The organism is Calothrix sp. CBUCES-K 9914, from assembly GCF_059640475.1.
Genome location: NZ_JBXXZH010000041.1, coordinates 1 through 48,807, shown reverse-complemented (window position 1 = coordinate 48,807; position 48,807 = coordinate 1). Strand labels below are relative to the sequence as shown.

At 39.9% G+C, this 48,807-nt stretch carries 34 protein-coding genes and 1 pseudogene; 10 read left to right on the top strand and 25 right to left on the bottom strand.

Features of this window, described 5'->3' with window-relative positions; genetic code table 11:
* The first annotated feature begins 346 nt into the window (after positions 1 to 346).
* Complete coding sequence (locus AC2JBO_RS12200; RefSeq protein ID WP_496953921.1) at positions 347 to 859, top strand: DUF2085 domain-containing protein; 513 nt, start codon at positions 347 to 349, stop codon at positions 857 to 859.
* A 498-nt stretch (positions 860 to 1,357) separates the two neighbouring features.
* Here the strand turns inward: AC2JBO_RS12200 and AC2JBO_RS12195 are convergent, their stop codons facing one another.
* Entirely contained in the window at positions 1,358 to 5,734 is a 4,377-nt protein-coding gene (locus AC2JBO_RS12195) for an nSTAND1 domain-containing NTPase (RefSeq protein WP_496953919.1), read from the bottom strand.
* Between the two features lie 87 nt (positions 5,735 to 5,821).
* On the opposite strand from AC2JBO_RS12195, the gene AC2JBO_RS12190 reads away from it, so the two are divergent.
* Together AC2JBO_RS12190 and AC2JBO_RS12185 are read left to right on the top strand one after the other, a co-directional pair.
* Entirely contained in the window at positions 5,822 to 7,837 is a 2,016-nt protein-coding gene (locus AC2JBO_RS12190; protein WP_496953918.1) for a caspase family protein, read from the top strand.
* 44 nt (positions 7,838 to 7,881) lie between these two features.
* On the top strand, positions 7,882 to 8,070 hold the full coding sequence (locus AC2JBO_RS12185; RefSeq protein WP_496953917.1) for a type II toxin-antitoxin system HicB family antitoxin: 189 nt from the start codon (positions 7,882 to 7,884) through the stop codon (positions 8,068 to 8,070).
* Positions 8,071 to 8,082: 12 nt separating this feature from the next.
* Here the strand turns inward: AC2JBO_RS12185 and AC2JBO_RS12180 are convergent, their stop codons facing one another.
* The 5 genes from AC2JBO_RS12180 to AC2JBO_RS12160 form a co-directional block, all read right to left on the bottom strand.
* Positions 8,083 to 9,153 (bottom strand): glycosyltransferase, encoded by a 1,071-nt coding sequence (locus AC2JBO_RS12180; RefSeq protein ID WP_496953916.1) that lies wholly within the window; start codon positions 9,151 to 9,153, stop codon positions 8,083 to 8,085.
* 136 nt (positions 9,154 to 9,289) lie between these two features.
* Positions 9,290 to 10,360, bottom strand: a complete 1,071-nt coding sequence (locus tag AC2JBO_RS12175) for a hypothetical protein (protein ID WP_496953915.1) — start codon at positions 10,358 to 10,360, stop codon at positions 9,290 to 9,292.
* Positions 10,361 to 10,397: 37 nt separating this feature from the next.
* Complete coding sequence (locus AC2JBO_RS12170; protein WP_496953914.1) at positions 10,398 to 11,753, bottom strand: oligosaccharide flippase family protein; 1,356 nt, start codon at positions 11,751 to 11,753, stop codon at positions 10,398 to 10,400.
* 40 nt (positions 11,754 to 11,793) lie between these two features.
* The gene (locus tag AC2JBO_RS12165; protein WP_496953913.1) at positions 11,794 to 13,038 is read right to left on the bottom strand and encodes a glycosyltransferase family 4 protein; all 1,245 of its coding nucleotides are present in this window, start codon (positions 13,036 to 13,038) and stop codon (positions 11,794 to 11,796) included.
* Between the two features lie 564 nt (positions 13,039 to 13,602).
* Positions 13,603 to 14,598: a glycosyltransferase family 2 protein gene (locus AC2JBO_RS12160; protein ID WP_496953912.1), complete on the bottom strand. Its 996-nt coding sequence runs from the start codon at positions 14,596 to 14,598 to the stop codon at positions 13,603 to 13,605.
* Between the two features lie 227 nt (positions 14,599 to 14,825).
* Between AC2JBO_RS12160 and AC2JBO_RS12155 the strand changes: the two genes are divergently transcribed.
* Both AC2JBO_RS12155 and AC2JBO_RS12150 read left to right on the top strand, forming a co-directional pair.
* A complete protein-coding gene (locus tag AC2JBO_RS12155) occupies positions 14,826 to 15,821 on the top strand; it encodes a GT-B fold glycosyltransferase domain-containing protein (RefSeq protein WP_496953911.1) in 996 nt (331 codons plus the stop codon).
* A gap of 8 nt (positions 15,822 to 15,829) precedes the next feature.
* Entirely contained in the window at positions 15,830 to 16,897 is a 1,068-nt protein-coding gene (locus AC2JBO_RS12150; protein ID WP_496953910.1) for a glycosyltransferase, read from the top strand.
* Between the two features lie 51 nt (positions 16,898 to 16,948).
* On the opposite strand, the gene AC2JBO_RS12145 is transcribed toward AC2JBO_RS12150, so the two are convergent.
* From AC2JBO_RS12145 to AC2JBO_RS12090, 12 genes are all read right to left on the bottom strand, one after another.
* A complete protein-coding gene (locus AC2JBO_RS12145) occupies positions 16,949 to 18,139 on the bottom strand; it encodes an O-antigen ligase family protein (protein ID WP_496953909.1) in 1,191 nt (396 codons plus the stop codon).
* Between the two features lie 21 nt (positions 18,140 to 18,160).
* Positions 18,161 to 19,345, bottom strand: coding sequence for a glycosyltransferase family 4 protein (locus tag AC2JBO_RS12140; protein WP_496953908.1), 1,185 nt, complete (start codon positions 19,343 to 19,345; stop codon positions 18,161 to 18,163).
* Positions 19,346 to 19,485: 140 nt separating this feature from the next.
* Positions 19,486 to 20,721: a glycosyltransferase family 4 protein gene (locus AC2JBO_RS12135; protein ID WP_496953907.1), complete on the bottom strand. Its 1,236-nt coding sequence runs from the start codon at positions 20,719 to 20,721 to the stop codon at positions 19,486 to 19,488.
* A gap of 66 nt (positions 20,722 to 20,787) precedes the next feature.
* Complete coding sequence (locus tag AC2JBO_RS12130; protein ID WP_496953906.1) at positions 20,788 to 21,711, bottom strand: DUF6492 family protein; 924 nt, start codon at positions 21,709 to 21,711, stop codon at positions 20,788 to 20,790.
* Between the two features lie 207 nt (positions 21,712 to 21,918).
* Positions 21,919 to 23,118 carry a glycosyltransferase gene (locus AC2JBO_RS12125; protein WP_496953905.1) on the bottom strand — a complete coding sequence of 400 codons (1,200 nt, stop codon included), beginning with the start codon at positions 23,116 to 23,118 and terminating at the stop codon, positions 21,919 to 21,921.
* Between the two features lie 139 nt (positions 23,119 to 23,257).
* Positions 23,258 to 24,454 (bottom strand): glycosyltransferase family 2 protein, encoded by a 1,197-nt coding sequence (locus tag AC2JBO_RS12120; RefSeq protein ID WP_496953904.1) that lies wholly within the window; start codon positions 24,452 to 24,454, stop codon positions 23,258 to 23,260.
* Entirely contained in the window at positions 24,445 to 24,999 is a 555-nt protein-coding gene (locus AC2JBO_RS12115; RefSeq protein WP_496953903.1) for a serine O-acetyltransferase, read from the bottom strand. Before AC2JBO_RS12115 ends, AC2JBO_RS12120 begins: the two co-directional genes overlap by 10 nt.
* Before the next feature lie 17 nt (positions 25,000 to 25,016).
* Positions 25,017 to 27,200, bottom strand: coding sequence for a GumC family protein (locus AC2JBO_RS12110; RefSeq protein ID WP_496953902.1), 2,184 nt, complete (start codon positions 27,198 to 27,200; stop codon positions 25,017 to 25,019).
* 201 nt (positions 27,201 to 27,401) lie between these two features.
* Positions 27,402 to 28,238, bottom strand: coding sequence for a WecB/TagA/CpsF family glycosyltransferase (locus AC2JBO_RS12105; protein WP_496953901.1), 837 nt, complete (start codon positions 28,236 to 28,238; stop codon positions 27,402 to 27,404).
* A gap of 1,031 nt (positions 28,239 to 29,269) precedes the next feature.
* Complete coding sequence (locus AC2JBO_RS12100) at positions 29,270 to 31,483, bottom strand: lectin-like protein (protein WP_496953900.1); 2,214 nt, start codon at positions 31,481 to 31,483, stop codon at positions 29,270 to 29,272.
* An 821-nt stretch (positions 31,484 to 32,304) separates the two neighbouring features.
* Positions 32,305 to 34,530: a lectin-like protein gene (locus AC2JBO_RS12095; RefSeq protein WP_496953899.1), complete on the bottom strand. Its 2,226-nt coding sequence runs from the start codon at positions 34,528 to 34,530 to the stop codon at positions 32,305 to 32,307.
* A 544-nt stretch (positions 34,531 to 35,074) separates the two neighbouring features.
* Positions 35,075 to 36,892, bottom strand: a complete 1,818-nt coding sequence (locus tag AC2JBO_RS12090; protein WP_496953920.1) for an N-acetylmuramoyl-L-alanine amidase — start codon at positions 36,890 to 36,892, stop codon at positions 35,075 to 35,077.
* 93 nt (positions 36,893 to 36,985) lie between these two features.
* Between AC2JBO_RS12090 and pyrG the strand changes: the two genes are divergently transcribed.
* Both pyrG and AC2JBO_RS12080 read left to right on the top strand, forming a co-directional pair.
* Complete coding sequence (pyrG, locus tag AC2JBO_RS12085; protein ID WP_496953898.1) at positions 36,986 to 38,623, top strand: CTP synthase; 1,638 nt, start codon at positions 36,986 to 36,988, stop codon at positions 38,621 to 38,623.
* Between the two features lie 155 nt (positions 38,624 to 38,778).
* On the top strand, positions 38,779 to 39,195 hold the full coding sequence (locus tag AC2JBO_RS12080; protein ID WP_496953897.1) for a hypothetical protein: 417 nt from the start codon (positions 38,779 to 38,781) through the stop codon (positions 39,193 to 39,195).
* Between the two features lie 211 nt (positions 39,196 to 39,406).
* On the opposite strand, the gene AC2JBO_RS12075 is transcribed toward AC2JBO_RS12080, so the two are convergent.
* The 6 genes from AC2JBO_RS12075 to AC2JBO_RS12050 all read right to left on the bottom strand — a co-directional run bounded on the left by AC2JBO_RS12075 (position 39,407) and on the right by AC2JBO_RS12050 (position 45,126).
* The gene (locus tag AC2JBO_RS12075) at positions 39,407 to 40,111 is read right to left on the bottom strand and encodes a chromophore lyase CpcT/CpeT (RefSeq protein ID WP_496953896.1); all 705 of its coding nucleotides are present in this window, start codon (positions 40,109 to 40,111) and stop codon (positions 39,407 to 39,409) included.
* Positions 40,112 to 40,221: 110 nt separating this feature from the next.
* On the bottom strand, positions 40,222 to 41,499 hold the full coding sequence (gene bioA / locus AC2JBO_RS12070) for an adenosylmethionine--8-amino-7-oxononanoate transaminase (protein ID WP_496953895.1): 1,278 nt from the start codon (positions 41,497 to 41,499) through the stop codon (positions 40,222 to 40,224).
* Between the two features lie 553 nt (positions 41,500 to 42,052).
* A complete protein-coding gene (locus AC2JBO_RS12065) occupies positions 42,053 to 42,751 on the bottom strand; it encodes a carbonic anhydrase (RefSeq protein WP_496953894.1) in 699 nt (232 codons plus the stop codon).
* A gap of 53 nt (positions 42,752 to 42,804) precedes the next feature.
* Positions 42,805 to 43,101 carry a P-II family nitrogen regulator gene (locus AC2JBO_RS12060; RefSeq protein WP_496953893.1) on the bottom strand — a complete coding sequence of 99 codons (297 nt, stop codon included), beginning with the start codon at positions 43,099 to 43,101 and terminating at the stop codon, positions 42,805 to 42,807.
* A gap of 3 nt (positions 43,102 to 43,104) precedes the next feature.
* Positions 43,105 to 44,079 (bottom strand): sodium-dependent bicarbonate transport family permease, encoded by a 975-nt coding sequence (locus AC2JBO_RS12055; RefSeq protein WP_496953892.1) that lies wholly within the window; start codon positions 44,077 to 44,079, stop codon positions 43,105 to 43,107.
* 399 nt (positions 44,080 to 44,478) lie between these two features.
* Positions 44,479 to 45,126: a Uma2 family endonuclease gene (locus AC2JBO_RS12050; RefSeq protein ID WP_496953891.1), complete on the bottom strand. Its 648-nt coding sequence runs from the start codon at positions 45,124 to 45,126 to the stop codon at positions 44,479 to 44,481.
* A gap of 375 nt (positions 45,127 to 45,501) precedes the next feature.
* Here AC2JBO_RS12050 and AC2JBO_RS12045 point away from each other — a divergent pair.
* The 3 genes and pseudogenes from AC2JBO_RS12045 to AC2JBO_RS12035 form a co-directional block, all read left to right on the top strand.
* Positions 45,502 to 45,804 (top strand): annotated as a pseudogene (locus AC2JBO_RS12045) (aspartyl protease); the annotation flags it as partial.
* 79 nt (positions 45,805 to 45,883) lie between these two features.
* Positions 45,884 to 46,666, top strand: a complete 783-nt coding sequence (locus tag AC2JBO_RS12040; protein ID WP_496953890.1) for an Rpn family recombination-promoting nuclease/putative transposase — start codon at positions 45,884 to 45,886, stop codon at positions 46,664 to 46,666.
* Positions 46,667 to 46,937: 271 nt separating this feature from the next.
* Positions 46,938 to 47,138 (top strand): hypothetical protein, encoded by a 201-nt coding sequence (locus AC2JBO_RS12035; RefSeq protein WP_496953889.1) that lies wholly within the window; start codon positions 46,938 to 46,940, stop codon positions 47,136 to 47,138.
* Between the two features lie 135 nt (positions 47,139 to 47,273).
* On the opposite strand, the gene AC2JBO_RS12030 is transcribed toward AC2JBO_RS12035, so the two are convergent.
* A partial coding sequence (locus AC2JBO_RS12030; RefSeq protein ID WP_496953888.1) for a tetratricopeptide repeat protein occupies positions 47,274 to 48,807 on the bottom strand: 1,534 nt, incomplete at its 5' end.

The window sequence follows — 48,807 nt, the reverse complement described above, 5'->3', positions numbered from 1 at the left end:
GCTGGCGAATAGTAGGTCTGACCCCTCAGCATCACGATTTTACGTCCTGAACCGCGAATGTAGAGACCGTACATGTACGGTCTCTACACGCCTGTTTTTATGAAATGATGGGTGTTACCCCCGAATCGCCATTGGTATCCTTTAAGAAGTCGGGAATCTGAACACCCAAATTTTCACAACTCATATAGGATTGCTATAGATATGCAAGGCGCCTTTTTGGATAAGCCGTTTAATTAAATTAATTTAAGAAAAATAGCTCCAAGTAGTTTTAACTTACATGCGGGGTTGTGGCGCCTGTTTTGGTTACAATATCTTTACAATCAACTCAAGTTCTTACCAACAGGATATGCAAGGCGCCATTTTAGATAAACAGTCACGTATCAACTGGGCAAGTTTTATTGGAGACTTTTTACTTTCAGGAATGGTAGTCGGTCCTTTGGTTGCTCCTTTCCTTGCTGCATCTGGTTTACCAACGTTACCGATAATTGCCGATATTATCTACTTTATGGGACATCATGTGTGTCCACAGCCTGATATGGGAGTTATGCTGGCACCACCATTTGTGATGGCTGTGTGTATGCGCTGTTATGGTACAGTTACGGGATTATTATTAACGCGCGTTTTATTTGCTGTTACAGGTGGTAAAGGTTTTTACTGGTTGACTCAGTATGGTTGGAGTGGCGCCAGTATTGCCTCTGTTTTGATGATGGCTTATCCTTTTGAGTTAGCTGTACAAGTGCTGGGATGGTACTCGTTTAATAATTATTTGGCGGCGCCGTTTGGTTTGATTACTGGGTTAGCATGGGGTTTGTTTATGATGCCTGTGTTGCATGGAAGGCAAATGTTGCGGCAAAAATAGTTAGTACCAGCCCTTTCAATGCAAACAAAAGAACTATTTTATTTTTTGATAATTAAAGTAATGAATTGCTAGAAAAATAGGTATTTTTAGCAATTTTAGCTCAAATACGGAAAATAGCATGTGGAGCGCACCTTGATATAGATATAGTCAAGGATATCTTGAAGCCGCCCCTAATAATCTATAATTATGAGCGACTTTCAGGCGCCGCCATAGTAGTACTTAAGTTCGGAACATGGTGGGTGTCAACGCAAACGCACCCACGCCAAAGTTTATTCTCCACTCCCTGAAGTTCTTTCACTGACTAAGTTTTAGCTAGACATACCTTTGTTTATACCCGTTAGTCTCATCTTATTTACTGCATAAGTTTATTTTCGTGTTTTTTATAACTTTCATCTTGAGCTTGCTCAGTCATAGTTAAAAACAAATGTAATATTTGTTACCAGTAGTGCAAGTTGTATATTAGATATTAGATGATAATATTTACATCCCCCTTCAGAGTTATTTTTCATGATGACAAAGGTTATCCTCGTGCGCTTCAGAATTATTCTTAAGATAATTGCCTACCCACTTACAAGCTTGTTGTATAAGTTCGTCAGATGATTTGATAGACCATAATTTGACGCTACCGTCGCTACCGATAGTCGTTAGTTGCTGACCATCTGTACTTAATCTAATACTATTTACTGCAGGTTGTTGAGTGTTCCATACTACTAATGGTAGTAATGCTTTGCGGTCTTGCAGATTCCAAATTAATACGCGACCTGTGCTATCGCTGCTAATAATTTTCTTGCTATCTGGAGTAAAGCTGACTGCAGTGATTTGCGGACCGTATACTTGAAATATTCTTTCCGGTTCATTTTTACGATTCCATAAACGAATCGTACCATCATCCCCACCACTAACGATTTGCTTCCCGTCTTGACTAAACGCTACACTGTTAACGGCGCCTAAGTGACCTTCAAAGGGTTTTCCTAAAGGTTGACCTTGCAAGTTCCATAAATACATCTTACCGTCATCACTACCACCACTAAGTATTTGCTTACCATCTGGACTAAAAGCCAAGCTTTTTATCGGACGCGAATTAGTTGGAAATGGTTTTCCTAACGGTTGACCTTGTAAATTCCATAAACTGATTTTACCGTCATCGCTACCAGTAACTATTGTTTGACCATCTCGACTTAATGCCATACTGCTAACCGAACGCGAATCTACAGTAAATGATTTTCCTTGCTGTTGACCTTGTAAATTATATAAACTTATTGTACCGTCCTTGGCGCCACTAATTATTTGTCGTTCGTTGCCACCAAAACCAACACTGTTAGCAAAATTGTTATTATTGAAATTCTGAGTTTCCTGACCCTGTAAATCCCAAATGCGAACCGTCGTATCATCGCTACTACTTGCAATTTGCTGACCTGAGCGGCTAAAACTCACACTTCTAACGGGTCCAGTATGACCGACAAATTTCTCTAATTCCTTACCTTGCAAATTCCAAACTCGAACAGTACCGTCTCCCCCAGCAGTGGCTAATTGCTTGCTATCGGGACTAAATTTAATATCCCATACTTTGCGCTGTTGTGCATTCCATTCTTGAATCGGTTTTTTTAAAGGTGCTTGTATTGGTGTTTTCGTTGGTGCTTTGATTGGTTGTTGAACAAGTAACTTACTATCAATTTTCCAAACGCGGACAAAACCATCTTCTCCGCTACTAGCTAATATTTGACTATCTCGACTAAAACTTAAACCGCTTACCGATTTTTGATGACCTGTAAATTTTTCTAATTCTTGACCTTGAAAATTCCACACATAGATAATACCATCATCCCCTCCGCTAGCAATGAACTGACCATCGGGACTAAAACTGAGACTTTTAACTGATTTTTGATGCCCTACTAATTCTTTCAATAACTGCCCTTCTAAATTCCATAGGCGAACAGTACCGTTATTTCCAGCAGTTGCAATTCTACCATCTTGGCTTAACTCAATCCCCAATAATTGCCCTTGTTGTGCATCCCATTCTTTGACTAATTTCCCTTGCAAGTTCGACAAACGCACAAATCCATCCCCAGCAGTTGCGACAAACTCACCTTTAGGGCTAAATTTGATACTTCTCACTGAACCTTTGTGTTTTATAAATTTCTGTAATTCCTTACCCTGTAAGCTCCATAATCTCGCTGTACCATCATCTCCACTGGTAGCTAATTGTTGACCATCGTGGCTAAACACCACACTTCTAACGGGACGTTCGTAACCTTCTAGGCGGTTGCGTTCTCTAACAGTGAAAATTGCCCGTTGCAGCGTTCCTTCGATTTGTTCATGTAGTTGAGTATCACGTGGGAAAACTTTTAAAACTGGTTCTTCTAGAATTTTTCCAGCTTGTAAAATCTCAATCATTCCATCCAAAGATTGACTATTTCCTAAGTTTATTTCTGCGGATTGTCTCAATGTCTCGGCTTGTCTTTTCTGAGAGTACCACAGATTAACAAAAATTCCAAACGTCAACGCGCTTAAAATCAAGAATACAATCAACGTTATTCGCCATCTCCAACTAGCATTCCGACGTTTTTGTAAGACACTTTCCCGGACAAACTCAGTTTCTAACTTATTAAACCAATTTTGTTGGGAGTTGAGTTGCCACTTTAAAACATCGAGATAAGGATTCCCATTCCACAAAAATTCTTTGGGTTTTTCTCGTGCAGATTTTTGTGGAGATTGTGAATATAGCTTCCATAATCGCAGCAACCTGATACCAGTTTGACTAAATATATTTTCTATCTTACAAATTCCACGGTCTAGCCAATCAATCGCAGGTGAAACTGATGCTGTAAAACCCGATGATGTTGTTTGACTTTTCACGCTTTGCCACTCCACCGCCGCAGGTGTCAGGCGCCGTTGTAAAATGATACTTTCTTCCTCATCTTGCTTCCACAGTAGTAATTTTTGCCACCCTCGCACTAAAGCATCATGAGCTGGTTCTACATAGGGTTTACCCAAAGCATCTTGTCCTTCTACTAACAAACGCGCGTCGGTAAAACGACGAATAACCTCTTGAATGCGGGTATTTTCAGGTTCTGGATATTCTAATTCAGATAAAGCTACCCGTCTACGCGCCAATTCTTCCCCACCCACTGCTACCATCCGCAACATTAACTTACGAATAGTCTGAGCGTATGCCGTATCTTTTTTAACTAAATTATCATGCTCGCGGTCTGCTCTTTGAGTCAAACTGCGGGTTAATCCTCCCAATTGTTCATAGTCTGCTTGAGTAATTACTCGGTCGTTTCTTGTGCCTTCTCTGACACTCTTTAAATATTGCAAATATAATTCGCTGAGAGTAAAAGACAGCAACGGTAATGCTCCAGGCATTTGTGAGACTTCATCAATTAACCTATCCACTAAACTATACGGGTCAAAATACATTACCCGTGCTGAAGCTGGTTCTTCAATACAAGCACGTAATTCTTCGCGCGTCATCGGGGGCACAATAAACCGGGATTGATACCAATATGGTTCTAAGCTGGAATTAGACAATAGAGTTTCAAAGTCATTGCGTAATGTTAGGATAATCCGCAAATTATCTGCATAATTCGCGAGCAAATTTGTTAATAATTGCAAAAAATCTTCCCGTTCTCGCTCATCACGGCAAAGAGTCAGCAATTCTTCCCCTTGGTCAATAAAGAGCAATAATTTTGACTGCGGATTCTCTTGTAACCAAGTTTCAATCCCAACTTCTGTATTAATTATATTATTTAAAGCCTTTAACGGCGCCTCACCCGGACGCATTGGTGACAGAATATACCAAAGAGACCCATTATTGAGTTGATTTAACTGTTTAATGTAAGGTATCAACCCAGCTTTGACTAAACTAGATTTACCAGTACCACTGGCGCCCAAAACAACTGTAAAGCTTTGTTGATAAACATCTTGATACAATTGTTTTATTAACGCTTGTCTGCCAAAAAATAGTTGGCTGTGTTCCTCTTCAAAAGCTTGTAAACCACGATAGGGATTTTGTGATTCATCTAATACAGGTGCCGGTGGTAAATTTAACTCATGACCAGGAGAAAGAAAAATATACTCACCCTTATCATGCTTATTTAAAGACCAAATTCCTGGCGTTTGCCTTCTACGGTATTTTTCCGTGGGAACTTCGACGCACTCGCGTAAATATATATACAACTCAGTCGCAGTAATTACCCCATCCCCCATAGTTCTACCAGGTTGGGCAGGAGGATAAATATCAGCGGCGCCTTCTAGCGCTTTTAATAATGCAGCAGCGAAGGGTGAATGATTGCCAACTTGACCGCGTTCGCTATCTATATTAAAGTTATCTAAAGCTTTTTGGTCGGAAGCTGAGGAAGTAATAATTTGCCATGCCGCATCTCGAATAAAGCGGTCGTAGCGTTCTTGATAAATTACTTCTTCTGTAGTTAATAAATCGCGCGTACTCGACCAGCGGAAAGCACCAGCAAAACAACAATCAAGGATACCCAAAAAATGCCGACAAGGTAATTGGGTCAAAGCATCGTGCAACTTTGTCATCGGCAAATAACTATTAGTATCACCAAGAGAAGCATCTTGGGGGATTAAATAACCAGCAGGTCCATCATCACCATTAAGCGCAACTCCGTGACCAGCAAAGTAAAATAACAAACGGTCGTGTTCGGTAACTTGTGCGGGTAATGTTTCCTCTAACAGTCGGTTTAAGTTACTCAGGGTCGCAACTTCGTCTAAGCATACCCAAACTTGATATTGATGCTTTTCGCGGAGGGTTTGTACTAGTTTTTTGGCATCGTTAACGGCAGTTTTCAGGGAAGAAATTCCTTTTTTGTAGCTGTTTATACCTATAATGACTGCGAGGTTGCGTGAGAACATATTGCAATTTTTATCAGGTTTCAAGTAGGTGTATTACTTTACATCAATCACACGTAAAATAATGTAGTAAATGAGAGATACATGATCATGGCTAGTAACATTTACGCATTATTAGTAGGTATTGATAACTATGCTACACCCGTTAGTTGTCTCGAGGGGTGCATAAATGATGTAATGGCTGTAGAAGAATATTTAAAAACACGAGTAAAAACTGAAGGATGGAATTTACATTTAAAAATTCTTAAGGATTCAGAAGCAACCCGTCAAGCTATAATTAATGGTTTTCGCGAGCATTTATGTCAAGCGAACAGTAATGATGTCGCTTTCTTCTATTATAGTGGTCATGGTTCGCAAGAACCAGCACCGGAGGAATTTTCGGAATTTGAACCGGAAAAATTGAACGAAACGCTGGTTTGTTATGACAGTCGTATGGAAGGAAATTGGGATTTAGCAGATAAAGAGTTAGCCAAGTTAATTGCGGAGGTAGCGCAAAATAATCCCCACATTACCTTAATTTTAGACTGCTGTCATTCCGGTTCGGGGACAAGAGACCCATTCCAAGAAACCGCAGTTCGCGAATATACAGCCGATGTCCGGTCTCGTCCTATAGATAGTTTTATTTTTTGCCAGCAAGACGTTCAAAGTTTCCGCTCCTTAAAACAACAATTAGACAAACAAGTAGACAAACAATTATCGGGTTGGAATTTACCTCTCGGTAAACATATTTTATTCGCATCTTGTCAAAACTCGGAAACCGCCAAAGAATATAAAGTTGATGGCAAACACCGAGGTGCCTTTTCTTATTTTCTCACCAAAACCCTTAACCAAATCCAAGGAAATCTCACCTATCGAGATTTATTTAAACGTGTCAATGCTTTGGTACGCAGTAAAGTTAAACAATCACCGCAATTAGAAGCCACCGATAGTAAAGAATTAGACCAAATATTTCTAGGTGGAGCAGTGAGCGGGCGCCATCCATACTATACTGTTTGTCATCACAAACAATATGGTTGGATAATTGATGGTGGCGCCGTACATGGTGTACCTTGTCCTTCAGCTTGCGAAACTATGCATTTGGCGCTGTTTCCAATTACAGCCAAAGCTAGTGATTTACGCAAATTATCTAGTAAACTTGGAGAAGCGCAAGTTACCGAAGTTTTACCACAACTCAGTCAAATCACAATAGAGGGAATTACAGACTTAGACACACAACAAACTTTCAAAGCCGTTATTACCAGTTTACCTTTGCCACGATTAGGTGTACGCTTTGTTGGTGAAGAAGAAGGAGTGCAATTATTAAAACAATCATTACAAAATATTGATAATGAGCAACCTTCGGTGTATGTACGCGAAGTACACGATAGCGAGACCGCCGAATTTAAAGTTATCGCTCTAAAGGGAGAATATATCATTACTCGACCTGCTGACGGTGTACCTATAGTTAAGCAAATTCCTGGTTATAGCCAAGATAGCGCTATATTAGTTGTTCAACGTCTCGAACATATTACCCGCTGGACAAATCTCAGCGAACTATCTAGTCCTGCAAATAGTCGAATTAGTGCTTCGGCAATTAAACTTGAAATTTATCAAAACGATAAAGTTGTAGAAGATGCTCAAATCCGCCTTAACTACTACCAAGATAATAGCGGCAAATGGAACCGACCGACTTTCAAAATCAAGCTCAAAAATACTAGCGACGAAACCCTTTATTGTGCATTACTCAACTTAACCGAACAATTTGCAATTAATGCGGGCTTTTTTGAGGCAGGTTATATCAAACTTGAACCTAACCAACAAGCAATGGCTCTAGGTGGAAGAGCTATTCCTGCTATCATTCCTGACGAATTATGGCGCCAGGGAATTACCGAATATCAAGATATTTTGAAACTCCTCGTTTGCACTAATGAACTTGATGCTAGATTATTAGAACAAGATAAACTCGATTTGCCTCGTAAAAAATATACTCAACGTAGTTTACAGACAAGTACCCTCAACCGTTTAATGAGTCGCTGGCAACCGCGCGATTTTATTCTAGATGAACCAGCCAAAGAATACGATGATTGGGTGACTAGTCAAATTGTAATTAAAACAATTAGACCATAGATAATAATAATAGATAATAATTTCTAAATTCACAGGAGGTTTTCATGAAACTTAAAGTAATAGTTCACGAAGCTGAAGAGGGTGGATACTGGGCAGAAGTTCCAGCTATCCCTGGTTGTGCAACTCAGGGAGAAACATTTGAAGAGTTACTTGAAAATCTGTATGAAGCTATTGAGGGCTGTTTATCGGTTGATATTGACTTAGAGCAAGTAACGGGTAGTCATCATATATAATTACAAATATAATTACAAAGAACTTATTTGCTCTACAAATTTATCTATATATATTTTGTGATTATAGCTATTTTGTACTAAAGTATATCCTCGTTGTGCTAGGTTGTCTGCTTTTTGAGGGTTGTTTAGTAATTCAGTTATAGTTTGACGTAGTTCTTCTGCGTCACCTTGAGTTACAGTTACGATTGCACTTGCCTGTTCTAATTCTGTGATAATTCCTGGGGCTTTGGTAATTATAACCGGGCGCCGACATGCTAGCGCTTCAAACATTGTACTTAGTCCAGCTTGATAGTTATTTTCAAATAAGGGAATTACTACAATATCAGCATCTCTGTATAGTTGTACTAACTCTTGCCAATCATAATAGCGACACGACATATTTTTTGGCACCACTTCTGGAAACGCGCGTTTAGTTGCTTTGGCATTTGGTGATGCTACACAAATTTTGACTTCAATATCTGATAATTCTTCAGTTGCAGCTGCAAGGGTACGATAGTCACGTTTTTCTAACCCTGCACTCGCTATTATTGGATGTGTTTTTGTAGAAGAGACTTTACCAGGTGTGAAGAACGATATATCTGTTGGTTGTTCGACGAAAATCACAACTTTACTTTCTGGTAAGTTTAGATAATTGCGTAAAAAGTCTGCACTTGCGGATGTATAAGTCATGAACAAGTCAATTTTGTCCTGAACTTGGAATAATTTTAACGCCAAGCGTCCACGTAGTCGATTTATATTATGAATAAATACTACTATTTTTGGACGCTTTTGATTGGCGCCCCCCTGAGCGGTTACTAAATTGGCTACTGGTATTCCAATATCTTCCCCTGTACAGAATACTACTGAGTCTTCTGTTAATTGCTGCGATAAGGAGCGTGCTAATGTCCAGTGCTGTACATCACCCATCAACAACGCGCGAAGCTTATCTGATGGGAATGGTACTTGTTCTTGTGGTTGATGTATCTTAGCTCCTAGGATTTTACTTACTTCCCACATGACGTGGCAAGGCGATTTTCCTAACTGCGCGTGTTGAGCTATCAACTCTAGGTCAAATGCACGACTAAAAACAATATGGTACTTCACAGTACCTCCTTTTACACCTGTAAATTCATCTTAGCAGTCGTGTCTGAATTTTGGTACATGAATTCCGATGGTTTGATGTAGTTAATTTGACTTTGTTGTGAATATTTTGTTTCTGTAGTAAAATATGATGGGATAATTATATATGACTAGAAGAGTTGGTTTGTGAAAAGACTTTATCAAATTTGGCGGCGCCTTCGCCAAGAATACATGCTTTTTGTTCGTCTAAGAGTTTACTCTTAGTAAGGGTTTGCAATTTACTCCGGAATTCTAAGTAATTACGTTGCGTTTGCTCTTGAATGTATGTAACACAATTATTTGTATCGGTGATACCTTTGATTAATTCGTCGATTTGTGGAACTTCATATTTCCACCCTGATTTGTCAAATGCTTCGATTAATAATCGAATTAAAAGAATTCGGAAGCACTCGTCCTCAAACGGTTCTTTGCTTTTTTGAAACCAGCGATAAGTACATATAACATAGTTAAAGTGAATAAATCCCCATTCTTGCTGGTGATATCTAATCAATTCTGGTTGAGTTTTACATTGTGGAAACAATGTTGTATCAAATGTATGTACTTGACCCGCAATTTCACCATCATGACCACGATGTTCCCAAGGATGAAAACTTCTCACCCAATCTACGTTAAACATCATCTCCCATGTTGCTGTTAGATGAGTAAGTCCCTGCTGTTTATACCACGCATCCCAAACTGGACTAACACCAAGACACGCTAAATTTTCTGATTTGCAATTTTCGTAGTGAGTTTTCATGAATGAATCCTCGGTAATAAACAAATCAGCATCATGCAAAAGTGCATGTGTCGTTCGAGTTGCATTGACTCCACGCACCAGTTGCAACCAGTGGTTGTTGTGGGGGTTGTTTTGATAACGAGAAATTAATTGTTCTAATGGGTTTGGGTTGATTAAGCGAATCGAATGGTAATATTTATTTTTCCAACTATTTTTCCAACTATTTTTCCAAGAAGCTAGCAATTGTGCAAAACCTGGAACAAATTTGTCGGGAATTACAAGAGTCTCAAATAAACCATCCGGTCTCTGAGTTGAACAAATTTCTAAAGCTATTTTGAGAAAAACTGGTAAATCACCAGGAACTGGTAGTAAGATTGTGTATCCAGGGATTTGTGGCTTAATGGGTTTATCCCAATGCGAGTACAGCCACTTCCAAAGAGATGCTGTTTTTAACATGATACCTTAAGTAGGGTGGGCAGTGCCCACCTTACAGTTATTGAAGAAAAATTTGAAATGGACTTCCTAAACCAATAGAGGAACGAATCAAAACAAATAATGCCATCATTCCTACAAATAATACTGTTGCTTGAATATCTTGGGCGAGAGAAAAAAGTTTTTCACGCCATAAACCGTAAAGGTTGGCAAGATATAATGGGAAATCTGAAAGTGCAATTACAACAATTACTCCTAGTGTTCCGTATGCGGTAAACGCTAAAGGCATACCGATACTTATCATCAAAAATCTTAGCAGATTACTTTGTGCTGCGTACATCGGTTTTCCTACTGCTAATAAAGCTGGACTTGTTGTATAAAATAGGACTGAATACCAAATTCCGCAGCAAAGTATCGGCATCATCCATCTTGCCTGTTCATACCTTTGGTCATAAAGTTGGGCAATTATTAAGTCACCCATGTTTACAAGTATCGCTAATAAAACTGCACTTCCAAAAACAATTAATCGACGTTGACGAAGTATTTTTGCTCGTAGAGTTTCTCTTGGTAAATCTGTTTGATTAGATATCGTCGGAAATATGACTCGATAGCTAAGACTTTTGATGACTTCGCGCGGCATATTCGCCAATGTTGCCGCAATTGTGTAAACTCCCACTACTTTAAATGACAGCAGTTTACCTAATACCAATCGGTCAATTTGCTCGGCTAAAAACATTAGCGCTGTTGCTACGAACATCCATCTACCAAAAGATACAAGTTCTTTAATTATTGTCTGATTCCAAGCCCATTTAGGTTTTTCAGGAATTAGAAAGTAACTTCCAACAGCACGAATTGTTCCTCCTATCAGCCCACTAATTGCAAATGCCCATAAACTACGAAGCCACCAAGCCAATATTATTAGTGTTATGAGCGAAAGTGTCTGAACGATAAAGTCGAAAATAATCAGTTTACCAATTTCCATCCTACGGTTGAGCAGCGATGGTGCCGGCGATGCAAACCCCAAGATAATCGATGTTAGACCCATTATTGGTACTATCCATAATAGTCTTGGTTCGTTGTAAAACTTCGCCGCCGGATAAGTAATTAGTAAACAAATCAACCAAACCCAAAACCCACGAAAAATTTGTAGCGTCCACGCAGTATTAATAAATTCCGTTTCCTCACCACGCTTATTCTGAATAATACTTTGACCGATACCAAGGTCTGAAAACAGTTCAATACCTATCAAAAGTGTATTCACTACTGCCATCAACCCAAAGTACTCTGGTACTAATAACCGAGTCAAAATAATATTGCCTATTAAGCGTGCAAATTGACTGGCACCATAACCAAAGATTGTCCATACTGCACCACGAATGGCAAGTTTTTTCAGAGTCGGTTTTTTTAGGGTTGTCATGAGAGGAAAGGGGACGTGGGATATTTATTTATCGCGCGGTTTAAGACAAATAGCTTAACTGGCGCCTTTCTTGGAGTAAAGTATTGTCGTCTTGGGAACCAAACAAAGCTGCTAACTTTTGAGCTTCAGTCGCAACATCGTGCTGTGCTTTTACCGTTACAGTTCCAGCACCCCCCATTTGAGTTAATATATCGGTAGGAAGAAGTAAAACTTTTTGGATTGCAGCAGCTAATGCTTCTACTGAACCTGCTGGTACTAGCCATCCGTTAACGTCTGATTCTACTAATTCTGGAATTCCTGCTACATATGTACTCACGACAGGGCGCCTCAATGCAAACGCTTCCATAAGCACAACAGGCAATCCTTCTGCAAAACTGGGCAAGACTAAAGCACGAGCATTTTCTATATATTGTTGCACTTGTGTACCACTTGCCCATCCTGTAATTGTGACTGAGTTCTGCAAACCGTAATCTTGAATAATCGTTTCAAGTTGACTTCGCATCTCCCCATCTCCAACTAAAGTTAGATGCAAATTCCACCCTTCGTCACAAAGTTGCTTGATAGCTTTCAGCAGTAAGATTTGCCCTTTTTGTTCGCATAACCTACCTACACAAACAAGGTTGTTCACATCGCGAATATTCGTTTGTGGCTGGTCAAAATAATCATTATCAACACCACAACGAACCACATGGATTTTTTGCCATTGCTGGTAATCACACCAACGATACAACTGGCTTAAACCGAAAGAGCAAATCGCAATCACAAATTTGGCACGATTTATTTTCTCTGTTAAGGCAATATCTGACGCGCGGTCAAACTCTTCTGGTCCATGAACAGTGAAACTATATTCCGGACCACCAATTTCGTGACACAACATTGCCACAGTAGTCGAATTAGTTCCAAAATGGGCGTGAAGATGAGTTGCTTGACATTCTTTTAACCAACGTCGAAGAGTGCAAGCTTCCGCTAAATAAATAATGTGTAGTAAAAGTCCAGCATCTGACTTTAAACCAACCTTGAATGCTAAAGACAAACCTTTAAGAAACGAAATTGGTTTTACTATTGCACTAAATAAGCTAAGTACTAAACCCCATACTCCGACATCTAATATTACCCGCGTTTTCTCAAATTCAAGCTTGTCTTCCGGGTCAACTAGTTCAGTGAAACAAGAACGTACTGAGAACCGAGCTACAGATAATCCAGCTGTTTCAAGCGCCGATATTTCACGCCTGATAAAGCTATGACTTACCTTCGGGTATTTATTTACCAGGTATGCTATTTTCATTTTTGCTTTCAATGCACCGAATTAGCATCCCGGCAATTAGCTAGAGTATCTAAAACCATTACCAATTGTCTGGGTGCTAAACATAAACTTTCCAGTGGGTTTCAAATCTATGACTACACAGTTCAGCACGCTAAGGAGTATGTAAACTGCAAGAAATCACACTATTAAGTACATAAAGTAATATTTTCCCGGAGCAAAATCAATCACTTTTGTGAAGTTCATCTTTAAATTCATGTTTTTTTTGTAAAGATTCTGTAAAGATAATTATAAATTTCTGGATTCTACCTATTCAAGCTTGTTTTATTATGTTTACAATTGCGTTTGACATTTATTTACAGAAATTTATATTTAAAACCTCTATCTGAATGCAGATATAAGATTAATCTTGCGGTGTACACACATCTTTAAATAAACCGCCTTTTTCCCCTCTTTGTGCCCTTTATGTCTTTGTGGTTTATCTCTTTATGGAACCACAAAGGCACAAAGAACACGAAGGAAGAGAAGAAAGTAACTTTTAGAGACTTGTGTGTACACCGTAGCTTATAAAGGGGGGCGTTTGGGGGATTAAAATACTGATTTATATTCAACCAAAGTTGATTGACGTTTGAGTAAGCGCGATAGGTGATATTGAATTTGACCTTGTACTTGGGGAAATTTACACAACACGCAATTAAAAGCGTACAATATCGCGTCCTGCTGCATCAGCCCGCGCGCTTTTCCATATTTATAAATTCGATAAGTTAGTAGCACATAAGCCGATACAAGTATTACTAAACTGATACCGTAAGTCAAAAAGCTTGTACTAATTGCAATTAGCGGTAAAACTAAACCCCATAGCCAAATGCTGCGAGACTCTTTCACCCAGTACTGTTCAGAATTATGACTATGCATATGAGCTACCTGTGCGTATGCATGACCCGCGCGCAGCGACCGCTTCCACCATTGTCCAAAATTTGTCATTTGCGCGTCGTGTAACGTCATTTCTTGATCGAGACGCACTATTTTACCTCCATGCGCGCGCAGTCGCAAGCATAATTCTGGTTCTTCTCCAGCAATTAAAGAAGAATTGAAACCTCCCACTGCTTTAAATGCACTAATACGCATCATTGAGTCACCACCACAAGAAGAGGTTTCTCCTATCGGTGTATCCCACTCGATATCGCACAGCTTATTGTATGCTGAATTGTCGGGAAACTCCTCGCGGCGCCGACCACACACAACTACCACTTGCTGATTCGCAATTAAATAATTTGCTGCTAATTTCAACCAAGATGGCATTATTTGACAATCCCCATCAACGAATTGAACGTATTCTAAATTAGGTGCCAACTTGATCAGCGTTTCAAAACCAGCATTACGAGCGCGCGCGGCTGTAAATGGAATTGATAAATCAAGTGTAATAACATGCACTCCTAATGAGTTTGCCATTGCTACACTTCCATCCGTCGAACCAGAATCAACATATACTACAATTACGTCTTCGGATATTACTGACTGTAAACACTGCTGGAGACGTTTGCCTTCATTCCGTCCAATCACTACAACCCCTATCGACTGCATTCCCTAGCCCCCTGCATAATAAAACCACAAGACAATTGTCAAAACACCTGTCCCTTTAACATATTTTCATATTTTTACTTTTAAACTTAATCCCCACAGAAATAGTTTTACTTTTTCAGAAATTTAGACCTGCACTTAAAACATCATACCCAAGATAGATATTATTACACTTTTAAAAAAATTAATATTTGTACGCAAAATAATTAATACGTTTATCAGGGTGGAAAATGAACGATATATCGCAAACCACTTTTGTTTGTTGCGTTGAATCTGGTTGGCTTGAGGCACAAACGCTACGCATGATTACAAGTCTACGTCGGTGGGGAGGTCGTTATGCGGGGGCGCCAGTATATGCTGTAACACCCCGCTTCGGACCACCCATTTCTAAAACTACACGTCAACAATTGGAACAACTCGAAGTTCAGTACATTAGTTTTAAAAATAGCCATAAATATTCTTGGAATAAGTTTTTGAATAAACTTTTATCCATAACTACAGTTGAAGAAATTGCTCAAACCGAATACATCGGCTGGTTAGATAGTGACTTAATTATCGTTAATGAACCAAATGACTTTATAATGAAGGAAGATAAGAGCTTTCTTGCTTGCCCTTCGGATAAACTTAGTAACGCAACAGGAGGAGGGGACGACCCAAACGAAACTTACTGGCGTGAAATTTGTAAATGTGTTGGTCTGGATATCGAAGCTTTACCTTGGGTAAACAGCCAACCAGAGCAATTGCCAATACGTTTTTGCTTCAATAGTGGTGTTTTTGTTTATCGTCGCAGTACAAACTTTGCTCAACACTATTTAGACACTTTTACACGATTGTGTGATTGTCAAATTATGTCAAATCAGTCAGGAATTTTTTTCAATGACCAATTGGCATTAGGATTAACTGTTGCAAAAATGGGAATTCCTTGGGACACACTTTCGTATTCGCATAATTTCGCTATCGGCTCCTGCGTTCCTCCATCTTGGTATACTAAAGATTATCTTCAGGGTGCCAAAATTATTCACTACCATGATGCAATGTGGCCTCTGTTTTGGGATACATTCTATAAATCTGTTAATGACGCTCATCCGTCGGTAGGGCAATGGTTAGGGACACTTGGAGCAATGAAAAACGAAGCGAGTTTCAGCGCGCGCACGATGAAGAAAATACTTGATTATATTAGGAAGCAAAAAGAGTTAGCTTATTGCAAAGTTTGTCAAAGCTACTAAATTAATCAATGCAATCTCAACAATTAGAAAAGACTTTCACTTCTTTGCCTTATCCGGTTACGTTTGTTTGCCATTATCCAAAGAAGTGGAACGATTTATTTTCGAGTAATAACGAATATATTCCTGACCCCAATACAATACCAGGGCAAATCGTCACCAACGAAGAATGTTGGATTATAATGACTTATTTGCAACTAAAACGAAGGAATCTGAATGTACATTTATCGAACCGATTTATTCCAGGTAATATATGTGTTGCTAGCGGATTAGACTTTGGCATCAAACAAAAAACATTTTCATCTTTCGTCGTCGGTTGCCGTTCAGATGGTCCAAGACCTGCTCTAAGCGATATTATTATTGTCCAAAATCCAGCAAATATCAAGTCACAAACAGATGTACTTATACCCCACTGGCGCCAACCAGGTATAATCAAAAGAAATAGCGCGCGTGGAAATAAGATTCAGAACGTAATCTTTAAAGGTTCTGAAATAAATTTGTACAAAGAATTTCGTTCACCCCAGTTTGTCCAAGAACTAGAAAACCTTGGTGTAAAATTACAAATTAATGGTTTGCACTTTTTAAAACCAGTTGAATGGCATGATTATAGTGAATCCGATTTAGTTTTAGCAGTACGGGACTTAACCGAGAAAGACGCATTCGTCAAACCAGCAAGCAAATTAATCAACGCATGGGCAGCAGGAGTTCCAGCACTTCTCGGACCAGAACCAGCTTTTCAAAACTTACGACTATCGCATTTAGATTATATCGAGGTAACAACTCCTCAAGAAGCACTCGAAGCAATTCGGCGCCTGCAAACAGACCCATCACTTTACGAACAAATGGTTGCCAACGGTCAAAAACGTGCTGCAGAGTATTCCAATGAACAAATAGCATTACGTTGGCACGAAGTCTTATCAACACAAGTTGCCCAACAATACTCCAACTGGTGCAAGCGCAATTTTCTCCAAAAAATCAGTACTTTTGCATTACGAGCAGTTAATCAAAAAATAGCTGTTAAAGTAGCAGAGTATCATCGTCATCACGGATATCGTCCAGTTTCCAGAAGATGGACGTAGCTGACCGCACACGCTTTTCGGTCTATGCTACAACACCCCAAAATTGTGGGTTCACAAATTCTTCTTCCCTAGCGATAAAGCTGATGAAATATATAAAGTCCAATAAATATTAGTTTTGAACAACATAAAACTTTCAGTCATATTGTTCATGAAAAAAAACATTAGAAAAGCTAAGTACCACATTTTCTCCGGCACCTTAGTGGCATAAGCGACCTTGAGCGCGCGAAAATAAGCTACCAAAAAACTAATCGCAAATAGTAAAACACCAATTAGACCAACATCAAGAGCTAAATCAACAAATCCATTATGTCCATGTGGGGGTATAAAACCAGGCGCCACAGCTTGACCGGCTTCGAGTGCATATGGACTACCAGGTGCCCAAAATGCACCACGTCCAAAACCGAATAAAGGTCTTTCCATAAGTCGAGTTAGTGCAATACCCCACATTGGTGTTCTGCCAGTTAATGTTGGGTCTCTACCAATTGCCGTTAAAAGTTCTGTCCAATAAGTTAACACAATAGTCAAAACACCACCGAGAATTAAAATAGCTAAGTCTACAAAAACAACCGTAGCCTTACCAAAAAAGCGAAAATGGCGGTAGAAAAATAAAATCAAAAATACCAGTATAGTTACTACTAGCGAAGTTTTTGACGTTGAGAGCAACATCAGTAGAACTCCAAACCCAAGACCGCTCCACTTATAGATTTTTTGTAGTATATTTTGACGTGTAGGTAATAAGAAAAATGTAAATGAACTTATTACCATGATTGCTCCAAGCAAGTTTTTATACCCAAATACCCCTTTCCAGGCGCCTGGGTGGTCAATACCATGAATACCGACTGTAGGCATAACTATACCAACAGCAAGGCTCATCAATTGCCCAATAAAGAAAGCGGCGCCAAAAATTTCCACTTGCTCTGTGGCTGTAAAACGTGCAGCAATATACAACCCTAATGAAGCCATCTGCATGATTTCACGACTGTCTTTCAATGTACTAATAAATACATCTGACCAGAGAAACGAGAAGATTGCGATTATATTGAGAATAACTAGAAAGAAGTCTGATTTGAGAACCCGTAAAGAATCTTTCCAGTGCAGGCAAGCAAGACCTGTTGCACCCCCCCAAACAATATATCGTAGCAATGTTATTGGCGCCCCTTTTAATAATTCTGAAAAAGCTCCAGAAAAAAATAACACCCCAATAATCACAAATATTTTTTCAATCAACGTAAAGTTAAACACAGTGTTTATATCGCGTAATTTTTATATAGCTAAAAGACTAGACTTTAATGCAGTAGCCCAACTCAAGTCAGTATTGTAAAACTGTTGCTGTAATTTTAAACAGGCAAGTCGCTTTTGTTCGCACAGAGTCGGCTGATTATATATTTGAAGTATAGCTGTTACATACCCCTCAATGTCGTTAGGTAATACTTCAATTACAGCTTCACGCACGTAAGCCAAAGCTGGACAAACTGCAGAAGTGATCACTGGACGACCTGACAGAACACTTTCTGCGACAACTCGATTAAAGCCTTCGATAAAATCAGTGCGGGTTGGTACAATCACAGCATGTGACTTTCCCAACATCTCACGCATCTGCTGCTTTCTACAATATCCGTGAAACACAAAGAACTCTTCAACACCTTCAAATTTGACAGAGGTTTTTAGTGGTTGTAGTGCTGCACCATCACCACAAACGTCAATAACAATATCTGTAACACCCCTCAAAACTATTCGTTTGACAATCTTCAGCAAGTCGAAGGCGCCTTTATCATATTCAACGCGACTTGCAAACAATATTCGGAAAGGGAGACGTTGTTGAGGTGGAGGTGGTAAATCACTAAAGTCACTTCTAAGATATATTGGTAAAAATTCATGAACTGGTCGATGTACACGACCTGTGAATTTAGAAATTTGTTCAGTAACATCACGTGAAACTGTATGTATGCTGTGACACGAGGAAATAAATAAACTACGGCTCAAAAACAGGATAATTTTTTCCCCACAAGTTTGCTTGGAATACTTACGCCACAACGTACAGTGCAGCGATGGAATCACTTTAATCCCAATCCAACACAATGGTAATAAAAGAAACCAATAAGTTGTTCCACTTTCGGCAATGACAACATTGGCGCCAAAGCGGATAGCTGAAAACAATAACTGTAAACCCTGCAAAATTTGCTTCAAATGATAAAACATCCCTTTAGCTTGACTTAATAAAACTCGGCGCCGCTCAATCCGGAAACGACTATCCCGAATAACTTCACGCTTTTGGGCAGTACCAATAACATATCCTTTGGCATCTAAAGCCGTACATACCTCATAAAAATAACTTGAAAAGGGTATCGAAAGCTGCGATGACACATCTTCATCCTTTTTCCAACATTTATATGCCTCAATTACATCTTCTGTTCCAATTGCATACACAATCCGCAGTTGCTTGGGCATTTTATTATTTTCGTTTGTAATAAATATAAGAGATGATAAAAGTATATTCTTTTCTCGTATATTTACTTAATTTTAGAAATATTTCTTACATAGCACAGCAGTAATCAAGCTATTAACTGTATATAAAATATAACCACTTTTTAATTATGAAGAATTGGTGAATATCCTATTAATTGTGTGTAAAGTGTAGCAGCTCCAATTCGACTATCAAAACGCTCAACAATCGTTCGGCGCCCGTTACGTGCCAGCTTTAACCGAAGTGAAGGGTTTTCAATAAGTTGTGTTAGCGCGCGTTCTAATGCGACATCATTTTTTGGAGGAACAAGTAACCCATCTTCACCGTCAGTTATGATTTCAGAAACACCACCTTTCGACGTGCCAATTGTTGCCAACTCCATCGCCATAGATTCCATGTATACTACACCAAGAGGTTCAGCATGACTAGCAAGCACAAAAGCATCACAATACCGCATTTTCTCAATAATTTGCTTCTCAGATAGCGAACCTGTAAAGTGTATTAAATTAGATATTTCAAGTTTTGCTGCGAGTGTTTTTAAATTTTCCAACTCATCCCCAGCACCAACAACTGTTAAATTAACAAACTTGCCAGCATCGACAAGGTTTTTGACAGCTTGAATTAAAGTATCGTGACCTTTACTAACATGTAAGCGACCGACAGTAATAATTTGGAAAGTTTTATTATTTGAATAACTAGGTTGTGGAGTCCATAAAGCTGTATCAACTCCAATACGTCCAAGCATCACTTGGTCTTTCTTTAAATGGGGGTACTTCTGTCGCACCTGTTCTTCCAACTGTTTAGTTATAGTAAGCGTGAATTTTGCATCCCTCAACTTGGCATCGAGCGCACCTCCCCACCATTCCAAGTTTCCATTCAGCGTCAGCGAATATGGAATACCAGTTAGACGTTTGAGCATCATTGCTAGCAAAGCTGAATTTCCACAGCTATGACAGTGCAAATGCTCTATACGATACGACACTGCTTTGCGAGCTAAGACACAGGCAATGAAAACCAAAGCTATTGATGACAAAGGTTGGCGCCTGTCAGTATCTATAGTTAAAACTAGACTCAAAGCAAGTCGAACTGCTTTTAATAAACCAATTGGGTAATTTATGATCACCCAGCATAATGCAATACAAATGTCAAATATATTGTTAAAAATATCTTGTTTCCAAAGGTAATAAGTTTGTACGTCAGCATCCGCAGCAAAATCGTGTCTAGCTTTAACATCAGGTGAAGGATGCTTTGTTGAGAAAATCTGAATGTCATTTCCCCACGCACGTATGTGGCAAATTTCTCGCCACATCCATATATGTGTTTGTCCCGGAAATTCTGGGATTAAATAGCCAATTTTCATGTACTATATTTTTATTGGTTATAAACTAAAGTATGGTGCGTGACGCTACCAGTACTGCGCTTCGTTTTAAAATTTTGGTAGCGTCACGCACCCTACAAAACGTTCATATTTTTGTACTGGAATATTTGATTTGGCTGATATCATTACAGCAATATCGTGTTCTGGAGTACGGTTAAAGAAGTCTTGCAATTCTGTATCAGACATTTGTTTCGTAAACCAGTATTCGTGGCAAATTAAATGCGAATCATAGTAATGTCCTGATGCTTGCTGGATTTCTTCTACGAAAACACCATATATAACATACTCAGATAAATTCCAGTAGCTGCATACAGTGTCAACCCATCCACGTCCCGAAACTGTTTCTATATGTTTATATAGTAATTGAAGTTGGTCACGTCTCCAAGTTATGATTTGACCGATATAACCATTTACGATGCCGCCAGGTAAATTTAGTAAACGGCGCGCGTTATAATTCCATTTGTTCCCAACTAAAGTGTGTGGGGTAGAAGTTGCAGGAACACGAAACAACCGTATTTTGCCATCACGAATAAAAGTATCCCAAGTAAAAGGACGAATAAAGGCAACGTCGGAGTCAACGAATACAAACACATCTTCAGTCAGAAATTCTGCTGCTGCGAGTTTAATAATTTGCTGAACTACCCATCCGCGAATTATTTGCTTATTGTACTTCCACCAATTCTTGACTAAAGGAAGTTGAACACAATTAGTTAATATCAATTCAACGGTTACAATTTCGGTATTCTTGTATTTAATCTGTCTGAACAGCCTTAAATCTCGCTTGGGAACAATAATATAATGTCTTACCTGTTCCGGTGCAAATGCTTCTATACTCCAAGCCAATAATTTACACCTCTGGAAGTCAGGAGCATAGCTAGGAGTAATAAAACCAAATACTGGCTGCGGTTGTTCCATATGTTTTGGTGTGTTGGCGCCTGCCATTACGAGATGGTAGGGTGTGTGGCGCCACAAAAAATTTCAATCAAATGAATAATCTGGTAGCGCCACGCACCGACACTTCGACACTTTTTTAGACAACCCATATAACAAGGTTTCTGGCGCCAACAAATTATGTTTCTTCCATTCATTGGATGCTCCCCCGACACTTCCTCAATGGTGCGTCAAAGCACACGATTTTTCGTTTTATTGAAGACCCTAATAGCTTTGACGCACCCTACATTATATTTGTTGCCAGTATTTATACAGTCCTGAAGTCAAATTATTTGCACGAAGCCAGTTGTTCCCCTCTTGAGAATCATTAAGCCAAGTATAAATTAAATCAGCCCATTTAACTGGTAACTGTAATTGTTTCCAAGCTGCAAGTGAATTGTAGCTAAGACTATAATAAAGTTCTGGGTTAGAAATTAACTTGAAGATCGAATCTGCTAAGGCAACCGAGTCGCGCGCTGGAAATATAACCGCACTGGCGCCATCTTGTAAATTTTTTCTGAACATTGGATGGTCAGAGGCAACTATAGGAGTTCTAGCGCACAAAGCTTCATATATTGTCAGCGGCAACCCTTCAGGATATTCATGCCAACTGCTTACTACTACCAAGTCCGCTTGCCGCATTAAGTTAATTACTTGGTGGTGAGGAACTAAACCTAAAAAATCAACGTTGTTTTCTATTTTTAACTGTTTAGATTTATTAATAAAATAATCAATGTCACCTTTACCTGCTACTACCAACCTGGCTGTAATATTTCTATCGCGTAAAAAAGCCACAGCTTCAAGGATTTCTCCCACTCCTTTACTCGCAGCAACGGCACCAACATAAACTAGATTGATGACACCATCTGAAAGTAGTTCTTTAGGTGTAAAGTCGCTAGGTATTGTAATGTAACGCCAGTCCCAAGGTATGATTTTATTTGGATTAACTCCGATAGCTTGAAGCGAAATGCAGGAATTTACACCATGATTACCAACCCACTCAACATGTCGGTTATTTAGTTGTGCTGCTAAAAAGAAATTTTTGATACGACTACGTAACCCTGACTGTAAGAAAGAATCAGCAAGTAGTGCCATCGTTTTGACGCGATGACGAATTGCCCAATTAAATATAGCTGGAATTGGAGAATGAACGACAAGGTGTGTAGGGTTAAGACTAGCTATTATTTCACAAATCTCTTTAGTTTGCTTGTACGGGTCAATACTGGCGCCAACCGCGCGCATCCTAGGTTGTAAAAGCGTATTATATTTTTCTTGAGTCTTGCAGCACATTAAAACTGCTTCCTCAATTTCTTGACTGATATCACTTATCGAATCAATTACATATTTCTGAGCGTGGTAAGTTTCTATACCATTGTCTCGAACTTGCTTAAAGGTTTCACGATAGTCCCCAGCATACTGGACAATCAACAAGCGTTTATTAGCTTTCATTGGTATATTAACTCACAATTAAAAACCCTTAATGTATTCTAATGATACCGACTTACACAATTGGTGCCAATTACGTTATGGTGCGTGACGCTACAAGTCTTATAATGACACCCTCTCTTTTTTCGTAGCGTCACGCACCCTACTCACGCTCTGTACGAACCCAGGTTTTCTGTGGTTGAATCAAGAATTTCAAGTAAAGAGGAATTTTCCACAGTATATAAAAAGGCACAGTAAGCAAATCTAACAGCGGCAACTCCGAGCGCCCGAAGTTTGCCCACGCAATCAAAATAGCTGTCAAGATAAATATTCCAGCAACACCCGTAAAGAGTGCTGGTATCCATATTGATATTGAAGTTGCAACGAGTGATACGCACATCAACCCAAACCAAATCGCAACAAATAGCGAGAGAGGGGGTATACACAAATCAAGTGCGCTGAAAAACAATTCAAGTCTTCTTTGACGTACTCCAGCAACAACTAACTTGGGCACATAAGTAAGTAAAGTTTGAATATGACCATGTTCCCAACGAGTACGTTGACTTTTTGCCGCTTTCGTGTTCTGCGGTAGACTACCATTTACACGCGCGTGTGAGCAAAAAATTGGCGCCTCTCCAGCAATAGTTAAATCTAGTCCGAGTTTCATATCTTCGACAATCTCAGAATTAGCAAGGTCTACCGAACTTATCACTGACCAAGGAAATGCCATTCCAGTACCTGCCAGTAAACATGGGAAACCCATCTTTACCATCCCGCGCGAGCGAACGAGGTTTTTGACTTTGAATGCAAAGGCAGAAATAGAGTCTTTTGGAGTAGGTTCGTTAGGTTTAGACATCAAGTAAGCCGCTTGTACTGGTCTAGCCGTAGTCATAGCGTTCTCGCTCAAAAGCTGAATCGTGTTTTTTTGAACCAAGCAATCAGCATCAATAAACACCACAACTTCTGGAGGGTCAGAAGCTATAAACTTTAATCCGTAATCAAGCGCGTATCCTTTACCTCGATGCAGTGAATCTTGTCTTTCTATAACTGTAACTCCTGTAGCCCTAGCAATTTCAGCAGTTGCATCAGTACAGTTATCGGCAATCACAACAATCCGGTCTGGAGGTAAAGACGTAGATTTTAATCTTGCCAATGTACTGTTAATTACAGCTTCTTCGTTGTGAGCTGGAATCAAAACAGTAATCTTATTTGTTTGGTTAGTCCGAACAACGGGAGAAGTATATGGAAATAATGCAGCAATGCACTCCACAAGTAAAACTGAACTCAGAACAAGCAAAAAGAATGCGCTTATCAATAAAACTATTTCTATTGGTAGATGCATTAACTGATTTATATACATAATGATTTCTGAATTATTTTTGCTGGAATACCAACAGCAGTAGCAGATGAAGGAACATTGGACAGCACCACGGCATTGGCGCCAATATTCGCATTATCTCCAATAGTGATATCGCCGAATATTTTAGCTCCGGCGCCAACGTTAACGCGCTTACCCAATTTGGGAGCATCCAAAGGACGGTCAAGATAACGATTGCCAAGCGTCACACCTTGACGAATAATACACTCATCGCCAATTGCGCTATACCCATGAATAACAATTCCTCCTTGATGTTCAATTACTACACGTCGTCCTAACTCAACTGTGTAAGGTAGTTCAATGCCGTAGCCATTGCGAATTTTACGAAATAGCATCCGGTAAAGAATACTTAAAGGCGCCCGCAAAAGTTTTGGTTCCACTTTCATACGCCATACACCAAACCTATGTACTATAACAGCCCGAAATCCTGGTTTTGTCCAGTCACGTCCGTGGGCATTCCAATCTTCTTTGATTTGCTGCCAAAAACTTAATTCTGTACCAATATCTGTATCAACCGTATTATCCATTGCGGCGCCTATATTGCCTATTTTTCAACCGTAATCTTACTTGCGCTGACATTATCAGTGTCGGCTCTTGTACTGTTGTAATAAAAGTAACTATCAGGCTCATGCTTAACATTTACGCCATTAGCAACAATACCAAGAACGTTCGCTTCCGAACGCATTAATAAAGTTTTGGCAGCGAGTGCGCTAGCTGAGTCGGCAACTCCCGGACGAACTACTACTAAAACGCCATCTGCCATCTTACCCAGAACTGCCGCATCAGCGGTTCCTGCTAAAGGCGGGGTATCAAAAATAATATAATCGTAGTATTGCGACAAAGCTTGAATCAAAGCGTTCATGCTTTCAGAATCGAGTAGAGCTTGAGGATTAGGTGGTATGACTCCAGCCGTGAGTACTGATAAATTTCGTGTTACCAATTGAATACAACTGCGAATTCGGTCTTGACCGACAATCACATTACTTAATCCTGTCAAATTCATAATTCCCCAAAGGTGATGCTGCGACGGATTACGCATATCGCCATCAATGAGTAAAACTCGTTTACCAGCTTGGGCAATTACAGCAGCTAGATTTGCACTAACCTCAGATTTACCTTCACCTGGAACTGAACTAGTAATAACGATAGTGCGAACTTTCTTGTGGCTAATAAATTTTAAGTTCGCTTGCAGCATTTGGTACGCTTCGTGAACTATCGAGCGTGGCAAAGTCCCCACAACGATTCGTGGAGAGGCGCCTTCTATTGTTTGCTCGATAATATTACTATTCGTCTCAAACTTAGGAATCAAGCCCAGTAATGTGTAACCAAACACATCTTGAGCTTCTTTGATTGTTTTTATTGATTTATCGATAATATCAACAACGAATGCTCCGGCGATTCCTAGCAAAGAGCCTACAACAATTCCACCTCCGCCTAAAATAAGCATCATTCTCATTCGGGCTGGATTTGGAGCGACTACTGCTTCTTGAACAATACGCGCGTTACCGACAGTTTGATTTTCAGCAACGCGAATTGATTGAAGACGACTTAGTAAAGTTTCGTAGGATTTTTGAGCCACCGTCAAACGCTGCTCTAAGTCACCTTGTTGTTTCTCTAAATTAGGTAGAACATTTGCACGCTGTTTAAATTGGTTGTAAAGGTTGGATAAAGTCTGCACTTTGTTTTCCAAACCTAAACGTTGCGCTTGAAGTCTAACTGACTCCCCGACAAGTTGCTCCTTGAGCTGACCTAACTGTAATCTATTGGGTGAAACTCTAACGTTAGTACCCAAAGATTGACTAGCTCGTTGCTGCAATAAATTATTAAGCACAACTTCTTTCTGTTTGAGAGAAATTATCTTAGGGTGATTGCTAGTATAAAGCGTTTGTTGTGTAGCGAGTTCGCTTTGCACCTTTTGCAATTCAGCTAATGCTTCTTGCACTCCTGGTATCAGTGACAGTGATGTTCTGTCTACTGCCTCTGAACTCGGTATTTTGATTTGGGAGCGCAGTTCTAACTGTTGCGAAGTAACTTCTGCCAGTTGTCCCTTAACTATATTTAATTGATTATCAAGTTCTGCTAGGCTTTTTACAGTTTCCTCTGTCTCTTTTGCTAAATTAATAACTCCATTCTTTGCCTTGAAAGAGCGTAATTCTTCGGTTGCCTTTTCCAAATCAGCTTTCGTGCGCGGTAGTTGAGTATCAATAAATTTGCGCGCGGATACTGCTTCTAAACGATTATTTTGGATGTTGTTTGTTACATACGACTGCATGATTTGATTTACAATATCCGCAGCTATGTCAGGTTTGCCAGATATATGCAATATATTTAGTATATCCGCACCAACCACAGGCTCTACTTTGACATTTAAAGACTCTGGCACCAGAAGATGACCCTTTTCGTCGCGTAGGTCAAGCTTTTTGATTACAGATTCTAGAATGGGACGTGATTGTAAAATTTCTGCTTGAGTAGAAAGAGGATTTGATTCACGTCTAACAGTTTCTAAATCTCCAATTTTCTCTCCCACTCCTGTTAACTGTGAAGCACGGTTTGCTTGAAACAGTAATTTTCCGGAAGCTTGATAAGTGGGTTTTTGAAGCGATATCGCAAACCCCGATAGCGCAACTGATGTTAAAAAAATCCCAGAAGCTACTAACCAGCGTCGTTTTAAAACTAGCCAGTAATTACGAATATCAATGTCTTCGGAATGTTTGTTTTGCTGTTCCATACAAGTAGCTTATGTAGTAACTATGTAGTAGCTATGTAACAAGTATTAAATTAACGGTAGCTGATGTATTCCTACGTACTTCGACCTAGTGCAGCGTGGCGAAAATAACTATCCAGCCAAAAAAGCGAGGGAAGGCTTATAAAATAGACTTTCTTACCTACTGCCTTCTGACTTCTGACTTCTGACTTCTGACGAATTGCACTAGATTTTTGTGGTACTCCTAACCATCGATACAAGTTTTGGTTTAATTTGTTTTGATGGTTGTGGTACTGAGGAAACTTCAATTGCCGACCAAGGATTGTTATAAAGGTGCATTCGCTGTAGTAGAACCAACCAAAAGAAAGGAAGTGCGCTTAACATATATCGTTTCCACAGTCGCTTCGGTTCAAGCATCAACCTATACAACCATTCCAGCCCTATTTCACTCATCCATCTTGGCGACCTTTGGATATCACCGGCTTCAAAATTGATTGTTGCTCCTACTGCTAAAAAGATTTTGACGTTTTTTAATTGTTGGCGATATTTTGCAATCCAAAGTTCCTGCTTGGGGGCGCCGACACCTATGGCTAAAACAGTAGCTCCAGAAAGGTTAATTAAATCGACAATATTTTGGCATTCTCGCTCGTTATTCTCAAAACCATACGAAGGTGAATGAGCGGCAATTATAATATCTCTTCCAACTTTTGAATTAATGCTTAATTGAGCAAGTTTTACCACTTCCGGCTCTGAACCAAGCAAAAATATTTTAATATCATCGTCATCACGATAGTATTGGTAAAAAGCTGGAAATAAATCGGAACCAGATATTTTTTCTTGTATTGGTGTTCCTAAAAAGTTAGAAACATACATTAAAACCTTGCTATCGCAAACTCGATAATCAGCTTCTTTATAGACTCTATAAAAATCACTGTTATCTTGCAATTTCATGACGTGATCCACATTTGGAGTAAATACAACCCCACCACTCCGAAGCTTTTCGAGTAGCTCCATCATTGTAGTGTTATGGATAGTCACATTCAGTAAGTTTATTTGCCTCATTACCATTCTCAAAACAAGTGATATCTAATTTACACATGCTTGCTCATAACTAAATCTAGCCACTTGCTTTTAATAAAAACACAAGAAACACAAAAACTAATCTATTAGTTCGACATCCATCAGCACTTTCATTCATCAAATTATGAATGTCTAGAACACTGCTTACCAATTAATTCTTCAGACTACACATAATTCTGCTGATTGCTCAATCGTGACTTACCCCTATTAAACGACGCTATCTTTATTTAATAAAATACTAAACCTTTAGCTTGAACGTGCCTCAGCCTCACGTACAAATTTTCTTTCATAATTAAACACTATGCACCTCCCTGATTTTATTCAACATTGATTATACCTACACCGCTTACTAAAATGTGATAATTTCGCTGTGTTTCCAAACTCCATTTAACTTGATGCAACTTCATTCACGCTTCAATCATTAGGCATAAATTTTATTAACTCATCGCAGTATTTTCCTGAGCTATTTAATTTATGAATGACACATTTCACTAAAACTCTCAGATTAAATTGAGATGAGTTGTGGTTTGAAATATGCATACACTCTAGTGTGCATATCTAATAATAAACACACTCTTAACACATGCTATTTCTCAACACATACAATTAATTGTATATATTTATACAATTAATCCTAGCTTGCACTTTGCCATAGCATACGTGACACAGGTGCATCTGCGGATTATTAAGCTTTAATATATCTTTTATTTCGAGCAAATTTAAATACTTACTATGAAGGTATTATGTAGAAAAAAACAAGTTTTGATGAAGAAATTGTAAAGCAAGCGTTTTTTCCCGGAAATTGTAAGGAAAAATTGTATTCAGTATGAAACGAAAATCAATGATGATAAAAATTTATTAAACTAATGTCATAAAGTGTTACAAAGCACATTTTTATTTTTAAGTATGTGCGGTTAAAGCGAAACGAAAGATTTTGGCGCCCAACTGTCAAGGTGCCGTTGTTCCCGAATGATCGAATATTCGTAGTAAGGACTTTAGTCCTTACTACAAAACTATACGATATCGCGCGTTGGGTTAGGACCTTCAATTTCCCAATTGGGGTCTTCAACCCGAAGAAGTGTGAATGCTTGGCTCGCAGCATACTTACCATCGACAACACTCATGCCCCAGATAATATTTTCCCCGGTACTGTAATTGCGCCACAGTAAATCAGAGAGTCCATCTCCAGTAAAGTCGGCAGTTCCCTCAAGGCGCCAGTTGACATCATTAACCTGAAGGATAGCTCCAGACTTTGTTGGGTCAGCATCACCACCGGAGAGCATACCCCAAACAGTGTTTTCGCCGGTACGGTAGTTGCGCCAAATAATATCCGCAACGCCATCGTTGTTGAAGTCAACAAGGTCTGCAATTTGCCAATCAGGATTATCAACTCTGGTTATTGCGTAGCCATCAGTAGCTGGATTTTTGAAGTAAGGGTTATCGCCGCTCGCATCGGTGCTTAATTTCCAGATGTAATTTTCACCTGTTCGAGAGTTGCGCCAGAGAATATCGGCAACTCTATCACTATTAAAATCAGCCCAGCCTTCGATATCCCAATCACTTGATACTAGTGGAGTCATATATCTAGTTCTTGCGGTGTTGATAGTAAAGGGATTTGTAGTAGTGTTATTGACATCTCTGTCGTATGCCCATATCAGTGTTTGACCTGTTCTACGGTTATGCCAGAGTATATCAGGAGCATTATTGTTATCAAAGTCTAAAACTCCTTTAATTTCCCAATTGGTATCAGGGACTGGCGCCAAAAAGCTACTCTTATTACCATCGATTTCAATACCAGTATTCGGGTCAAATTTCATCATCCAAAGAGCGTTTTCACCTGTTGTACGGTTGCGCCAGAAGATATCAGTATTACCGTCTCCGTCTGCATCATACAAACCGACAATATCCCACTCTATACTTTTAGCTTCCAGAATATACTTGCCGAGTTTTGCGTCTGGGCTGAAGGTAAAGGCATTGGGTGAAGTTGTGCCATCATAATTAAGTGCCCAAATGACATTCTGACCAGAGGCAATACCTTGCCCATAATTACGCCAGAGAAGTTGTGTTACATTACTTGCGCCAAAATTAGGAACTTTTGTAGTAGTACCAACAGCAGCATTATTAGAACCAACGGCGCCCCCGAAGCTGAGTGTGATACTTGCACTAATTACTTGAGAAGAATCTCCAGATAAACCGCCGTACTCAACAACGTAACCTTGAGGTCTGTAAGCAGCAAGGTTTGTTGTATAATCCTGCTGATTAGGAAGGTCGTTCCACTTACCTACATTTCCAGCATCAGCATTTCCAACAATGTGGGCATACTGTTCACCGTTCGGTTTTCCAGCGTCGGTAGAGTTATTTGGTTCACCCCTTTGTAAATCCCAATTGTTATAAAAACCTCCAATTGCACTTGCACCGTTCGCACCGTTGTTATTGAAGTCGGTGCCCAATCCGCGCCAGAATAGTCTTCCAGCACCTCCATTTTCTAGACCTTCAGGCCCAGTAACCCATCTCCAATCACCTTCAACTGCTGCATCAGAAGCGCCAATCCAACCATTACCAGTCACTCGACTTTGAATAAAGTTTTGCTCAGTTTGAGTAGTAATTGTTGCTAAATATCCTTGGCGCCCTAAGTAATTCTGGTTAGCAGTAGCAGCTCTGGCATCAGTCCAAGAAATGCCAATATTATTTCCGCCTGTGACAAAATCGTAGAAATGCCCATTTTCTGGATTTACCAGTAAATTACCTAGCGAAAACGAAATATTACGTGTTGCCCCAGGATTATTAGGGTCAGTATTCGCGTATGTGACTCGACGCAATAACCCTTGATAAACAGCCGAGTCCACGGCAGTTGAATCTAAAACCAGAAAACCTCTTGCGGAGTCATAATTCCAAGTAACTCCACCTTCGCTACCGCTTGTCGCTCCATCAATACCTAAACGGTCTCTACTTGCATCGAAGTTGTCAATTAACACCCGCGCGCCAGTCAACTGGGCAATATTTGTAATAGTTAAATCAGAGTCAAGAACTCTCGGTGCAGTACCTGTGTAATTAACATTACCAGAGATTCCTCCTAAACCCCCACTTGCATCAGTTGCAACAGGGCTTGAAGAAGTACTTAATAACGATGGAGAAGATGACTGTAATGTATTCGGATCAACAAGTCCGTATGGAGTCTTAACTTCAGGAATTTGTAGCCCTGTATTGCTAGTTGATAATTCGGACACCTGATTTTCCTCTTTATACTAAATTAAAACTGCTTTACGAACGGTACGCGCTCAATTTAAATTTGATCGAAAGTTGCACTTCGTACCCAACATTCAGCATCAAACAGCGATACAGACTCGAATGTAATACAAAGCAACGAGTACCAAGCCCCTACCTGATTTCCGCAACCTTGCGTGTGTACTACAACAAATGCACCATTATTGTATATTATTATACATTTGATTATGCAGTAGAGATACTAAATAGTCAAATGTTTTTATTGTGCCCAAAAAATTATTTGCAATAACATTTAATCACAAATTTTTCATAGTGTAACATCCGTGACTGATAAAAACTTGATAAAAACTTACAATATTGCGCCCTTGATACTTACGCAATATCCACGCCATTGAAGAGAACATCCACGAAAATAAGTATCCCACAATTATGACATCTCGATCGTGTTAGATTTAGTTGTTAATCAAAATACATGTGAACACTTATATTTACTGTCCTGAACAAATAAACTTAAATTTATAAAGTTAAGATTAATTTTTTGTTGTCGCGCAATATTGACATAAAATCCTCGAATCGCTTTCTCGTCAAGTGTTTTATGTGTTTATACTTGGCTCTATAACCTTTATTATTTCTTTATATATAATATATAAATCTTTTATGTCTATACTATAAGAATTTTAAATGTTATAGCAGTCCTACATGATTTGTAAAAATACTTAAATAATGTAGAGACGCGATATGTCGCGTCTCTACAACGTGCGGACTTTATGAATGATTTAGGATTGCTATATGCTATATGCTATATATAGTTATATTGTCCTTACTACGAAACTATTACGATATCGCGCGTTGGGCTAGGGCCTTCAATTTCCCAATTGGGGTCTTCAACCTGAAGCAGTGTATATGCTTGGCTCGCAGCATACTTGCCCCCTACAACACTCATACCCCAAATAGTATTTTGCCCGGTACTGTAATTGCGCCATAGTAAGTCAGAGAGTCCATCTCCAGTAAAGTCGGCAGTTCCCTCAAGGCGCCAGTTGACATCATTAACCTGAAGGATAGCTCCAGACTTTGTTGGGTCAGCATCACCACCGGAGAGCATACCCCAAACAGTGTTTTCGCCGGTACGGTAGTTGCGCCAAATAATATCCGCAACGCCATCGTTGTTGAAGTCAACAAGGTCTGCAATTTGCCAATCAGGATTATCAACTCTGGTTATTGCGTAGCCATCAGTAGCTGGATTTTTGAAGTAAGGGTTATCGCCGCTCGCATCGGTGCTTAATTTCCAGATGTAATTTTCACCTGTTCGAGAGTTGCGCCAGAGAATATCGGCAACTCTATCACTATTAAAATCAGCCCAGCCTTCGATATCCCAATCACTTGATACTAGTGGAGTCATATATCTAGTTCTTGCGGTGTTGATAGTAAAGGGATTTGTAGTAGTGTTATTGACATCTCTGTCGTATGCCCATATCAGTGTTTGACCTGTTCTACGGTTATGCCAGAGTATATCAGGAGCATTATTGTTATCAAAGTCTAAAACTCCTTTAATTTCCCAATTGGTATCAGGGACTGGCGCCAAAAAGCTACTCTTATTACCATCGATTTCAATACCAGTATTCGGGTCAAATTTCATCATCCAAAGAGCGTTTTCACCTGTTGTACGGTTGCGCCAGAAGATATCAGTATTACCGTCTCCGTCTGCATCATACAAACCGACAATATCCCACTCTATACTTTTAGCTTCCAGAATATACTTGCCGAGTTTTGCGTCTGGGCTGAAGGTAAAGGCATTGGGTGAAGTTGTGCCATCATAATTAAGTGCCCAAATGACATTCTGACCAGAGGCAATACCTTGCCCATAATTACGCCAGAGAAGTTGTGTTACATTACTTGCGCCAAAATTAGGAACTTTTGTAGTAGTACCAACAGCAGCATTATTAGAACCAACGGCGCCCCCGAAGCTGAGTGTGATACTTGCACTAATTACTTGAGAAGAATCTCCAGATAAACCGCCGTACTCAACAACGTAACCTTGAGGTCTGTAAGCAGCAAGGTTTGTTGTATAATCCTGCTGATTAGGAAGGTCGTTCCACTTACCTACATTTCCAGCATCAGCATTTCCAACAATGTGGGCATACTGTTCACCGTTCGGTTTTCCAGCGTCGGTAGAGTTATTTGGTTCACCCCTTTGTAAATCCCAATTGTTATAAAAACCTCCAATTGCACTTGCACCGTTCGCACCGTTGTTATTGAAGTCGGTGCCCAATCCGCGCCAGAATAGTCTTCCAGCACCTCCATTTTCTAGACCTTCAGGCCCAGTAACCCATCTCCAATCACCTTCAACTGCTGCATCAGAAGCGCCAATCCAACCATTACCAGTCACTCGACTTTGAATAAAGTTTTGCTCAGTTTGAGTAGTAATTGTTGCTAAATATCCTTGGCGCCCTAAGTAATTCTGGTTAGCAGTAGCAGCTCTGGCATCAGTCCAAGAAATGCCAATATTATTTCCGCCTGTGACAAAATCGTAGAAATGCCCATTTTCTGGATTTACCAGTAAATTACCTAGCGAAAACGAAATATTACGTGTTGCCCCAGGATTATTAGGGTCAGTATTCGCGTATGTGACTCGACGCAATAACCCTTGATAAACAGCCGAGTCCACGGCAGTTGAATCTAAAACCAGAAAACCTCTTGCGGAGTCATAATTCCAAGTAACTCCACCTTCGCTACCGCTTGTCGCTCCATCAATACCTAAACGGTCTCTACTTGCATCGAAGTTGTCAATTAACACCCGCGCGCCAGTCAACTGGGCAATATTTGTAATAGTTAAATCAGAGTCAAGAACTCTCGGTGCAGTACCTGTGTAATTAACATTACCAGAGATTCCTCCTAAACCCCCACTTGCATCAGTTGCAACAGGGCTTGAAGAAGTACTTAATAACGATGGAGAAGATGACTGTAATGTATTCGGATCAACAAGTCCGTATGAAGTCTTAACTTCAGGAATTTGTAGCCCTGTTGTTGTGTTATTCAATAGTTCAGACACCAGATTTTCCTCTTTATATTAAATTCAAACTGCTTTACGGACGGGACGTGTACTCATTTAAATTTGATAGAAAGTAGCACGTAGCCAACATTCAGCATTAAACAGTAATACAAACTTTCAGTAGTATCCGCAGCGAATACTCAGTATTATTTGCTATCAATAAGTGTATTTACTTATTATATTGCCCTATTGACAACTCATTTATACGTACAATTATGCAGTAGAGATACCAAATAGTCAAATGCTTACGCAATCTCTATGCTCATTAAAGAGAACACCTATCTAAATAAGTCTTTTCAATTATTACATCGTGCTAAAGCTAGATTTATTTCGTTAATCTAGACATATATAGGCACTCATATTTGTCGTTTTATTCAAGAATCGTAATAAATAAACATAAATTTATAAAGTTTATATTAATTTTTTCGTTATTACATAATATTGACTTACATAGGAATCCGCTCACGATTTTTGAAAAAATCGCGCGTATCTGTATGGTGGCTATGCCACCTTACGTTATGCTGACGACCCGCTGCATTGTTCTCTATTTTCGATTTTTCTTGAACCATTCAACAATGCCGTCAGTTATGGCGCGCGCCATTTTCTTTTGGTATGAAGGGTCTACAATTAGTTCAATTTCGTTAGGGTTGCTCATAAAACCGAGTTCGAGCAGTACGGATGGAGAACTGGTTGGACGTGTCAGCGCTAAGTTGTTCCAAAAGACCCCATAGGAGGGACGCTTCATCTTTTTGACTACATAATTATGTAGAAATACCGCCAAATCGTGCGCTTGCATATTGTACCAGAACGAACCAAATCCTTGAATTTTTTCGGCATCACCATCATCGGGCAGCGAGTTATGGTGAATAGATAAGGCAATAGTGGGTTCTTCGCTGTCGATCATTTTTTGACGGTCAACAAGCGAAAGTTCTTTATCAGTAGTGCGTGTCATTACTACTGTGGCGCCACGTTCGATTAAGTCTTTCTTCATCAACTCAGAAATCACTAAATTCACATCTTTTTCCAATGTGCCATCTGGACCTGGGGCACCAGATTCTTGACCTCCATGTCCAGCGTCTAATAGTACTTTTACACCAGATAAAGGTTTACGCCCACTTTTAATTGGGGGGTGACGCATTGTTAACACTAAACTAGTACCTTCATAGCGAAGTTTGTAACCCCACTGCTGGTTTGTCTTCAAATTAAAAGTATATTGAACTTGGTTTGGATTGACCTGCTGCCAGTCAAGACGGGAAATAATCGGATTATTGTCAGTGCGGAATGTATCAGTTTGCGCGGTAGTGTTATAAAGCGTCAGCACAAGAGATTTATCACCTTGCTGTACGCTGACAGGCACAGGAGCTTGTAATGGAAACACTACCTCGGTTTTGCCAGGTAAATTCCGGTATCCAACACTGCGAATAATGGTACGTGGAGCTACAGCACCTGGTATAACACGAGTCTCTTTAGCATTAATCCAGGCGCCATAATCCAAACGTAACCAGTCGCCCTCTCTTCCGGTAACGGATGCTCTAGTACCTTTAGGTAGGGGTGTAAGTCGAGAAAAATCAGTACTCGCCCCAGTTCTTGCAACACCAGCATCGGACGTAACTTCAGCTACTTGCAATTGTGCGTTTGAGAGTATGGTAATATTACCAGTCCCTGGTTGGGTAATAGTCTTACCATTGATTGTTAGTTGGAATTCCGGTTTACCTAAATCAATCAAAGTGCGAGTATCTTGAGTAACTGCGCCTTCCACCATTTTATTGCTATGAAGTAATGAATCTTGTTGGAATGTAGTGCAACCGGAGTAATAACCAGCGTTATTGTTGGCCATCGCTTGGTTTCTTCCTGTTAAAGCTGCTTTATTATCTGGAAGTTGTGCAGTTTGTGGTTGAGGATTTAGAGAAACTGTTTGATTCGCAAGCTTAACGGAAACGCTCGAAGCAGGAGGTGCAACGGCGCTAAAACAAATTGTTTCTCCGCTTAGTCGAGCGATATCTACCGCTGGTGTGAGAGAATTTGGAGCAAACGCTAATCCCTGGGGAATTTCTGGTTGTAAAGCAATCCTCGTTACTTTAATTAACAATTCTTGATTTTTGTAGCGGATAGTAAAGTTATTTTCTCCAATCAGTAGCGGTAAACTTGGTGCAAAATGACCCGTTTTACTTCGGGTAATTGGCTTACCATTAATCAAAACTTGTCCGGTTGACGGCGCCGTGCCAATGAAGAAGATTCTATCGGCACTTGTTTTGTGGTTGGTTCGGGGGTAGACAACCTTGAGGGATTGTTCAGTCGTCGCCAAAACGTAAGAGGGGGTGAGTATCGAGCTGAATAAGAATAGTCCTAAAACGGGTTTCACGCCACTAAATATATAGAACACAACATTTACATTTACTGTGGCACAATGACGGGGTGTCTTTTAGAGAAGTTGCTAAAATTTGATAATTGAAGTATGACTAAGTTTGTATTTGTGACTGGTGGGGTTGTATCTAGTATCGGTAAAGGAATTGTAGCAGCAAGTTTGGGGCGCCTGCTTAAATCCCGCGACTACACTGTCTCGATACTTAAGCTCGACCCTTATATTAACGTAGACCCAGGTACTATGAGTCCGTTCCAGCACGGCGAAGTTTTTGTAACCAAAGACGGCGCGGAAACCGATTTAGACCTAGGGCACTATGAACGTTTCACCGATACACCCATGTCTCGACTAAATAGCGTGACTACGGGTTCAGTATATCAGGCAGTAATTAATCGCGAACGACGTGGAGACTATAACGGCGGTACAGTCCAAGTTATCCCCCACATTACCAACGAAATTAAGGATAGAATTGCTCGTGTTGCTCAACAGACAAATCCTGATGTGGTAATTACGGAAATTGGTGGTACAGTTGGCGATATTGAATCACTGCCATTTTTGGAGGCAATACGCCAGTTTCGTAAAGAAGTCGGGCGCCAAAATGTCATTTATATGCACGTGACATTAGTACCGTGGATAGCGTCGGCAGGGGAAATGAAAACGAAGCCAACGCAACACTCCGTCAAAGAACTGCGTTCGATAGGCATTCAACCTGATATATTAGTATGTCGAAGCGACCGACCACTACCCCCAGGCATCAAAGAAAAACTTTCAGAATTTTGTGATGTTCCCGTCGAGTGTGTCATCACCTCTCAAGATGCTAATAGCATTTATGAAGTACCCTTAACATTAGAACGCGAAGGGTTAGCGCAGCAGACGTTAGAACTTTTGCAAATGGAACAGCGCAAACCAGATTTGCGTTCCTGGCAAACTTTAGTAGAAAGATTGTACAGCCCAAAATATCAAGTCGAAATTGCGATCGTTGGTAAATATGTCCGTTTAAGTGATGCATACCTATCAGTTGTCGAAGCAGTTCGTCATGCGGCAATTGCCACTCACGGAGAATTGCGACTGCGCTGGGTAAATTCAGAAAAGCTTGAAACCGAAGCCGTCGAAAACTATCTCGAAGGAGTTGACGGTATAATTGTACCCGGTGGATTTGGGACACGTGGTATAGATGGAAAAATTGCCGCAATTAAGTACGCGCGCGAACATCAAATACCATTTTTAGGGTTATGTTTGGGAATGCAGTGTGCAGTTATTGAATGGGCGCGTAATGTGGCAGGATTGATTGATGCCAACAGCGTCGAGTTTGCACCTCATCCAGAGCATCCGGTTATTAATTTGCTTCCAGAACAGCTAGACGTTGTGGATTTAGGTGGAACAATGCGTTTAGGTTTATATCCTTGTCATGTATTACCACACACGCACGCCTCCAGATTATATCAAGATGAAGTAGTTCAGGAGCGTCACCGCCACCGCTACGAATTCAATAATGCCTACCGCAATTTATTTCTAGACTCCGGTTACGTAATTAGCGGCACATCTCCCGATGGGCGCCTAGTTGAAATGATTGAATATCCCAAACATCCGTACTTTGTAGCATCTCAGTTCCACCCCGAATTTCAATCAAGTCCCAGCAAACCACATCCTTTATTTACAGGGTTACTCGAAGCAGCAATTCGACACTCCCACCCGACAATCAACTTTCAGACCCCCGTTCAAGTGTTATAAAGTATTGAGTGCTGAGTAATGAGTGCTGAGTAATGAGTGCTGAGTGCCAAGAAAAATAATTAGTAACTTTATTTCTCTAACTCCTAACTTATAACTCCTAACTCCTAACTTCGTTCCTCAGCACTCAGCACTTTTAACTAATTTGAGGAAAAATCGTGGCGTACTGGGAAAAAATCCTTTTTGACCGCAACGAGTATATAGTTAACTTTGAGTGCGTCAGTGCTTTTTGCCGCGAACCGAATAGTAGAGTAACATTTTGGCTACCAGATAATGCCATTCCGATTGTGATAAACCCACAAAGTAACCCAAAAGACTACCAAAAAATTCTTGACTACGCCGAAAAAGTTACACAATCGCGCGAAGATACATATTGGGTAAAAATTTCTTACGAAAGAAACGAATACGTAATCAACCTAAAGTGTATCAGCTCATTTTGTCGTGAACCCAATGGCAGAATAACCTTTTGGCTACCCGATAGCACCATCCCCATCATCATCAACCCCGTCAGCAACCCCGAATCATATCAAAAAGTCATCGACTACATCGAAAAAGCCACAGGCTACTCTATGTAGGTTGGGTGGAGGCTAAAAGAACCCAACATTTAACTTAACAAAGAATTAATAATCTCGGTGCTGAACTCAAGTAGCCAAAGAAAGATTAGAAGCTTTACATCGCGGTGAGCCAAAGCTATGCCCAATAGGAAAAGAAATTCATAAACCAACTGGGCGTGAAGTGTAGCTCAAATACCTCAAGAATAGTTTTAGAAAAACTCTACACCTGAGTTTATTGAGTAATTTTACGGTACTCGTATGACTCATCCTTGGCGCCCCAAACTTGTTTACCGTTAGCATCAAAACCTCTATCCCAAGTATTCATACCTGTCTTGCGTAACACAACGGTGTTAGTAATTTTTACGGCGCCTCGAACGTTAGCAGGGCAACCTTGACTGGGTGTGACACCAACATAGTTTTCTTCAGAACGTGTGAGATAAACGCTACAAGCAGTTTTACCAAGGTCGCTTGTTCTAACTATTCGTTCTGCTGGGGGTCTGTTACAGAAGTTAACGAAAGATGAAGTGTTAGCAGGTTTATAAGACAGCGAACGCACGGTTCGACCATTATTTACGGAAGATATTTCTAGAAAGCGTTGCCGATAAGGTTTGTTTAACTCGTTTGATAAAGCTTGCTCTTGATATAGGAATATTGGTTTATTAGGTGTACTAGCCTGAGAATTATTATCTGTTACACTTATACGACAAGCAGTCATCCGGACATTTGCAGCTTTGGGATTAACGCGCGCTCGTGCCGAAGTATCCATAATACCTTCTAAGCGGGATGCTACATCCTCTACTTGCTGTTGATTATATCCACTTGAACCAGTTGTATTTTCTTGAGCAACGGCGCCCAAAGTATAATTGCTTAATAACAAGGCGCCGAACACGATAACAAAATTACTAGTGTTTTTGATAATTTTTTGAACAGTTTTCATAAACGTGGCTCTAACTATATTCAACTCGATAAAAAAAATATCCCTGTTAAGGCGTACTAAAAAACGAACTAATAAAAGGTTCTAAGTTTTGTCTAATACTTGTCAATATTTTAGATGCGTTTGCCCTGGTGTGACACCCACTCCTTCATAACTGCGGTGATTCGTCGCAAGTCGTCCTCAGAAATGACGTATGGGGGCATAGTGTACAGCCACTTGCTGTACGGACGAAGCCACACTCCCCGGTCTAGAGCGAACTCCTTAAATCCCATGAGGTTAGACGGACATTCAAACTCCAAAACTCCTATGGCTCCAAGCACTCGCGCGTCGCAAAGCGATCGTCCCTCCAATCCCTGGATATCTTCTTTGAGAACTTGCTCAATCGCTTTAACTTTACTAAGGTAGTTTTCGGTTTCGATAAGGCTGATACTTGCCAACGCTACAGCGCAGGCGACTGCATTACCCATGAAAGTCGGGCCATGCATAAAGGCGAGTTCCGGATCGTCACCAAGGAAGGACTCGTAGACTTCGCTTGTAGTGATAGTTGCTGATAGTCCAAAGTATCCCCCAGTGAGCGCTTTACTAAGCACCATGATATCCGGGGTAACATTGGCAAGCTCCGCTGCGAATAAGGCTCCTGTTCGCCCGAAACCCGTTGCTATCTCGTCGAATATGAGTAACACCCCGTGTTCATCACACAGTCTTCGGGCGTGGAATAAATACTCGGGGGGATAAAAGCGAAAGCCACCCGCTCCTTGAAATACTGGTTCGAGGATCAAGGCGGCAATCTGATTTTTGTTCTTATTGAAAAGCCCAGCGAGTTGAGAGAGTGATGCTTGGCATTCGTGAGACTCAATGTTAACCCCGCCGGGAGCATCAACGAAATACTGCGGGAGTATGGCTCCTTTGAATAATCGGTGCATCCCCTCGTCATCGTCACTCACCGACATTGCCCCTGTCGTGTCGCCGTGGTATCCACGACGGAGCGCCACGAAACGGCTTTTCTGTAATACCCCTTTGTTGCGCCAGAACTGAATTGCCATCTTTAACGCGACCTCTACCCCTACTGAGCCACTGTCAGCAAAAAACACGTGGTTGAGTCCTGACGGGGTAATCCTGACTAACGTCTCAGCCAGATGAATAGCTGGATCGTTAACGAGACCACCGAGCATAACATGAGCGAATTTTACAAGCTGTTCCTGAACCGCCTGATTGAGGACAGGGTGATTGTACCCGTGAATAACGCACCACCATGAAGAGATGCCGTCAATCAGTACCGTGCCATTATCGAGGTAAAGTTTGACCCCCTCTGCTCGAACTACTCGATACGGGGGCGGAACGGTCTTCATTTGCGCGTATGGAAGCCAGAGGGAATCAACTTGTGTCGTCATAGGGACTCATGTTAAGTAATTGACATAGGCAATGTTATAGATTTGGTGTACCACAAATTGCTTGACCAGAGCGGCAAATTGTTTGTCTAATATCCAACCTTTGTGTATCACCTGTCGAAGGTGTTTCTACAACCTAATCTTGGAAAACCTGATAATTAAACTTCTCGACACCAAACTTTACTAACATAAATAAATTGCTTTAAGTTTTTCGCTGCGGTAAAATGATCTGCTGTTCTATAATAACATTAACACAGTCTTTACTAACTCCCGGTTCGCCCATTTTTTTATGAGTTAGAGAAAATAAGCAGCCATAAGTATACCCAGCGACATATTTCCAAAAGCACAGAGTTTCCCTATGTAATTAAGCATCAAAAATGACTGACATTCTTACCAATCGTCTCAACGGCGGCATCAAGACTATCTTGACGGTGACCAGTGATGAAAACGGAGGCACCTCTGTGGTAAGAATCTTTACCACAAAATTAATAAAATGAACTATTAGTTATCAGAGATTAATTACAAACACAAAAACTATTTATAAAAATTAAGAAATCTAAACAATTGTGACTTCACCTGTATCCAAATCATAACGTCCCCCAATTATTTTCAGCTTATTTGCATCTACCAATTGAGATAAAACTTGAGAATCATCTCTCATTTTTTGAACTTGATATTTCACATTTTCAACCACAGCCTTCTCAACCGCCTCTTTTGAAAAGCTCTTAATATCGCCAATCGCTGGTTTAATAGCCTTAACAAGAGTACCCATAAGACCAGGTAATGGTTCGCCTTTTACTGCCGCAGTTACGGCGCCACATCTTTCATGACCTAGCACCATCACTAAGGGACAACTCAATTCAACTGCGGCAAATTCAATACTACCTAGTGATTCAGGTGTAATAATATTCCCTGCAATACGGATATCAAATAAATCACCAATTCCTAGGTCGAAGAGAATTTCCCCAGATACGCGCGAATCAGCACAACTAAGTATAGTCGCAAAGGGATGCTGGACTTGTGCTACTTCTTCTAAGCGAATTTTTGATTGGTGAGGATGTTCAGATTTTTGCTGTATAAACCGTTTGTTACCATCCAACAGTTTTTCTAAAGCTGCATCAGGACTTATAGTCTCAAATTTTTGTTCGGCAACAGCAGTTGCTTGATCAGCTATACCACAAACAGACATCAAAATACTACCGCCCGCAAGTTGTAAAAGCTGGCGCCGACCTAAAAATCCATTTATTCGGGTCATTTTATTTATTTCCTTTTGTAAAAATGGCCTCACCCAAGCGCGGGTGTAGGTAATTAGAGAGAAGCAACACACTTAGTAGAGCGAATCTCTATCGCATCAGTGACATAACACGTACCCCCAAACTTGTTGAGGATAGGTCTAATTTTTTCTACCACTGGCTTGAGTTGCTCTGCTGAACAGTAGACTATAACAAAAATATTGTCCAGTTCTGTCGCAGTTGCACCAGGACTTTTGCCCGCCACATTGCGAATTACAGTATAGGCAGGCGCCCCTGCTTTCTCTAAGCCATCTAAAATTTTTCCCAGTTCTACCGCATTAGCGATAATCTCTACTCTTTTGACTGGGTGCATAATTCACCTCCAAAGGATACTGATGCCATAAAGGTATAAAGGAATTCCAACAAGAATATTAAAAGGGAATGTTAGTGCTAGGGCGGCAGTAACATAAAGACTAGGGTTTGCTTCTGGAACTGTTAATCTCATAGCAGCAGGAACAGCTATGTAAGAGGCACTGGCACATAAAACCGAAAATAAAAGTGCATTTCCTTGTGACATTCCAATTAGTTTTGCTAATAGTATGCCAATTGTTGCATTAACTATTGGGGTTAAGATAGAAAAAGTAATCAAGAATGGACCTGCTTTACCCAAGTCTTTAATTCTGCCAGCTGCGACCAGTCCCATATCTAGCAAAAAGAAAGTCAGAACACCATAAAATATGCCTTGAGTAAATGGTTCCTCCATTTTCCAGCCTTTTTCTCCGGAAAGAATCCCAATTACGAGGCTACCTACCAAAAGAAATACAGAACTGTTAAGAAAAGCATCCCGTAACACTTCTGACCAAGAGAAGTCCCCATCCTCTTTGTCTTCTTGTGCAAATATTCTTACTAACAACAGTCCAATAATAATGGCTGGAGATTCCATCAGGGCTAAAGCTGCTACCATATAACCGCTAAATGGAATTCCGACTTCATTCAAAAAAGACCCTGCTGTAATAAATGTAACAGCACTGATAGAACCATAAGTGGCAGCAATAGCGGCTGCGTTATAGATGTCGAGTTGGAGTTTGAGAATAAAAAATGTGTACACTGGTACAACACAAGCCATGAAGATGGCAGCCAAGAGGGTAAATAGCACCTCAGAATTGATACCACTTTTAACTAGTTCTGCCCCTCCCTTAAATCCTATTGCGAACAGCAAATATAGGGAGAAAAGTTTAGGCAAAGGTTGAGGAATTTCTAAATCTGATTTAACAGTCACAGCCAACATTCCTAGAAAAAAGAAAAGTACTGGCGGACTCAAGATGTTGGACATCACCAGGCTTACATCCATTCCATTCATCTCCTCACTACTAAAAAACCACCTGTAAAAACAAGCTTTTCTCATCACAGTATTTTGATAACAAGTTAGCCGATAAGAAAAACAGAACTATATATTAAGGAATGTAAATACGTCTGAAATCCGTAACCAGTGACTAATTACTTCGGACGAATGATACACATAACGCTCAAAAGCATTATTTGCTGCATTTGCACGAAGGAGCGCGTAAGATTAAAGACTCCATCTTGATTTGGGTCGGTCTTACACTACGGTTATCATATAATGCTATAGGCACATTTGCTCAAGCCCCGATTGAAAATAACTATAAATTTTGGTTATGGCGCCTTGATAATTAAATTATGATGTTTTGCTTTAATAGACTTTTAAAAAGTTTATTATACCAACAAACGCTTAAAAGCGAATATTTTCTTTTATCCAGTTTTTAAATGCTTTCAGCGCGCGGCTTCTCCCTTCAAGTCTACTTTGTTCCACAAATCTAGGAATAATTTCTAATATCGGTAAATTGGGAAAAGTTGGGCTAACATCAGATTTAACATACTCACCGTTTCGATAAATATCTATTTGAAGGTTGCCGTTATCGTAACGCCATAATTCTGGAACTCCAAGTTGCTTATAAGCATCCAACTGAGTTTTAGAAGTGACATCAACTTCAATAGCTAAGTCGGGTGGTGGGTCAACTGTTAAGTCGATACGTTCTTTCCCAACCATCAAAGCATAATTTTGAATATAGAAAGAGTCATCGGGTTCTACACCTTGAGCCATATCTTCTCGCTTAAACGTCGTTGACCCAAATGGCTCGCAGTCTATTTCTAGTTCATCAAGGAGAATTTTTACCAAGTCTCCAATGATAACTTTGGCTTTTTCGTGCTTTGGTAGTGGCATTCTAATTTCTAATGTACCCCGGCTATATGCCAAACGCGCGGCTCTATGGGCGCCAAGTTCTTCTAAAATGGCTTCAAATTCTTGCCAACTGACATCATGGAACATGACACGATGTCCCGGTGGCACACTTAATTGTCGTAATTGAAGCGTCACCATTTTAGTAAAGTTTTAGATTAAATAGGTAAAGTTATTATATAGCAGTCCTAGATAATTTGTGAAACATTCAATTCCGGTAGAGACGCGATTAATCGCGTCTCTACAACACGTGAATTTTATAGATGATTCACAAATACTATATATAACTGATTATCACAGTACAATTGACTTACTTCAAGCATTAAACTACAATTATTAACATAAAAAATTCTCTCTATGTATAGTAGGAGATAAATTATCCAAATCAAAGATAACAATAAAATGAGTAAAGTTTTAACAATAACTATAACAAATCGGGCTGACCAAATTTTAGCAAAAGCAGGAGTGATTTCAGAAGCAGAAGTACGTTTTATTACATGATATAATGTATTAGTAGACACAGGTGCTACAACTTTATGTTTGCCAACAGACGCTATTGCAAAGTTAGGTTTAACACTCTTAAAAGAAGTTGATGTTGCAACTGCTACCGGAATTAGTAAAGCCCGAATATATGAAGACGCAAGACTTTCTCTTTGCGGTCGAGAAGGGACTTTTGAGTGCTTAGAATTACCTGGAGGTAGAGACCCACTTCTTGGTGTAATACCTTTAGAGACATTGGGTCTAGAACTAGACCTAAAAAACCAGACATTGAAGGTTTTACCAATTAGCTCAACTGAAACATATTTAACTATATTATAAAAATGTATAACAGCCTCACAAGTAACGTGACTGATATTAAGCAGCTAATAACCGCTTATCGTAGTGCATCTCTTCAAAAATGAAAACAGATACAATTTTTTACACCCTTTTACAAAATCTTCCAGGCGTTTTATTTGAACTCCTAGAACAATCTCCTACACTAGCATCACGCTATCGATTTTCCTCTGTAGAAATAAAAGAGCTAGCGCGTCGCATTGATGGCGTATTTCTACCAAAGAAAAAATTTGCGGATGAGCCAATCTATTTTGTCGAGATACAATTTCAAAAAGATGAGGATTTGTACTGGCGCCTGATTACAGAGGCGGTAGTCTACTTAAATCAGTATAAACCGAAGCGAACGTGGCAAGCTGTGGCTATTTGGGCTAAAAGAAGTTTAGATGAAGGTGTCCCGAAAGCTTATCAATCTTTCTTCGACGCTGGATATATTCGCATTATCTACTTAGATGAGTTAGAGGAAGTCCCCAATACATCCATCGGTCGAGGAATCATCAACTTAGTAGTCGCACCTGAAAATGAAGCACAACAACAAGCAAGAGACTTAATCTCACAGGTACAACAGACAGATGCCGCAAAGCGCCGCAAGCTTTTAGAATTAGTAGAAAGAATGCTAGTTTATAAATTTTCGTCCTATAGCAGACAGGAGTTAGAAGCAATGTTTGGATTAACAGAGTGGCGCCAAACCCGATTTTATCAAGAAGTTCAACAAGAAACAAAATTAGAAACTGTTCCTCGTATGTTGAGTGAGGGACTAAGCGTAGAGCAAATAGCCAGGATACTTGAGCTAGACACAGAAGTTGTACGGCAGGTAGCTAACAAGCAGAACAACGAATCTAAAACTTAGAAGCTTAATACTGTCTGTACTTACTAAAGAGCAATAAATCCTGGGTTACGGCACCTTGATAATTAGGATATGTATACATCAAGTTTTAGAAGCGTGCCGCTCCCAGGCTATATTTGCTGGTAATTGTATATGAAAAATTAAGTACAACAAGCAAAAATATGAATTAAACAGGTACAACAGATAGATGCTGCAAACCGTCGCAATCTAAATAGAGTAGGAAGAATGCTGGTTTATCCGTTGTCGTTTACAAGCAGGTTGGAGCTTTTAAGTTATGTTTGGAATCAAAGAATGGCGTCAAACCCGATTTTATCAACAAGTTCAAGAAGAAACCCAGCTAGAAACAAAATTAGCATTAATTCCTCGCTTGCTTCAAGTGGGATTAACTATAGAACAAATAGTTCGAGTACTTGAACTAGATATTGAAGTTGTACGGCAGGTAGTTAAAAAGCAAAATAAAGAATCTGAAACTTAAAAGCTCCCAGAGTAAAGATGCTCCCGTGTATCAGTATCTAGTAAATACATTAACTGCCTTTTTCTTCATCAATTTCTGAACGTCCCCTTGCTCTATAGACTGCTTCTCTCAAATCAGGTTTTGCTACTAAATAATTTATATATTTGTCTGCTGGTGAAATAATTGGATAATTTCTGAGAATGTTCTTTTTAAGATAAAGCGACCATTTGCACTAGTCCACGGACGTATAATTAGCAAACTTTGCATTACTAACCATAAAGCTTGAAAATATTGCTTTTGATGAAAATAGATATTTGCTAAACACGCCAATTTTCGACCTTTTGCTTGCTGATGTTTAAGTTCATAAGCTATTACAAGTGCTTGCTCGCAGTATTTTATAGCTATTTGAGGTTGTTTTAAGCATCCGTAGCAATAGGAAAGATTAAATAAGACTCCTGCTTCTGTTGTTTTGTTTCCAATCTCACGACTCATAGCTAGGGCTTGCTGATAGTATTCAATGGCGCCAGTATATTGTTTTAAGTCGCTATAAACAGAACCCAGCGCGTTTAAAGTTGATGCTTCTGTTGCTTTAGAAGCTGTTTTACGAGCAAACTCAAGAGTTGCACTTAAATATTCAATGGCAGGTTGAGTTTGTCCTATAAGTATATAGGCATTGCCGAGATAGTATGAGGCTAAGTATCTTTGACATTGATTGTCGATTTGGATACTAACATTCATTTGCTGTTGTAAGTATTTAATTGCCTGCTTATATTTTCCTCTGGATAAGTAAGTTCCTCCCATCCACCCTAAAACCAGCGCTGACAGTTCTTGATCGCTTAGTTCTTGAGCAATTACTAATGCTTGCTGACAGTATTTTATACCTTGTTTATAATTTCCTCTGAAGATACAAATGGCGCCTAGTCCACCTAGCGCTTGCCCTTCCTCTTTTCGAGCATTGATTTCACGAGCAATGGTTAGCTGTTGTTTAAGACAATTAATTGCAGTTTGATGCTGTTGCAACGAAGAATAAACACCAACTAGTCCACCTAATGCTTCTGCTTGTGCTTTTCCATTCCCAATTTGCCGCGCGAGTTCTAATTCTTGCTTGTAGTGACTCATTGCTTGTGATGTTTGGTCTAAGTAAGCATAAGCACGACCCAGACCTTGCAAGCAAAAACAATCTATTTCTGAGTTGATTTTACCAAGAAGCCGATTATAAAGTTCTATTTGTTCGGCGTAATAGCCCCAACTCCTTAATTGCTGGTACAATTGTTTACCATGAAAATTCGTCGAGATGAAGAGTAGCTGACTAGCTGACTGCCACGCCGAAATTTGACATAAATGATGAAATGCTTCCAAATAACCGCGTACTTGCTCTAAGTTAGCAGCATTATATTCTGGCTTATAAACGTTTAACCAGTAAAAAGCTGCCTTCAGGTGAGTTAATTCAAGAGCAGTTAATTTTCTCAGTGCTGGTGCCGATGACTCATGCTTTATTTTACTACTTGCTTGCACAAGCAACAATTGACCTGCTTGATCACAACGGATATGTAAAAGCTGCGATGCGGAAAGTTTTTGTAATTCTATTAGTTCTGCATAGTCGTAACTCAAAGCGGTAAAACCTCCACTTCCAGCTTTGGTAAATGGTCTAGCGCGACTCGACGAATGAGGCTGTGCAAACGATAAAAAA

What these genes read in the sequence shown, in the direction of transcription:
- AC2JBO_RS12105 (WP_496953901.1), bottom strand. Translation starts at nt 28,238, where the DNA reads ATGAGGCAAATAAACTTACTGAATGTGACTATCCATAACACTACAATG.
- AC2JBO_RS12150 (WP_496953910.1), top strand. Translation starts at nt 15,830, where the DNA reads ATGCAATCTCAACAATTAGAAAAGACTTTCACTTCTTTGCCTTATCCG.
- AC2JBO_RS12135 (WP_496953907.1), bottom strand. Translation starts at nt 20,721, where the DNA reads ATGAAAATTGGCTATTTAATCCCAGAATTTCCGGGACAAACACATATA.
- AC2JBO_RS12155 (WP_496953911.1), top strand. Translation starts at nt 14,826, where the DNA reads ATGAACGATATATCGCAAACCACTTTTGTTTGTTGCGTTGAATCTGGT.
- AC2JBO_RS12075 (WP_496953896.1), bottom strand. Translation starts at nt 40,111, where the DNA reads ATGAAAACTGTTCAAAAAATTATCAAAAACACTAGTAATTTTGTTATC.
- AC2JBO_RS12185 (WP_496953917.1), top strand. Translation starts at nt 7,882, where the DNA reads ATGAAACTTAAAGTAATAGTTCACGAAGCTGAAGAGGGTGGATACTGG.
- AC2JBO_RS12040 (WP_496953890.1), top strand. Translation starts at nt 45,884, where the DNA reads ATGAAAACAGATACAATTTTTTACACCCTTTTACAAAATCTTCCAGGC.
- AC2JBO_RS12035 (WP_496953889.1), top strand. Translation starts at nt 46,938, where the DNA reads ATGTTTGGAATCAAAGAATGGCGTCAAACCCGATTTTATCAACAAGTT.
- AC2JBO_RS12120 (WP_496953904.1), bottom strand. Translation starts at nt 24,454, where the DNA reads ATGTATATAAATCAGTTAATGCATCTACCAATAGAAATAGTTTTATTG.
- AC2JBO_RS12110 (WP_496953902.1), bottom strand. Translation starts at nt 27,200, where the DNA reads ATGGAACAGCAAAACAAACATTCCGAAGACATTGATATTCGTAATTAC.
- AC2JBO_RS12160 (WP_496953912.1), bottom strand. Translation starts at nt 14,598, where the DNA reads ATGCAGTCGATAGGGGTTGTAGTGATTGGACGGAATGAAGGCAAACGT.
- AC2JBO_RS12125 (WP_496953905.1), bottom strand. Translation starts at nt 23,118, where the DNA reads ATGAAAGCTAATAAACGCTTGTTGATTGTCCAGTATGCTGGGGACTAT.
- pyrG (WP_496953898.1), top strand. Translation starts at nt 36,986, where the DNA reads ATGACTAAGTTTGTATTTGTGACTGGTGGGGTTGTATCTAGTATCGGT.
- AC2JBO_RS12195 (WP_496953919.1), bottom strand. Translation starts at nt 5,734, where the DNA reads ATGTTCTCACGCAACCTCGCAGTCATTATAGGTATAAACAGCTACAAA.
- AC2JBO_RS12170 (WP_496953914.1), bottom strand. Translation starts at nt 11,753, where the DNA reads ATGACAACCCTAAAAAAACCGACTCTGAAAAAACTTGCCATTCGTGGT.
- AC2JBO_RS12115 (WP_496953903.1), bottom strand. Translation starts at nt 24,999, where the DNA reads ATGGATAATACGGTTGATACAGATATTGGTACAGAATTAAGTTTTTGG.
- AC2JBO_RS12050 (WP_496953891.1), bottom strand. Translation starts at nt 45,126, where the DNA reads ATGGTGACGCTTCAATTACGACAATTAAGTGTGCCACCGGGACATCGT.
- AC2JBO_RS12065 (WP_496953894.1), bottom strand. Translation starts at nt 42,751, where the DNA reads ATGACCCGAATAAATGGATTTTTAGGTCGGCGCCAGCTTTTACAACTT.
- AC2JBO_RS12190 (WP_496953918.1), top strand. Translation starts at nt 5,822, where the DNA reads ATGGCTAGTAACATTTACGCATTATTAGTAGGTATTGATAACTATGCT.
- AC2JBO_RS12165 (WP_496953913.1), bottom strand. Translation starts at nt 13,038, where the DNA reads ATGAAAATAGCATACCTGGTAAATAAATACCCGAAGGTAAGTCATAGC.
- bioA (WP_496953895.1), bottom strand. Translation starts at nt 41,499, where the DNA reads ATGACGACACAAGTTGATTCCCTCTGGCTTCCATACGCGCAAATGAAG.
- AC2JBO_RS12200 (WP_496953921.1), top strand. Translation starts at nt 347, where the DNA reads ATGCAAGGCGCCATTTTAGATAAACAGTCACGTATCAACTGGGCAAGT.
- AC2JBO_RS12060 (WP_496953893.1), bottom strand. Translation starts at nt 43,101, where the DNA reads ATGCACCCAGTCAAAAGAGTAGAGATTATCGCTAATGCGGTAGAACTG.
- AC2JBO_RS12175 (WP_496953915.1), bottom strand. Translation starts at nt 10,360, where the DNA reads ATGTTAAAAACAGCATCTCTTTGGAAGTGGCTGTACTCGCATTGGGAT.
- AC2JBO_RS12140 (WP_496953908.1), bottom strand. Translation starts at nt 19,345, where the DNA reads ATGCCCAAGCAACTGCGGATTGTGTATGCAATTGGAACAGAAGATGTA.
- AC2JBO_RS12055 (WP_496953892.1), bottom strand. Translation starts at nt 44,079, where the DNA reads ATGGATGTAAGCCTGGTGATGTCCAACATCTTGAGTCCGCCAGTACTT.